Genomic DNA, 56,476 nt, shown 5'->3' with positions numbered 1-56,476 from the left:
AGCGAGGAGAAGATCGGGAACACCGCGTACGGCAGGAGACAGTGCACCATGCCGACGATCACGGCGAACCGGTTGTGCAGCAACGGGATCGGCGCACCGGTCAGCCCGATTCCCTGCAGGAAGGCGTTCACAATGCCGTTGTCCTGGAGCAGGACCGCCCAGGCGAAGTTCTTCACCAGGATGCCGGTCCAGAACGGCAGGAGTACGACGGCGAACAGGATCACCCGGGTGACGTTGCCGGCCCGCCACAGGACCATGGCGATGATGTAGCCCAGCACCACGGTGACAATGGTGCTGGCCAGGCTGATGGTCAGGGTGTTGACCAGGGCGCGCATCACCAGCGGGTCCTCGAGGACCCGCTGGTAGGCGTTGTCGGCGAAGCTTGCGCCGACCAGTTTGCCCAGCGGCGTCAGGAACAGCACGACGTCGAAGGCAAGGATCGGAGCCAGCAGCAGCCACCAGCCGCTGCGCCGCCGTCGGGGTGCTGCCTCGGCGGAGGCAGGCGCGCCGCGGCCCCGCGGCCGGGGCCGTTCGAGGGTTGCGTTGCTCATGTCAGCTGGCCTGCCAGAGCTTGAACTGCTGCTCGGTCTTCTTCAGGTTCTGCGACCACCACTTGTCGTCGCGGACCAGGATCTTGTCCGCGAGCCGGGGGCTGGTGGGAAGCGTGTCGGCGATTTCCTTCGGCAGCTTGGACAGCGCTGGGGTGTTGGCCAGGGTCAGGTTGGTGACCTTGTCGAACGCCGCGCCGGCCTCGGCGTCGTTGGACATGAAGTTCATCAGTTTGAAGGCCGCTTCCTTGTTCTTGGCGCCCTTCGGAACCACGAAGTAGTCGCCGGCGAGGACGGCGTTTTCGGCGGAGAAGTTCAGTTTCGCGCCGTCGTTGCGGGCTGCGTTAATGCGGTTGTTGAAGCTGGTGGAGAGCGAGACCTCGCCGGAGGTGAGCTGCTGGATGGGCTCCTGGTTGGCGGCGTGGTACAGAAGCCGGTCCTTGCCCGGGTGCTGGCCCAGGACCCTAAGGGCCCGGTCGACGTCGAGCGGGTAGATCTTGTCGAAGGGGACACCGTCGGCCAGCAGCGCGGCTTCCAGGACGGAGCTGTCGGAGAGCTGGTTGTACACCGAGCGCTTGGTGTTGTACTTGCCCTGGTCGAAGAATTGGGCCCAGTCTTTCGGGGCCTGCGCGTCGGAAATGACCTTCTGGTCCCAGGCCATGACAAACAGGAAGCTCAGGTACTTGATGCCGTATTCAGCCTTCGCGTATCCGGGCAGGCCCTTGTCGCTGATGATGTCGTAGTCGAACTTCTCTAACAGCCCCTCGGCCACGGCCACCTCATACTCCGGCGCCGTGATTTCCACGAGGTCCCACTGCACGTCGCCGGACTGGACCTGGGCCTTGAGCGCGGCCAGGGAGGTGTTGGCCAGCAGCGTCGTCTGGATCCCCGACTGCTTGGAGAACGGGTCCAGGATTGTCTGGGTCAGCTGGTCGTTGTACGAGCCACCATAGGACGTGACGGTCACCGTCTTGTTGGCAGCGGCGCTTTCGGCGGGCTTCGCCGCGCAGCCGGAGAGCGCCAGACCCGCAAATGGCGTCAGCGCTGCCGCCTTGAGGAGCTGCCTGCGGTCAAAGGGAGTGGAACGGAATGCTGTCATGGGGGAAGTGCCTCTCATGGACGCGGGCACGCCAAAAGAGGGCGTGCAGGATTGCGGGCGTGGCGGGGTGCGGTGCGTGTGACGCAGTGAAGCGAGAAGAAGTGAAGAGAGAAGGAGAAGTGACAGCTGCGGTTCGCGCGCGCCATCCATTCCAGCTGGAGATCTCGAGTCCGCCTTCCGGCGGCTTTTCGGTTTCGCAACTGTAACTGTGAAGTTGCTCACTAGTCAACAGTTGTATTGCTTTAAGAAACAACGAGATTTCTGCCCCGCGAGCTCCCCTAACGCCGGCCCTCCTGAGCCCGCCCGGGCATCTCCAGGGTCACCGAATGATGCGCCCGTCGTGGATAACAGTCCTCGACCTGTTGTGGTCCCAGAGAACTGCCGGGTCCACAAAGGGGTCGCCGTCCAGAATCACGGCATCGCCCGCCATTCCAGCGCCGATGCTCCCGATGCCTGGGTCCTGAAGGAGCTCTGCGTTTACTGAGGTAAGGGATCTCAGCGTCTCCAAGACGCCTGCCGCCTCGATCTGCAGCCGAATGCCGACAAGCTGATCATCCTCAAGGTCCCCCATCAGGTCGGATCCGAAGCCCACCTTGACTCCGGCCTGCAGGGCCAGTTCCACAGCAATTTTGCCGGCCTCAAGCACCTCGGCGTTCTTGGCCTGGGAAACGGGGTTCAGGCCCATTGCAGCTCCCCTTCGGCTCATGGCGTCGTAGGCGGCAAGCGTCGGCACGAGGAAGCTCCCGTGCTCGGCCATCATCTGCGCCGCGTCCCGGTCCAAGAGGTTCCCGTGTTCTATGGAACGTACCCCGTTTTCCACGGAATGCCTGATTGCCTCGGGTGAATACGCATGGGCCGCCACGTAACTCTTGCGCCGGGTGGCCTCGTCCACCACCGCCCGGACTTCTTCCGCTGAATACTGCGGCAGCCGGATGGGATCTGTCAGGGAGACCACGCCTCCGGAAGTCATGATCTTGATGGCGTGGCTTCCCGTGCGGAACCGATCACGAACTGCCCGGCGCAGGTTGTCCACCCCGTCCACCACGGCGCACATGTGACCGTGATCGAAGCAGACATCCAGATCCGCGGACCGGGGATCGCCATGGCCACCGGTTTGGCTGAGGGCCGGACCCGTGTAGTAGTATCTCGGAGCCGTGACCAGGCCGCTGCGGATGGCGCGGGCCAGCCCGCTGTCCCCGCCGGCCACATCGCGGACGGTCGTGAATCCCCGCCGCACGGCGGCGCCCAAGCGGCGCGCCCCCACCAGTGCGGTGTAGCTCAGGAGCGAGCGCTCAACCTCAAGGCCGCCCAAGCCCACGGCGTACGCGTGAAAGTGGGCATCGATGAGCCCTGGCACCACGACGCGGCCGCCGGCGTCGATCACCTCACCTTCGGGGATGACGTCGCCGGTCTCCTGGATGATCCCGTCCCGGAACAGGATGGATCCGCTCGCCAGCTCGGGCGAATGTCCGTCAAAGATCCGGGCATTGTGGATGGTCAGGGCGTCTGCGTTGGTCATGCTGACAACTCCTCGGGTGAGATGTTCGTGGGTGGGCTCGGTCCGGTTTTCTAGGTGCTGGCCGGTTCCGTGGAACCGCGGACCATCAGTGAACCCTGGAGGATCAGCTGGTGCTGTTCCAAGCCCTTGCCCTCCATGACCCTGCGGAGCTGTTCGCCGGCCCTGGCCCCGAGGGCGTCGCCCGGAAGGTGGACGCTGGTCAGGCCCGGGTTGGACGTGGCCGAATAGGGCAGGTCATCGAAGCCTGCCACGGCCAGTTCCTGCGGAATGCGGACGCCGGCCACCCTGGCTTCCTGCAGCACGCCGTAGGCATGGGTATCGGTGGCGCAGACGACGGCGGTGACACCGTCCCGCTGCCAATCCGGCCACGCCGCGGCGAACGCGCCGGCGGCGGCGCCGACGTCAATGGTGGTGCCGATGACATGGTCCGTGGCCACGGTGATGCCCAGCGCCGCAGACTCCTCTAGGAATGCCGCCCGCCGGATATCGAAGGTCGCCGTGCCGGTCACACTGTCCATGTACGCCGCTTGTTTGTGTCCGGCGTCCGCCAGGTGCCGGGCCAGCAGGCGGGCGCCGTGTCCGACGTCGAGATTCACCGAGGGGGCGAAGGACTCCAAGCCGGGGGCGTCCAGCAGAACGAGAGGCCCAGCGACGGAAAGATCCTCCAGGAACTCCGCGCTGGGCGCATCTACGAGCAGCCCGGCCGGCCGCAAAGCCAGGAGCCTGCGGACGTCGTCGACGCGCGGGAACTCCCCGGCGTCCGTGACGGAGAGCAGCAGCTGGTATTCGGCGCCGAGCGCGCCGCGGACACCTGCAATGACGTTGGCGAAGAAAGGGTTGGAGATGTCCGGCGCCACGAGAATGACGATCGAACTGATGCCCTTGGCTAGCGAACTGCCAATACTGTCCACCACATAGCCGAGTTCCGCAATGGCTTCCCGGACCCGCGAAATGTTGTCCTCCGAGACCCGCCCCTGGGTCTTTCCGTTGGCCACAAGGGAGACCGTTGCGGTGGAGACCCCGGCCCGCGCAGCCACCATCGCCGCAGTGACGCGCGGGGTGCGCCCCCGAAGCTCGTGTACTTGTTCGCCGGATTCCATACCTCGATCGTAGCCGGGAGTGACGCATCGCACCTGCCGCAAGACATCAAGCGCTTGACGTCATTTACGTTAAGCGCTTGACGCTTGACGCTTGACAGTGCCAAACTCACTCTGAACGCTTTATCGCACCGCCCCGGCGGACCCCCAACGACGTGGAGATATTTACGTGGATCCCATCACCCTGAAACCGGAACGCAGGAAGATCATCCTGGACTGCGACCCAGGCCATGACGACGCCGTGGCCATGCTGCTGGCTCACGGCAATCAGTACATTGAGCTGCTCGCGGTCACAACGGTCGTCGGCAACCAGACCCTCGAAAGGGTCACCCGCAACGCCCTGTCGGTGGGCACGATTGCCGGCATCACCGGCGTCCCCTTCGCCGCCGGCTGCGATCGGCCCTTGGTCCGCAGCATCGAAACCGCCCCCGACATCCACGGTGAGAGCGGCATGGACGGCCCCGCCCAGCCCGAATCCAGCATCGAACTGGACCCGCGCCACGCCGTCGACCTCATCATCGACACTGTTATGGCGCACGAGCCTGGCACTGTGACGCTGGTGCCCACGGCAGGACTGACCAACATTGCCATGGCGGCCCGCAAGGAGCCGCGCATCGTGGAGCGCGTGAAAGAAGTTGTGCTCATGGGCGGCGGGTACCACGTAGGCAACTGGAGCGCAGTTTCCGAATTCAACATCATCATCGACCCCGAGGCCGCACATATTGTGTTCAACGAGCCGTGGCCGGTGGTCATGGTGGGCTTGGACCTCACGCACCAAGCCCTCGCGACCCCCGAAGTCGTGGAAAAAATCGCCGCCGTGGGTACCAAGCCCGCCCAGTTCGTGCTGGAGCTGATGGAGTTCTTCACCAAGACGTACAAGGACGCCCAGGGCTTCGATTACCCGCCCGTCCACGACCCCTGCGCGGTGGCCTACGTCATCGATCCCACGGTGATGACCACCCGCAAAGTCCCCGTGAACATCGAACTGCAGGGCCAACTGACGCTCGGCATGACCGTCGCCGATTTCCGCGCCCCGGCACCGGAGGACTGCCACACGTCTGTTGCTGTGGACCTCGATCACGCGAAGTTCTGGAACCTCGTCACAGACGCCCTGGTGCGCATCGGCGACGTGGACCCGTCCGCCGCCGTCAGCATCGGCGCAGGAAACGGAGCCAACTCATGAGCACTCTGACTTACGAATCCAAGACAACGGGACGAAGCGTCGCTGCACTCACGGCGGCCCTGTTGACGGCCTGCATTGCCTTCCAGCTCAACGCATCGATGCTCAGCCCCGCCCTGGTCACGATGGGCAACGAACTCCACACCGATCAGGCCGTGATCGGCCTGTCCCAGACCTGGTTCTTCACCGCGGCAGCACTGTTTTCCCTCTTCCTGCCGCGCCTGAGCGACATTGTGGGGCGCAAGAAGATCCTGCTGGGCATGATGTTGATGATGGCTGTCGGCTCGGTGATCGCGGCCATGGCTCCCGATATCACCTGGCTCTTCGTCGGACGCATCATCCAGGGCGTCAGCGGCCCCACGGTCCCGCTGTGCCTGATCATGCTGCGCTCCGCCGTCAGTGACCCGCGGAAGTACGGTGCCCTCATGGGCCTCATCACCGCCGTCAACGGCGGGGTTGCCGGCGTCGACTCCTTTGTCGGCGGTTACTTCGCCGAGCATTACGGATTCCGCAGCATCTTCTGGCTCATGGTGGTGCTGGCCGTCGTGGCGGCGGGCCTGGTCGCCGTTCTGGCCGGTGAGAGCAAGCCGGCGGTGGGCACCAAGATGGACTGGCCCGGCGTCTTCTTCATCGTGATCGCGGTCGGCGCCCTGCTCACAGCCCTCAACGAGGCCTCCAAACTGGTCAGCGGATTCTCCCCCGGCACCCTCGCACTGGCGACTGCCCTCATCGCCGTTGCAGTGATCGCCTTCTTCGGGTTCTGGACGGTGGAAAAGCGCTCCCGGCAGCCCATGGTGGAGACCGCCCACCTGCGCCAGCGCTCCACTTGGGCGCCGTTGCTGACCACAATCCTGACCATGACCGGCGTCTTCGCGGTCATCAACGGGATCGTTCCCGCCTACGTGCAGGCCACGGCTCCCGGCTTCGGCGTGGGACCGACCGAAATGTCACTCATCATCCTGACTCCCTACGCCCTCCTGGGCTGGGTTGTCGGACCCATCAGCGGCCGTTTGGCCCCGGTTTTCGGCTACACCAAAGTTTTGCGGATCGGCATGGCCGGCAGCGTCGTGGCCCTGGCGATCATCGCCTTCTTCGGCCTCAGCAGCCTGCCCATGATGATTGCCGGAACAGCGTTGCTGGGCATCATGTACGCGGGTACGGTCAACATCATGCTGAACGGCCTTGGCGTTGTCCTCTCCCCAGCTGGCAACCCCGGCTTTCTCCCCGGCATGAACGCCGGCGCGTTCAACCTGGGCGCCGGCCTGAGCTTCCTGGTCCTGCCGGCAGCGCTGGTGGCCTCTTCTGCACTGGGCGATGCCCAGGCATCCTACTTGACCGCGATCACGGTGGGCCTGATCATCACCGTGGCGGCTTTCGCCGCTTCACTCCTGATTCCCAAGCCCTTGGAAGCTGAGGCGAAATGACCCGCCCGGACTCTGGCCGGATCGTCGTCGTCGGTTCACTGAATGCGGACCTGACCATCTACTGCGACAGGCTCCCCCTCCCCGGCGAAACGGTGCACGGGAATGGCTTTGCGGTCAATCCCGGCGGCAAGAGCGCCAACCAGGCGGTCGCGGCGGCCAAACTCGGAAGCCGGGTCGTGCTGATCGGTGCGGTGGGCGACGACACCAACGGGACCATGCTTCTGGCCTCCACCGCCGGGGCCGGGGTGGACATTTCCCGCGTCCGCCGCACGCCTGATGCTGCGACCGGCGTCGCCGTCATTTCCGTCGACGCCCACGGTGAGAACAACATCATCATCTCGGCCGGAGCCAACGGCACACTGGCGCCCGGGGATGTTGCCGCTTCCGCCGAATTGTTCGAGGGCGCGTCCGTGATGTGCCTGTGCCTCGAGGTCGGTCTGGACACCGTTGAGGCCGCGGCCCGCTTGGGCCACGACGCCGGGGCGACAGTTCTGCTCAACCTGTCGCCCTACGCCGAGATCCCGGCGAGCTTGGCCGCACTCTGCGACATCCTGCTGGTGAACGCGCATGAGGCGTCGCTGTTCCTGGGCGGCGCCGCCGTGCCCGACGCCGGGGCTGACACCGCGGCGTGGGCGCCGGTCCGGGACCAGTTCGCCGATCGCGGACTGCACCGCGTTGTGGTCACTTTGGGGGCGAACGGCTCCGTCGTCCTGGACTCCGGAGCCGGCGCCGAGGGCCGCATCACCCGCATTGAACCCACCAGGGTCGACGCCAAGGACACCACCGGTGCAGGCGATGCATTCACCGGGGCCGTGGCTGCGCGCCTTGCCGCCGGCGATTCACTTCCGGCCGCTGCCGCCTTCGCGTCCGTTGCCGCGGCCTTGGCAGCGACCAGGAAGGGGACGCAAACGGCGTACCCGAAAGCGGCGGATGTGGAGGGACTGCTCGCTTAACGGCCACCCCCGCCAGTTAGGGCCGCCACGGGAGGGGGCGCCGCAGAGCCTGTCTGCGGCGCCCCCTCCCGGTTAAGCACCGGACCGGTCTGGTGGTCCTTGGTTGATGCAACCCAATTGCACAGCAGATTCACAGCGAGGCGCTATTGAAGTTACAGCCGCGGGGCCGACAATGGTTCGACCTGATAGGAGTATTTGCCGGGCGATGGTGGCCGCGACTTACTGGAGCGTCAGTGGCGAGCGTCCTGACCAATCGAGCCGGAGCAAGCGAACTTGTACCGACTAGTGATGGGCTCCCGGCATGATCACTCTCCGCAAGCACGTACTTCCCTCGCTCCTCGCCCTGGTCCTGCTCTCGACGTCGGCCTGTACCTCCGGTGTCGCGGCTGGCATCCCGTCGGCCGGCGTTCCGTCCGGTGGCACACCATCTGGCACACCCTCAGGTGGCACACCGGGCAAATCCGGCGGCGGGACGAGCCAATCCGCCGCACCCGCCGAGTCCGCCAGCCCGAGTGCTGCGGTCCCGCAGCTGACCCCGGCGAGCACGGTGGATGCGCGCACGGTGCTGGCGGCGTTCAAGTCCCGGGACATGGTGGGGCACCTGCAGGCACTGCAGCGCGTGGCCGATGCCAACGGCGGGAACCGGGCCTCGGGCACCTCGGGGTATGAGGAGTCGGCCCGCTACGTCGAGGAACAGCTGCGCGCGGCCGGGTATGAACCGGTGCGGCAGAGCTTCACGTTCAAAGAGGACGGCCGGCGCGGCAAGACGGTGGAGTCCTTCAACATCCTCGCCGACACCGGGGGCAGTGCCGGGCACACCGTGGTGGTGGGCGCGCACCTGGACTCCGTGCAGGAGGGACCGGGCATTGATGACAACGGCAGCGGGGTCGCGGCCGTCCTGGAGACCGCGCGGTGGATGAAGGAGGCCGGGATCACCCCGGCCAACCGGGTCCGGTTCGCGTTCTGGGGCGGCGAGGAGGACGGGCTGTACGGGTCCCAGCACTACGTCGACGAACTGAGTGCGGCCGAGATCGGCCAGACCGCGGCGAACCTGAACGTGGACATGGTGGCCTCGCCCAACGGGGTCCGCTCGGTCCATGACGGGGACGGCACGGACTTTGGCCACGCCGGCCCGGCCGGGTCCAAGGCGATCGAGGACGTCTTCTTCCGCTACTTCCAGGAGAACGCGCTGCCGGCCGAGACCACGCCCTTTGACGGGGGCTCGGACTACGACGCCTTCCTCTCGGCCGGCATTCCCGGCGGCGGGCTGTTCACCGGGGATGAGAAGAGGAAGACCCAGGCCCAGGCGCAGGCCTATGGCGGGGTGGCGGGCAAGGACCTCGATCCCTGCTACCACGAGGCCTGCGACACGATCGCCAACACAAACCCGGAACTGCTCACCGAAATGTCCGGCGCCCTGGCCTACGGCACCGTGGCCTACGCGATGGCCAAGACCGGCTAAACACCAGCTTCGCCGCCGGCTCCGGGCCGCCCCGCAGGAAGGTCCCCGGCCCAGCCACCTTCTGACGAGGGGCCGTGCCGGGGACCTGTGCTTGCCAGGGCCGAATTTGTGCCCTAGATTCCGGCCCCGCGCCGCGCCGTGGCTCCTTGGGGCTGCCGTACGCCGGCCGGTGTGAACTGTGCGCCGGTGTCCGGGAATCCGGGCACGGCAATGCGCGCGTGGGTGTGGATCTCCTCGACGGAGTCGCGCGTGTGCTGCGCGATCTTCTCCATGGTGGTGACCCACATGCCGTCCATCGACTTGACCCGGTCCATCAGCTGTTCCAGGGCCACGGCCTTGGACGGCCGGCCGGAAATGAAGGGGTGGTTGGTCAGGACGAAGCAGCTCCCGGCAGCGTGGTGGGCCTCGGCCTCTAGCGTCCACATTTCGAGGACCTTGGCCGGGCTTTCGATGACGCCGCTTCCGGTGACGCCCGGGTAGAAGGCATACTGCTCCCAGTCGTCCAAAGCCCAGTCGACAGGGATTTCCACGAGATCGCGGGGGTCTGCCTCGGCAACGCTGAAGCGGTACGGCGCGTCGCCGTCGAGCAGGCTTGAGTCATACAGGAACCCGCGGTCGGCAAGGAGGGCCGGGGAATGCCAGTTGAGCTCCCACCACGGTGCCCTGTAGCCGGTCGGCCGGACGCCGGCGGCCTTGGCCAGGGCATCCAGGCCCCGGTCCAGGTACCGCGCCTCCGTGGCGGCGTCGATGCCTTGCATGGGTTCGTGCAGGTACCCGTGGTGTGCAATCTCGTGGCCGCCGTCGGCTATCCGGCGGACCACGTCCGGGTAGCATTCGGCGGTGAATCCCGGGACGAAGAACGTCGCCTGGATCTGCTGGCGCTCAAGGATCTGCAGGATCCGCGGAACGGCGACCTTGGGCCCGTAGGACTGGTGCGTCATGAGGGACATGCGCCTGGTGCTCTGCGGGTCATGGGCGATGGTGCAGGATTCGGCGTCGACGTCGAAGGTGAAGGACGCCGCGGCACGATTGCCTTCGGGCCAGGTGATGGGATGGGCGGTGTCGGCGAAAGCGGGGAAGTTCACGGGGTTGATCTCCTGCTAGAGGGCGGCGGGCGTGGTTGATGTGACCGGAAGGCCGGTTGCCTCAGGTGAATCTGCGGTCTGTTCGCTGGGGGTGGGGACATCCAGGAACTTCCTGTGGAACCGCGGACCGAGGACGGCGTAAGCCGCGGCGCTGGCCAGTCCCCCGGCGAGCCAGGACAGATCCCACCCGCCCAGGGCGACGGCGATGGGGCCCTGCATGGCCGGCACCAGTCCGTACATGAACAGCCAGGTGGCGAAGATGCCGATGAGCAGTGAAGCGACACCGGCCGGATTCACGCCCGGCAGGCGTTTGGTGCCGACGGCGTCAAAGAGCCGGGACGGGTCGCCGGGCCAGCGCTTCTCGATCCAGAAGTAATGGACCAGCATGACTCCGCCCCAGGCAGCCACCCAGGCGACCAGCCCAATCAGCCAGGCGTCCAGCACGGAGGCGAAATCCTCCTGGAAGATGAAGAAGATCACGGCCGCGAGGGAGAAGACGCCGACGAACAGGTTCAACTTGCGCCGGCTGATGGAGATGTCCAGGGCCTGCGTGGCGACGGAAAAGGTGTAGATGTTCAAGATGTTGGTCGCGATCGGGCCGTGCAGCACCATGAGCAGCACCGGAAGGGCCAGCGCGCCGAAGTTCTGGACGATGAGTTTGCCGGGATCAATTTCACCCGTGTTGGTCGCCAGGCTGGCCCCCAGGATGCCCAGCCAGACGACCGGGATGAACTGGCCCAGCACCGAGGCGAGATAGACCTTGCGCTTGGGCACCGTGGTGCTGACAAAGCGGGAGTAATCCGCAGCGTAGGTGAACCAGGTGATGCCCCAGCCGATGCCGATGGCCGTCATGACCGCGCTCATCGCGGCGATGCGTTCCGAGCCTTCCAGGATGTGCCCCGCCGGGCCGGCGTAGGTCCAGTTGATCTTCATGCCGAACCAGGCCACTGCCGACATCACGGTCAAGATGATGATGGTGGGCGGCACGGTCCACTTCTCGAAGGCGGCGATGGCTTTATAGCCGAACCAGGCGATGGCTACCTGTACAGCCATGATGAAGGTGGCGATGCCAATCTTCCAGGCGTAGTTCTTGGCCTCCGGGTCAACCCAGCCGAGCGTTCCGAACAAGGCCATGACCAGATCCAGGATGATCCAGGTGTTGACCGCGCACCAGCCGATCACCAGGAGAGCCTGGATGCCGGCGGGCAGGTAGTTGCCGCGCCGGCCGAAGGCGGCGCGGGCCAGCACCATGCCGGTCGCTCCGGTCTTCTGGCCCAGCAGGACGAAGCAACCGAAGAGCAGCATCCCGATGAGGTTTCCGAGGACAAGAACCGTGACGGTGTCCGCGAACCCCAGGCCAAGCTGGATGCCGAGCGCTCCGAGCACCCAGTTGATCGGGGCGAGATTGGCGCCGGCCCAGATCCAGAACTGGCCCGAGACCTTGCGGGTCCGTTGTGATTCGGGGATGGGCTGGAGCCATGCTTCGTGGTCTACGCTCGCTTCCGGCGCGGTGCCGGCAGGGGCCGCTGGGGATTTTTGACGCATGTGGAGCCTCCGAGGGTGTGTGGGATTCCTCAAGATTATGTGTCGTGGGCCACATACGACTATATACAATGTGTCTAGATATACCCAGAGCAACGCGACGGAGTGTAATGTCCATCCTTCTTCAAGACGTCCTGAACCACCCGACCATGGCGGCCGCCGACCCCATTGTCCGGGCCGCGGCCAGGGCCGCCGCCCGAGCGCAGCTCCGGTGGATCCACTCCAGTGAAATCATTGATATCGCGCCCCTGCTGGCCGGCGGGGAACTTCTGCTGACGGGCGGAGAAGCCCTGGCCCTCGCCTCGGAGGAGCGGCAGGTCAACTACATCCGCCAACTGGCGGAGCGGGGCGTTGCCGCCGTAGCTATCGAAACCGGGGCCGCCCTTCCGTCCCTGCCATCGTCTATGGTGGCGGCCGCCGAGGCGGCCGGACTGCCCCTGATTGAACTTCGCGGGGTGGTGCCGTTCGTCGGAATCACGCAGGCCATCAATTCGATGCTGGTCAGCGACTCGGTATCGCAGTTGCGGCGGGCCGATGAGGCCAGTCACGCGATGGCCGTCGAACTGGCGCACGGCGGTGGCCTGGACCGGATCCTCGCCGTGCTGGCCGGCATCATCAATGCCGAGGTGACGCTGACGTCCATAGCCGGCGCGACCCTGGCCAGCGCAAGCCCGGGGCGGGCCGAGGCCGCCGACGTCGATGCCTCCACCGTTGGGCCGCAGGAGCAGGCACGCCTGATTCACATCGACGTGCCTATCCGCGGCATCCTTGCGGCTCAGCTGCTGCTGCGGGTCCCGGCGGACGAGGACCAGAACCTGGCCCGGACGGCCGGAAATCGTTCTGTGGACATCCTTGCCCTGGCGTTGCTGCAGCGGATGTCCCCCGGGCTCAAGGAAGTCGCCGGAGCGGCCCTGCTTCGCGCGATTGATTCCGGCAGTCAGGCGTGGCGGCTCCAGCAATTAGCTTCCGCGGCCGGGATTCCGTCGGGTGCCACAATCGTGGCCATCGTGGTCCGCTCCGGCATGCTCCAACGCCTCCGCGCTTCTGTGGAGCAGCTCTTGGCCCGGGGGGCGCAGCCCAGCGCAACCTATGTCGATAATGCCGAGCTGCTGGCGGTGGCGGTCCTCGCGGGCGATAGTCCGCTAGCCAGCAGGGAAGCACTTCTGGCTGGCCTGCGGGCGCTACCGGCCCCGTCAGACACGCTGGTTGCCGTCGGCCCGCTGGCCGCCGGGATTTCGGAAGCCCCCTGGTCCTTGTCGGAGGCCAGGCTGACCCTGCAATTGGCGGGCGCCCTGGGGCAACCACACACGGGAACCCAAGGTCCGCACGGTCCCGTGATCGATTGCGAGGCATTCGCCGTCGAACGCCTCGCCGTGGGAAGCCTGGATACCGGGCAGCGGCGGAACTTCGTGCGCCAGCAGCTGGGGGCCCTCCTGGATTATGATGCGCAACGCAATTCCCGGCTGCTTGACACCCTGGCCATGTGGCTGGATTCCGGCTGCAACACCGCCCAGGCGGCGAGGGAACTGCACGTGGAGCGGCAATCGATGCATCAACGGCTGCAGCGGATCTTCGAGCTGTGCGGCGGCGATCCCCGGCGGACGGGCCGGCTCGCGGCGTTGCATTTGGCCGCGCGGCTGGCCCGGCTCAGCTGACGTGCGCTCGGCGCCTGAGTCCGGGCGCGCGCCGCGTCAGCCGTTGCTGGACGCCCGGCCGCCCAGCCGGCTGGTGATTTTGTCGGCCGCAGCGGCGCACGCTTCGCCCAGGCCCTGCAGCCCTTCGCGTGAGACGCGGAACCGGGGCGCCGAGATCAGGACGGCCGCCACGATATCGCCGCGGTGGTCGTGGACGGGAGCGGCCACGCCCACTTCATCGATGGAGGATTCGCCGTAGTTGATGGCCCAGCCACGAGCCGTCACGTCCTTGAGCTTGATCTGGTAGCCATCCAGGCCCGCATCATCGAGCCCCGGGTAGCTGATCGCTCCGCTGCGCAGGAGCACACGGACGCGTTCGACGGGCAATGCGGCCAGGAAGACCTGCACGGAGGCGCTCATGGCGTCGGTGTACCGGGCTCCCAGCGGGGTGGTGTGCTTGATCTGGTGGTGGCTGGCGATCTGCTCCACGCACATTGACTCTGCGCCGTTCCACACCATGAGGGCGCTGGTTTCGCCGGTCTGTTCGGTAAGTTCACGCAGTACGGGATACGCCACCCGCCGTTCTTCCAGTTCGGCCAGCAACGGCCCGGCGACGGCGATCAGTCCCAGCCCCAGCCGGAAGCGGCGGGTTTCCGGATCTCGTTCCACCAGGTGTTCCTGCTCGAACGTGGACAGGATCCGGGAAACCGTGCTCTTGTGCAGGCCCACCCGGTTCGCGATCTCGGTGACCCCGAGCAACGGTTCGTCCGCCGTGAAGGTTCGCAGCACGGCGATGGCGTTGACGATGACGGAGGTGCCCTTGGTGTCGCCGTTTCCGGTGGTCCCGGGAGATTCTGCTGGGGTCATGGTGTCTACCATCATTCCGCATGAGGGCCCAAAAGCGGCGCCACGGTGGACGTGGCGCCGCTTCTGGGTCCTGCCTTCAGGGGGTCTGGGCGCCTCAGGCTCCGATGATGTTGTACTCGGGGCCGAACGGGAACTTCGTGATGTTCTCGGCTCCGTCTTCGCCGACCACCAGGATGTCGTGCTCACGGTAGCCGCCTGCGCCGGGCTGGCCGTCCAGGACGGTGATCATGGGTTCCATGGAGACCACCATGCCGGGCTCGAGCACCGTGTCGATGTCCTCGCGGAGTTCCAGTCCGGCTTCGCGGCCGTAGTAGTGGCTCAGGACGCCGAAGGAGTGTCCGTAGCCGAACGTCCGGTTGGCGAGAAGCCCGTGGCCCACGTAGATCTCGTTCAGCTCGGCGGCGATGTCCTTGCAGACAGCCCCCGGCTTGATGAGCTCGAGGCCGCGCTTGTGGACCTCGACGTTGATGTTCCACAGTTCGAGGGAGCGGGCGTCGGGTTCGCCGTAGAACAGGGTGCGCTCCAGTGCCGTGTAGTAGCCGGAGGTCATGGGGAAGCAGTTCAGGGACAGGATGTCGTGTTCCTGGATCTTGCGCGTGGTGGCCCAGTTGTGGGCGCCGTCGGTGTTGATGCCGGACTGGAACCAGACCCAGGTGTCACGGATTTCCGAGTCCGGGAACGTCCGCGCGATTTCGTGGACCATGGCTTCGGTGCCGATCAGGGCGACCTCATATTCGGTGATGCCGGCGGTGATGGCGTTGCGGATGGCTTCGCCGCCCAGGTCACCGATGCGGGCCCCGTGCTTGATCACCTCGATCTCTTCCGCCGATTTGATCATCCGCTGGCGCATCGCGGCCTGGGCCACGTCCACCAGGGTGGCCCCCGCAAAGGCCGCCTGGATCTTGTTGCGGTTGTCCAGCGGGAGCGAATCGTCTTCGACGCCGAGCCGGCGGGGGTTGATGCCGCGGGTGCGCAGCGCCTCCTGGATGGCGAAGATGTAGTTGTCCCGGCGCCAGTCCGTGTACACCACGTTGTCGCCATAGCTGCGCCGCCACGGCATGCCGGCGTCGATGTTGGCCGTGACGGTCACGGTCTCGTCCTTCGTGACCACCATGGCGTAGGACCGGCCGAAGTAGGTAAAGAGGAAGTCCGAGTAGTACTTGATGGAGTGGTAGCTGGTCAGGACGACGGCGTCCAGGTCTTTTTCGGCCATGATGCGGCGCAGTCCGCCGAGCCGGCGCTCAAATTCGGCGTTGGAAAAGGTCAGCTTTTCCTTCTGCCCGTTGTGCAGGACTTTCAGTCGCTCCAGTTCGGCGATGGACGAAGCGTTGTTGGACGTTGCGATGGTCATGGTGGTGGTGCCTTTCTGCGGTTTGATTTCTTAGGAGGGAAGATGTGGGCGTCGGCCGGGACTACTCGTGGCGCAGCGGTTCCTTGCTGGTTTCACGAGAGAGGACGACGGCGATCAAGGAGATGACCGCGGCGCCGGCGAGGTACCAGGCAGGAGCCAGGGCATTGGCCGTCGCGGCGATCAGGAGGGTCGCCACGAACGGCGCCGTGCCGCCGAAGAGCGCGTTGGAGAGATTGAAGCTGACGGCGAAGCCGCTGTAGCGGACGCGGGTGGGGAACATCTCCGCCAGGAAGCTCGGGAGCGTACCGTCGTTGAGCGTCAGCATGCCGCCCAGCAGGATCTGGACCAGGACGATCACCAGGAAGTTCCCGGTGCCCAGCAGTGCGAAGGCCGGCACGGTCAGCAGGATGAAGCTCAAGGATGCGGCGATCAGCACCTTTTTGCGGCCGTAGCGGTCCGAGAGCATACCGGTCAGGAAGATGAACCCGATGTACGTCACCAGGGCGATGGTGGTGGCCAGGAAGGATTCGGCCGCGCCGAGACCGAGCTCCGAGGACAGATATGTGGGCATGTAGCTCAGGATCACGTAGAACCCGACGGCGTTGAGCAGCACGGCTCCGACGGCCTTCAGCAGCAACCGCCAGTGCTTCCGGAAGAGGCTGGATACCGGGGCCTTGATGGCCTGGTCCTCCTCTGCCAGTTCGCGGAACACCGGCGTGTCTTCGAGCTTGGTGCGGATGTAGCGTCCGATCAGGCCCATCGGTGCTGCGAGCAGGAACGGCAGGCGCCATCCCCAACTCTGCATCGCCTCGGCGCTGAGCAGGACGGTCAGCAGGCCCGCGAGCAGGGAGCCGAGCAGCAGGCCCGCGGCCGTGCTGGCCGGAACCACCGCCGCGTACAGGCCGCGTTTGTTGGCCGGGGCGTACTCGACCAGGAAGGCGGACGCGCCGGCGTATTCGCCGGAGGCGGAGAAGCCCTGGACGACGCGCACCACCAGGAGCAGGATCGGGGCCCAGATGCCGATGGAGTTGTACCCCGGGATCAGTGCGATGCAGAAGGTCGCTCCGGACATGATCAGGATAGACAGGGAAAGGGCAGTCCGGCGCCCCACCCGGTCACCGATGTGGCCCCAGACGAAGCCGCCAAGCGGCCGCACCAGGAACGAGATGGCGAAGAGGGCGAAAGTCAGTAGAAGCGCCGTCTGGGGATTGGACTCGGGGAAGAAGACCGCGGCGATTGTTGCGGCCAGGTAGCCGTAGACGGCGTAGTCGAACCATTCGACGAAGTTTCCGATGAAGCTGGCGGCGACGACCCGCCGTCGGGTTTCCTTACTGACTGCGGGATCGTGGCCGCCAGGGGCCGCATGGCCGCTCAACGTGGTCTGTCCCGAGGACGTACTGCCATGCCCGCTATTCGACTCCGGGCTGGTCTGCCCCGCAAGAGTGGCGGGGGAGGAAGTTTCGTTACTCATGTGTCCACCAAAGTGTTTTGGAGTTGCAATCAGTGCAACGCTGTTGCACCAGAATAGGCGTGACGCATGACACAGTCAATGCCTTTGTGTTTCAGGCTTGTGGATTACTTCAATGAATATACCCGGGCTTGCCAGCCCTGGTAGCGACCCACCTTGGAACCCAAGGTTGCATTCAACGAGACTGGGTTGCGATAAATGCGCCCCCCGACCTGCTGCCTTGTGAAAAGCTTGGGCCGGGCGGCGGCGCGGTTCCCTCCGGGGCGCCGCAGTGCGAGACTTGGTGAACTATCGAGCGACTGGGGGGCCAGGTCAGGAGATCGTCTTGGGCATTCTGGTACGCACGCGCACTTCCGGCCGCCGGACGGCGGGCGAGCCATGATGGCCGGGTGGGCCTATCTCATGGCCGGAATCATGACCGTCGACTCGCTCCTGCTGGGGCTACTTCTGATGAACGTGAAGTGGCCGAAGCGCTGGAAGAAAAACGGCTGAAGTTCCGGAACTCTAATCCACTGCGGCGGCGACTCGGGCGCCCGTCGTGGTCGAAGTCGCCGGTCACGTGCGGGCTCGCCGGAAGCTTAAGGCGAGCCCGCACGCTTCCCGCGACCTCGGCGGGAGGGTCGCCGCGGCTAGAGGACCTTGCGGATGGTCTGCTCGAAGCTGGTGACGTGGTGCAGGGCAAGTTCGCCGGCCCTGTCCGCGTCGCCCTCGGCCACCGCCTTGAGCAGCTCCACATGCTCGCTGATGTGGCCGCTGACCGAGGGGACCTTGTCCAGGACCAGGCACCAGATGCGCGTGGCCAGATTGTCGTAGCGGATCAGCGTATCCTCCAGGTGCGGGTTGGCCGCGGCCCGGTAGATCAGGCGGTGCACTGTCAGGTCGTAGCGCATCAGCTCCCGGGACTCTGCAGGGCTCGGGGCCAGTTCTGCAATGGTCTTGGCGACATCCAGCAGTTCGCGGCGCATGGCGGCGTTGGCCCGCGTTGCCGCCCGCCGCGCCGCCAGGGGTTCCAGCAGTTCCCGGATTTCCGAGACGTCGGCCAGTTCCGTGAAGTCCACGGTGGTGGCAAAGGTCCCCCTTCGCGGGTATGAAACCACCAGGTGGTCCACTTCCAGCCGCTTGATCGCCTCGCGCACGGGAGTACGGCCGAACCCGAGCTCGGCGGCGAGCTGCCCGTCATTGATGGGTTCGCCCGGCCGGATTTCGAGCATGATCAGCTTGTCGCGCAACTGCCTGTACGCGGCCTCCGCCTGGGAGATGGCTTCGTCCTCTGCGGGCGGCAGGACGGTGAGTGCATTCACAGCTCGGCTCCGTTTCTGGATTTCAACCGGAAGCCTGGTTCCACTTGGCTTCCGGCTATTGACTCTGGTGTGATCTCAATCATACCATTGTTCTCACACTGATATATCAGTCACAGCAATAGTGGTATTTCAAAGGAGCAACCGTGGTTGAGCAGTTGAACGAGCGACTTTCCGTAGTCGATCCCGAGGTCGAAGAGGCCGTGGCGCGCGAACTGAAGCGCCAGCAGTCCACCCTGGAAATGATTGCGTCCGAGAACTTCGCCCCCGCCGGGGTCATGGAGGCACAGGGTTCGGTGCTGACCAACAAGTACGCCGAGGGCTACCCGGGCAAGCGCTACTACGGCGGCTGCGAGCACGTTGACGTGATCGAACAGCTCGCGATCGACCGGGTCAAGGCCCTGTTCGGCGCCGAGTACGCCAACGTCCAGCCGCACTCCGGCGCGCAGGCCAACGCCGCCGCCATGTTCGCCCTCCTGGAACCGGGCGACACCATCATGGGACTGGCCCTGGCCCACGGCGGCCACCTCACCCACGGGATGAAGATCAATTTCTCCGGCAAGCTCTACAACGTGGTCCCGTATCACGTGAGCGAGCACAACCACCTGGTGGACATGGCCGAAGTGGAGGCCCTGGCCCTTGAGCACCGGCCCAAGATGATCGTGGCCGGCTGGTCCGCCTACTCCCGGCAGCTGGACTTCGCCGAGTTCCGGCGCATCGCCGACCTCGTGGGCGCCTACCTCATGGTGGACATGGCACACTTCGCCGGCCTCGTGGCCGCCGGGCTTCACCCGAACCCGGTCCCCTACGCCGACGTCGTCACCACCACCACGCACAAGACCCTCGGCGGACCGCGCGGGGGCGTGATCCTGGCCAAGGAGGAGTACGCACGCAAGATCAACAGCGCCGTGTTCCCCGGCCAGCAGGGCGGCCCGCTGGAACACGTGATCGCGGCCAAGGCCGTGGCCTTCAAGATCGCGGCGTCACCGGAGTTCAAGGAACGCCAGGAGCGCACGCTCGAAGGCGCCGGGATCCTCGCGTCCCGGCTCCTGAAGGACGACGTCGCGGCGGCCGGGATCTCCGTGGTCAACGGCGGCACCGATGTGCACCTGGTCCTGGTGGACCTGCGGGACTCGGAACTGGACGGGCAGCAGGCCGAAGACCGGCTCCACCGGATCGGCATCACCGTCAACCGCAACGCCGTCCCCTTCGATCCCCGCCCGCCCATGGTGTCCTCCGGGCTGCGGATCGGCACCCCCGCCCTGGCCACCCGCGGCTTCGGTGCCGCGGAGTTCACCGAGGTGGCGGACATCATCGCCTCCGCCCTCATCTCGCAGGCGCCCGGGGACGAACTCAGCGACCAAACCGCCGCTGAACTGCGTGGACGCGTCAGCGCCCTCGCGGACCGGTTCCCCCTTTACCCGCATCTCGGCACCGGCACGACGGCGACCGGGCTTGAGGCAGAACTGATTGGAGCAGCACAATGACCACCGAACACCTGCCGGAGCACCCGGACTTCCTCTGGCGCAACCCGGACCCCAAGTCCTCCTACGACGCCGTGATTGTGGGCGGCGGCGGACATGGACTGGCGACGGCGTATTACCTGGCCAAGAACCACGGGATGACCAACATCGCCATCCTGGAAAAGGGCTGGCTCGCCGGCGGCAACATGGCCCGGAACACCACCATCATCCGCTCCAACTACCTCTGGGACGAGAGTGCGGCGATCTACGAGCACGCCCTGAAACTCTGGGAGATCCTGCCGGAGGAACTCGAATACGACTTCCTGTTCAGCCAGCGCGGGGTCATGAACCTGGCCCACACCCTGGGTGACGTCCGCGAAAGCGTCCGCCGCGTCGGGGCCAACAAACTCAACGGCGTCGACGCCGAGTGGCTGGACCCGCAGCAGGTCAAGGAACTCTGCCCCATCCTGAACATCAACGACAACATCCGCTACCCGGTCATGGGCGCCACCTACCAGCCGCGCGCCGGCATCGCCAAGCACGACCACGTCGCCTGGGCGTTCGCCCGCAAATGCGACGAGCTCGGCGTGGACATCATCCAGAACTGCGAGGTCACCGGCTTCATCAAGGACGGCAACCGCGTCACCGGGGTCAAGACCACCCGCGGCACCATCAACACCGAAAAGGTCGGACTCTGCGCCGCCGGGCACAGCTCGGTGCTTGCCGAAATGGCCGGATTCCGGCTCCCCATCCAGTCCCACCCCCTCCAGGCACTCGTGTCCGAACTGCACGAACCCGTCCACCCCACCGTCGTCATGTCCAACCACGTCCACGTCTACGTCTCCCAGGCGCACAAGGGCGAACTGGTCATGGGCGCCGGCGTGGACTCCTACAACGGCTACGGCCAGCGCGGATCCTTCCACGTGATCGAGCACCAAATGGCAGCCGCCGTCGAACTCTTCCCGATCTTCGCCAGGGCCCACGTGCTCCGGACGTGGGGCGGGATCGTGGACACCACCCTGGACGCCTCCCCGATCGTAGGCACCACCCCGGTGGAAAACATGTTCGTCAACTGCGGCTGGGGCACCGGCGGATTCAAGGGCACACCGGCGGCCGGGCTGACGTTCGCCCACACGATCGCCACCGGAGAACCGCACAAACTCAATAAGCCCTTTGCACTCGAGCGCTTCGAAACCGGCGCCCTGATCGACGAACACGGCGCCGCCGCCGTGGCCCATTAGAAAGCGGTAAGGACATGCTCCTGATTCCCTGCCCCAACTGCGGTCCCCGCGACGAGACCGAATTCCACTACGGCGGACAGGCCCACGTGGCCTACCCCGAAAACCCGGCAGAGCTCACGGACCGCGAATGGGCCGAGTACCTGTTCTACCGCGACAACACCAAGGGCGCCTTCGCCGAACGCTGGCTGCACAGCACCGGCTGCCGGCAATGGTTCAACATGCTCCGCGACACCGTCACCTACGACATCCAGGCCGTATATCCGATGGGCCAGCCGCGCCCTGACAAGGAAAACGCAGCCACGGGCCCCACAGCCCCCACCGTCACCAGCCCCGTCTCCCCGGAAGGAGCAGTCAAATGACCGCTCAGCCGCAGCCCGCACGTCTTAGCACCGGCGGACGCATCGACCGCAGCGTCACGTGGCGCTTCAACCTGGACGGCCGTGAGTACACTGGCCACCCCGGCGACACCCTCGCCTCCGCCCTGCTGGCCAACGGCCGGCTCCGCGCGGGTGACTCCCTGTATGAGGGCCGGCCCCGCGGCATCATGTCCGCCGGCGTCGAGGAATCCAACGCCCTGGTCAAGGTCGCGGCCCGGTTCCCGGGCCACGTGGCCGAATCCATGCTCCCGGCCACCACGGTGTCCCTCGTGGACGGCCTCAGCGCTGAACTGCTCAGCGGACTGGGCAAGCTGGACCCGGCCGAGGACCACGCCGAATACGACAAGAAGTATGTCCACACCGACGTCCTGGTGGTCGGTGGCGGCCCGGCAGGCCTGGCCGCGGCCCGCGAGGCCGTCCGCTCCGGCGCCCGGGTCATCCTTATCGACGACCAGCCCGAACTGGGCGGCTCGCTGTTGTCCGGCTCCACGGATCCGGCCCTCGTCGAGAGCATCGAAGGGCAGCCCGCCCTGGAATGGGTGGCCAATGTTGAAGCCGAACTGATCTCCGCGGCCGAGTGCACGGTACTGAACCGCACCACGGCCTTCGGCTCCTACGACTCCAACTACATCATCGCGGCCCAGAACCGGACGGACCACCTCCTCACCCCGGCCGCGCCCGGCGTGTCCCGCCAGCGGATCTGGCACATCCGCGCCGCCCAGGTCATCCTGGCCCCGGGCGCCCACGAACGCCCGCTCGTTTTCGAAAACAACGACCGCCCCGGCATCATGCTGGCCTCCGCGGTGCGCAGCTACCTCAACCGCTACGCCGTCGCCGCCGGTTCCCGGGTGGTCATCAGCACCACCAACGACAGCGCCTACGCCCTGGCCGCCGACCTCCGCGCCGCCGGCATCAAGGTCGAAGCCGTCGTGGACGCCCGCCCACAGCTGAGCGAAACCGCCGCGGCAGCTGCGGCCGCGGGAACGCGGGTGCTGATCGGCAGCGCCGTCGCCAACACCACCGCCGCTGTGTCCGGCGACGGCCGGCTCCTCGGCGTTACCGTCCGGAGCATCAACGACGCCGGCGAACTCACCTCGGGCATCGAACACCTCGCCTGCGACCTGCTGGCCGTCTCCGGCGGCTGGTCACCGGTGGTGCACCTGCACTCCCAGCGCCAGGGCAGGCTCCGCTGGGACGAAGACCTCGCCGCCTTCGTCCCCAACAGCGTGGTCCCCAACCAGCAGGTGGCCGGCTCCGGACGCGGCAGCTTCGACCTCGACGACTGCGTGGCCGAAGGCATCTCCGCCGGGGCCGCGGCGGTCATCGCCGCGGGCTTTGAGTCCGATGCTGAACCGTCTGCGCCGACGCCGCCGCGCGCCGCCGCCCCCACCCGCCAGCTCTGGCTGGTACCCGGGCAGGACGGCGGCCCGGATGACTGGCACCACCACTTCGTGGATTTCCAGCGCGACCAGTCCGTGGCCGATGTCCTCCGCTCCACCGGTGCCGGCATGCGGTCCGTGGAGCACATCAAGCGCTACACCTCGATCAGCACCGCCAACGATCAGGGCAAGACCTCCGGGGTGAATGCGATCGGCGTCATCGCCGCCGCGCTCCGGACAGCCGGCGAAGCGTCCCGCGGGATCGGCGACATTGGCACCACCACCTACCGCGCCCCCTTCACGCCCGTGGCGTTTGCCGCCCTGGCCGGACGCCAGCGCGGCGAACTCTTCGACCCCGCACGCCTCACTTCCATCCACCCCTGGCATGTCGTCCAGGGAGCCCTCTTCGAGGACGTCGGCCAGTGGAAGCGCCCCTGGTACTACCCGCAGGACGGCGAGGACATGGACACTGCGGTGCTCCGTGAATGCGCCGCCGTCCGGGAATCCGTGGGTTTCATGGACGCCACCACCCTGGGCAAGATCGAGATCCGCGGCAAGGACGCCGGCGAGTTCCTGAACCGCATCTACACCAACGCGTTCAAGAAACTCGCTCCGGGTTCGGCCCGCTACGGCGTCATGTGCACCCCGGACGGAATGATGTTCGACGACGGCGTCACCCTGCGCCTGGACGAGGACCGGTTCTTCATGACCACCACCACCGGCGGCGCGGCCAAGGTGCTGGACTGGCTGGAGGAATGGCTGCAGACCGAATGGCCGGAACTGGATGTGCACTGCACCTCCGTCACGGAGCAGTGGTCCACCATCGCCGTCGTCGGTCCGAAATCCCGCGCCGTTCTCGCCAAAGTGGCTCCGGAACTGGCAGCCGACGGCGGCCTGGACGCCGAGGCCTTCCCGTTCATGACGTTCAAGGAAACCACCCTGGCATCCGGTGTCCAGGCCCGGGTCTGCCGGATCTCGTTCTCCGGCGAACTGGCCTACGAAATCAACATCCCGTCCTGGTACGGGCTGAGCACCTGGGAAGCCGTGGCGGCGGCCGGCGCGGAGTTCAACATCACCCCGTACGGTACCGAGACCATGCACGTGCTGCGTGCGGAGAAGGGGTATCCGATCGTCGGCCAGGACACTGACGGGACCGTGACACCGCAGGACGCCGGCATGGAATGGGTCGTGTCCAAGGTCAAGGACTTCATCGGCAAACGCTCCTACACCCGCAAGGACGCCGGCCGCACCGACCGGAAACACCTGGTCAGCGTCCTCCCCGTGGACGGCACCATCCGGCTCCCCGAAGGCACCCAACTGGTGGAACAGGGCATCACCGTCAACCCCGCCTACGGCCCCGTGCCCATGCAGGGATTCGTGACCTCGAGCTACCACAGTGCGGCGCTGGGCAGGTCGTTTGCCCTGGCCCTGATCAAGAACGGCCGCAACCGCATTGGCGAGACCCTGGTGGCCGCCGCCGGCGACCAACTCGTGGACGTAATCGTCGCAGAAACCGTACTATTTGACTCTGAAGGGGCCCGCAAAGATGGCTGACACCGCAGCACTCGAAAATTCCAAGAAGATCCAGACCCTCAGGAAGAGTCCGGCGTCACTCCTGAGAACGGCTTTTGAAGCGGGATCCGTTGCGGGCACCGTGGAGCTGCGCGAGGTGCCGTTTCTGACCATGGCAGGGCTCCGGGTCGATCCTGCCGGCGACGCAGGGAAGCGGCTGGGCGCCCTCACGGGTGGCCTGCCCTCCGCTTCCGGGGAAGTCCGCGGCAGCGGCGACACCGCAGTGCTGTGGCTGGGCCCGGCAGAATTCCTGCTCGTGGCCCCCGCCGAATCCCACGAAAGCCTGGGCGGTGAGCTCCCCCGGGCGCTCATCGCAGCACTGGGCGACGGCCAGGGCCAGGTGGTGGATCTGTCCGCCAACCGCACCACGCTCGAGCTCTCCGGACCCCGGGCCAGTGCTGTGCTGGAGAAGGGCTGCGCCCTGGACCTGCACCCCCGCGTCTTCCAGCCCGGAACGGCCCTGTCCACGGAAATCGGCGGCATCCCCGTCGTTCTGTGGAAGACCGGGGACGAGACCTACTGGATCTTCCCGCGGGCATCCTTCGCGGAGTTCCTCGGCCGCTGGCTCCTCGACGCCATGCGCGAATATGCCTCCACCGAGGTCCCCTGATGGCGCTCAGCGTCCTCGACCTGTTTTCTGTTGGCATCGGGCCGTCCTCCTCCCACACGGTCGGCCCGATGCGGGCGGCCAAGCGGTTCGCCGACGGGCTCAAGAGCGACGGGCAGCTGAGTTCCACGGCGAGGGTGCAGGCCGAGCTGTTCGGTTCCCTCGGCGCTACCGGCCGGGGCCACGGTTCGGACAAGGCCGTCGTCCTGGGCCTCCAGGGCCAGGACCCCGAGACCGTGGACACGGGCACTGCCGATGACCAGGTGGCTGCCGCTGCCCTGGATGCGGAGCTGCAGCTCGCCGGCCATCACCGGGTGGATTTCAACTGGGACGAGGACGTGGTCCTGCACCGCCGCAAGTCGCTGCCCGCCCATCCGAACGGCATGACCTTCCGGGCCCTCGACCACGCCGGCGACGTCCTCAGCGAACGGAGCTTCTATTCGGTTGGGGGCGGCTTCGTCGTCGATGGCAATGCACTAGGCGCCGACCACGTGGTGGCCGACGACACGGTGCTGCCCTACCCGTTCACAACAGCTGACGAACTCCTTGAAATATGCCACCGAGAGAATATGTCCGTCTCCGACGTGATGCTGGCCAACGAACTCGTCTGGCGTACCGAAGCCGACCTCCGGGAGAAGCTCTTGGCCCTGTGGGCGGTCATGCGCCAGTGCGTGGACAACGGCTGCGCTGCCGAGGGCATCCTGCCCGGCGGGTTGAACGTCAAACGGCGCGCCCCGTCGTTGTTTCGGACGCTGGCAGCATCCGCCGTCAGCGCCGAGGCGGACGCCCGGAACCCATCGCCGGTCCAGGTCCCGGCCGACCCGCTGCTCGCCATGGAATGGGTGAACCTCTTCGCGCTGGCCGTCAACGAGGAAAACGCCGCGGGGGGCCGGATCGTCACCGCGCCCACCAACGGTGCCGCCGGCATTGTGCCGGCCGTGCTGCACTATTACGTCAAGTTCGTCCCCGGCGCCAACGACGACGGCGTCATCCGCTTCCTGCTGGCGGCGGCCGCCGTCGGGATCCTGTTCAAGATCAACGCTTCCATCTCCGGGGCAGAGGTCGGCTGCCAGGGCGAAGTCGGATCCGCCTGCTCCATGGCGGCGGCGGGACTCTGCGAAGTGCTGGGCGGGACCCCGGAGCAGGTGGAAAACGCCGCCGAAGTCGGGATCGAGCACAACCTCGGGCTGACCTGCGACCCCGTCGGCGGGCTCGTGCAGATCCCCTGCATCGAACGCAACGCGATCGCCAGCGTCAAAGCCATCAACGCCGCCCGCCTGTGCCTCCACGGCGACGGCAGCCACAAAGTCTCGCTGGACAAAGCAATCAAGACCATGCGCGAAACAGGAGCAGACATGAAAACCAAGTACAAGGAAACCTCCCGCGGGGGCCTCGCCGTGAACGTCGTGGAGTGCTGACCATGGCCCCGGACCAGACACCCGACACCGTTGAGCATGTCCTGACCCTGGACTGCCCGGAAACGCGCGGGATAGTCCACGCCGTGTCCGGTTTCCTGCTGGACCAGGGCTGCGACATCCTGGAAAGCAAGCAGTTCGACTCACAGCTCGACGGCCACTTCTTCATGCGGGTCCATTTCGCGTCGGCCGGAGACCAAACCACCCTGGCTTTGCTGCGGGACGCATTTGTGCCGGTCGCCGAAAAATTCGGCATGCGCTGGGAGCTTCGGCGGCACGGGACCAAACGGCGCGTGCTGATCATGGTCTCGAAATTCGAGCACTGCCTCAACGATCTGCTGTACCGGGCACGCACCGGAGAACTGCCCATCGAGATCGTCGGCGTCGTCTCCAACCACCCCGACCACCGGCGGACCGTCGAGTGGCACGGAATCCCGTTCTTCCATGTGCCGATCACGCCGGACACCAAGCCCGCGGCCGAACAGCGGCTTCTGGAACTGATCGACCGGATGGACGTCGAACTGGTGGTCCTGGCCCGTTACATGCAGGTCCTCAGCGACAACCTCACCCGCCAGCTGGATGGCCGCGCCATCAACATCCACCACTCCTTCCTGCCCAGCTTCAAGGGCGCGAAGCCCTACCACCAGGCGCACGCCCGGGGCGTGAAGACGGTCGGCGCCACCGCCCACTATGTCAACGCGGAACTGGACGAAGGGCCCATCATCTCCCAGCAAGTGGTGGAGGTGGACCACACTTTCAGTCCGGACGATCTCGTGGCCGCCGGGCGCGATACCGAATGCAGGGCACTCTCCAATGCCGTCCGCTGGCACTGCGAGGGACGCGTCATCCTCCAGGGCAACAGGACCGTCGTGCTGCGCTAGGTTTGGCACCATGATCCTGCCCCTCGAGGACCGCGAAGCCGCCGCCCCTGCCTACATCCTGCGGGGTGCCCTCATCACAGACGGCGCCTGCACACCGGGCTGCGTGGTGGCGGTGAACGGCGGCCGGATCGCCTACGCGGGACCCGGCGACGGCTTTGACGCCGCACATTTCCCGGATGCGGAGGAGCTCCCGCTGCCGCCCGGCAGCTCCCTGCTTCCCGGGCTTGTCGACCTCCATTGCCACGGCGCCGCGGGCGGCGGATTCCCGGCCGGCGATGACCGGGGCTGCCGGGCGGCCGTGGACTTCCTGCACCGCAACGGGACCACCACCCTCCTGGCGAGCCTCGTCACCGCCCCGGAAGATGAGCTGGTGGGGTCGCTCGGCGTACTCAAGGTCCTGGCGGCCGAGGGCCTGATCGCCGGCGTGCACTGCGAGGGGCCCTTCCTCTCCGCCGCCCGCTCCGGCGCGCAGGACCCGCACTGGCTCCGCGCCCCCGACCCTGCGCTGCTCCGGCGGCTGGTGGCGGCGGCCGGCGGAGCCCTGCGGACCATGACGTACGCCCCCGAACTGCCCGGCGCGGGTGAGCTCCTCCGGATCCTCACGGACCACGGGGTGATCCCCTCACTGGGCCATACCGATGCCGCTGCCCCCGTTGCCGCGGCCTCACTGGCGGAAGCCGCGGACCTCATCCGCGGGGGCGCGGCTTCCGGTGTCTTCGGGCCGCGGGCCCGGCCCACGGTGACCCATCTGTTCAACGGCATGCCTCCCCTGCATCACCGGAGTCCCGGACCGGCGGCCGCGTGCCTGCGGCTGGCGGCCGCCGGCACGGTCGTGGTCGAGCTCGTCGGCGACGGCGTCCACCTCGACCCGGAGACGGTCCGGATGGTCTTTGACCTGGTCGGAGCCGGGGGCATCGCGCTGGTGACGGACTCCATGGCGGCAACCGGGCTGCCCGACGGCGACTACGAACTCGGCCCCGTGGAAGTGGTGGTGCACGACGGCGTGGCCACCCTGCGGAGCAACGGCGCCCTTGCCGGGGGCACGGCGACCCTGTTGGAGGTTGTCCGCGCCACCATCGCGGCGGGGGTGAGTCCGGCCGACGCTGTCGCGGCGGCCACCCTGGTCCCGGCCCGTGTCCTGGGCCTGGAGACGGAGATCGGCGCCCTCCGGGCTGGAATGCGCGCCGATATCATCGCCGTTGACCCGGGCTTCGACATCGTGGCCGTGCTGCGCGGCGGACGGATCCTGGCGGACCATCGACGTGCCGCGCGTTAGCCCCTGAACCCGCGGGGCCCACGGCGGTGCGGAAGTTTCGAGCCCTTCGTTTTGTTGTTCTGAGTGTGGGCAAACATTACTTCCGGAAAGGAGCCCGCCATGATCCGCATCGCTATCGTGCTCGGGAGCACCCGGCCCGGTCGCCTCGGAAAGGCCGTCGCCGACTGGGTAAGTGCCCGGGCATCAGAACGCGGCGATGCCACCTTTGACGTCCTCGACGTCGCCGATTTTGATCTTCCGCTGCTGGACGAGCCGCTGCCACCCTCCTTCGGCCGGTACAGCCAGCCCTACACCAAGGCCTGGTCCGAAGCTGTCGACGGATTCGACGGCTACATCTTCGTCACGGGCGAGTACAACCACTCGATTCCCGGCGCACTGAAGAACGCTGTGGACTACCTCTACAAGGAGTGGAACAACAAGGCGGCCGGGTTTGTCAGCTACGGAAGCAGCGGCGGCATCCGCGCCGTAGAACACTTCCGCGGAGTGTCCGCGGAGCTGCAGATGGCCGACGTCCGGGCCCAGGTGGCGCTGCCCCTGGCCACGGAGTTCGCGAATTACCGCACTTTCATCCCGACGGTGGCCGCGGAAAAGAGCCTGCAGATCCTGTTTGACCAGGTGATCGCGTGGGCCGGCGCGCTGAAGGTCCTCCGGCCGGGTCATGCCCACGGAACAGAAGACGCCAGCGCGGCGTGACCGCTGCCCTGGCTGGGCCCGGTTTGCCGTCCCGCGGGCCGCGTGCCGGTGTCCGCCTACGCCGGAGTCCCCGTCCTGCGCCGCCGCCGCCGGACGGGGGGCGTGTCTCCGCCGTGTGGCGCCGCGGCATAGGGACTGGGCAGGGGCACGTTCTGGCCCGGAACGGAATCGGGGACCAGGACGTGGACCGTGGCGCCGGATGATTCCCGCGCGGCTCCGCCCGCGACGCTGCGCAGGTAGTCAAGCGCCCCTTCTTCGCTGAACCCGTACTCCCGCACCAGCGTCCGCAGCGCCAGCCCTGCCAGTGCCCGGGAGAGCTGCGCCGAAGAGAGATCTGCGCCGCCCCCGGACCTCAGCGCCAACTCCTGGACCAAACGCAGTGCACGGGAGATGTAGCGGGCCAGCCGAGCCGCTGCGATGATGTCTGCGCTGGTGAAGACGTGCGGCCACGCGGCGTACAGGTTCACGGCGGCATGGAAGACCGCTTGTGGTGCCAGTGGAACGGATACGAGGGACCGGACCCCGAAGGCTGCGGCAGCGCTGGCGTACCCGGGCCAGCGCCGCTCCAGGGAAGTGTCGCCCACGAACACATATTCGCCGGTTCGGACCGCCGTGCGGGCGGGCCCGTCATCGAAGGAACGCTGCGCCTCGTCGGCGGCCCGTGCCGGTGCGCTGCCCGCAGTCAGCGTGAGGGCCTCCGCGGACCCGACCAGTGTCACTGCCCAGCTGATCCCACGGCCGGGACCACCGATGTCGTCAACAAACTCGCTCACGGCTTCGCTGAGGAAGGCACCGACATCCGGGTCGTTGAAGTGCAGCTCCCAGAAGGAGGCATAACGATCCTGCCGGCCGTCTCCTGCAATTCCTTGGGTCATGTTCCACGCTCGAGATCAAAGCACGCAGCTCACTGCTGAACCGATGAAAACAGCATACGTCCGGGCGGACACCGCCGCGCCTCCCATTTGTCAAAGCCAGGGCCTCTGTCGTTTTGGTATGGTTCCGGGCTGTCCCGGCGACCTGTCCCGGCGACCTGTTTCGATGAACTGTTCCTCAGCTGTTCCGCTGAGCTGTTCCCGTGACAGCGGGAAATCTGCTTCAGCGCCGCGGCGGCCCAGGGAGGCTTTTAACATCCGCCCTGGACCGCCCGCCCCGGCTTCAACACCAGTCGCGGAGGACCCGTCCCGCCGTGGCACAACCATTAATACCCGCGTTCCGCAGGTCCCAAAAGGGCCTTTGGGCCCGTGCCGGCCTGCAGTGCACTACCGCCCATTTCACCCCCGGCGGATGAGGTCCGCACGCGCGCCCGGGCAGACGATGGATATGCCCTTCGATGCCCCACTGCTCGGGGGCGATTCCAGCTGGGAGAGGAGCCTCCAAATGTCAAGACCGCACGCAATCACCGTGGGATCCATCGCACTTGCGACCGCCGTCGTACTGCTCACCGGATGCAGCCCCACGAGTCCGCCGGCTGCCACCCCAAGCCCCACCGCGGCCATCTCGAGCCCGCCCGCGAGCGTGTCGGAAATCTGCGCTGCTGCCGATGCCCATGCCGCGGCCCTGGCGAATTTCAAGGCCACGCTGAAGCCGGACGCCACCATCGAGCAGGTGCGCGCGGCCCAAGACCAAGTCTCCAAGACCTATGAAGAGCTGGCCAAGGCAAGCGAGAACCTCGCCCAGCAACGGGCGGAGGCGGTTATGGCCGCCGAAGCCAAGTTCAATGCCGCAGTCGCCGCGGTGCCTGACAACGCCACGTTGACTCAAGCAGCTGATTCCCTCCGGGACGAAGCCTCCAACGTCGAGGCCGCGATCCGCGACCTCCGGACTGAGGTCAAGTGTTAGCGGTCTGACATGTCTTGTCCCAATCGGTGCCCGTTGGGCCCTCAGATGCAGGAATGGTCGTAGTCGAATCCTCCCGACACGTACTGGGCAATGGTGACTTTCCCGCCGGCCGTCAGTGGCGCCTCAGAGCATTTGCGTTTTGCCACGGCGAGTGACTTCGCCCCGGCCAGCCAGCTGGGCAGCGTGTAAAGGTTGCTTGAGGACGGCACCGTTCCCACAATTTGGGTCCACTGCGTCTTGGTGGAGTAAAGGCCCGTGCGGGCTCCGACACTCGCGAAGTAGGCCGCCATCCCCTCCAGATCGGCACGGTTCGCCGCCGGGCGGGTTGACCAGCTGTTGCCGGTCTCGACATCGAGCCACCACGTGTAGGCCGCCGCGTTGCTTATCCCCCGGATGTTGGCATCGTCGTAGGCCTTGGCATAGCCGTACATGTAGGAGCAGGCTTCCTCGACTGAACCCACGGTGCACTGTCCGTAGGGGTTGGCGACGGTGGTTCCTCCGTAGTTGTTGCTGGTAGGCCACCAGGATCCTGAAGTACCGGGGTTGGCGGTGTTCACGTAGAGCGCGACCAGGGGCTGGCCAGTCCCGCCGGTGGACGTCCCGGCCCAGGACAGCTGCGTCGCCAGACACGGGTTGGTGGTGTTGGCCAGCCCATTGTTCACGCCGACGACGGCGAACGTCTGGCCCCGGGGCAGCGTTTTGCCGCATTGGGGCCACGACACATCGTTGCCCGGGCCCGCAGCCCCGGCTGCTTGGGCCGGCGTTCCGGCCAGCATCAGCGCGAAGCTTGCGGCGGCCGCAAGGATCACCCGGCAACGCGAGGAAAAGGGTGCAAGGGACATGGTGGGCCTTCCCGTCGATGCTGCTGAGCAGTTAGCACAGCATGGCCGCCGCAGGTTTGCCCGGTCAAGGCTTTCGGTAGTGAGTTCATGGGCCGGTCCGCCGGCGGCTCCCAAAGACGCGGTGGCCCGGCATGGGAGGATCGGTGTATGGAAACCACCCCGGAGGTCCTGCGCTATGCGGCCTTTTCCACGACGCCCAACGGCGGAAATCCTGCAGGCCTGGTGCTGGATGCCCGTGATCTGGATGATGCCGGGATGCTGGCGGTGGCGGCCGCCATCGGGTACGCAGAGACGGCTTTCGTGACGGAGCCGGGTGTCGACGGCGACCCGCGCCGGAGCCGGGTTCGGTACTTCTCGCCGATCGCCGAGGTGCCATTCTGCGGGCATGCGACGATTGCGCTGGCCGTTGCGCTGAGCGCACGCGACGGGGCGGGCGCCTTCACCTTCGAGACCCCCGTCGGCCCCGTCCGCATTGAAACGGCGGGGGACGGTGCCGAGATCACGGCATCGTTCACGGGCGTTGAACCGCAACTGGCCGCCTTCGACGACGACGTCCTGGCTGAACTTCTTGGATTGCTCGGTTTCGGTCTGGACGATCTCGATCCGGCCTATCCGCCGCGGATCGCGTATTCGGGGAACTGGCATCCGGTGCTGGTGGTCGCGGACCGCTATCTTTTCGACTCCTTTTCCTTCGATCCGGAGGCCGTGCGCCGGCTGATGGACGCACAGGGCTGGGCCGCGACGGTGACCGTCCTGCACCCGATTGCAGATGGCGAATTCGAAGCCCGGAACCTGTTCCCGGTGGGTGCCATCACGGAGGACCCCGCAACCGGGGCGGCCGCGGCGGCCGTTGGCGCCTACCTGCGCATCCTGGGCCTGGTCGATCCCCCGTCGAGAGTCCTCATCCACCAGGGACGGCACGTCGGCCGTCCGGGCCTGCTCACCGTGGACATTCCCGCTGCCGGCGGAATAGTGGTCAGCGGCAGGGCCGTCCGGATCCCCGCCGCTGCGGGCAACAGCTGATCACTGGGTGGAGGCTAAGCGCCGGTAGCTGAAGGACTTCAGCGTCAGCGTGCCCCCTGCCGTGACGGCTTTGACCCCCGGCGTCCCCGCAGCGGGGAAAACGAGTGACGTCATGGTCTTTTCCCCGCCGTTGATGAAAACCTCCACCGAGCAATAGTCGACGAAAATCGTTAGCTCCACCGTCCCGTTCCGCGCTGGGCTGGCTGCGCGCCGCGATGCCCGATAGTCGGGGCTGAGTTCTGCCTTGCCGGTGGCGGCAACATCGGACTCCCGGGAGATGAATGCTGACTCGGTGGCGAAGTCGTATCCGACGGTGGCAAACGTGCCCCCGCCGCTTTCGAGTTCGATCCTGGCAACGGAACCGTCGTCCTGCGCTGTCCGCTCTAGAGTTACATCGAGCCGGTACGCCCCGCCTTCCGGGACCGGCAGTTGTCCTGCGCCATCCGGTGTCAGTCGACGTTCCCCGGTGGTTGCCGCCGGGCCTTCAAGGGACTTCATGGCAGTCGTGGGGCTCGACACCAGCGTTGGCTTTCCGGCGATTGTTTGCAGCCGTATGTCCCTCACTATGGAGTCGGCGCCGCCGTGCCAGTCCTGAGTGGGCAGCTGCCGGGCGTACTGCCAGTTGTTCATCCACCCGATGGCGTGCCGCGAGGACATCCGCTGGCTTTCGGTGAGCCTGGGATCATCCCACGTCACGGCGGCGTAGAAGTCGGAGCCGGCGTCGAGCCACTGGTGCGGCCCGTCAGACGGGGTGAATCGGGTTCCGTCCCATTCGCCAGTCCAGTAGGCAACGCCCGTGGTGAAGCCCTCTTCGCTCCCGTTGGCGCTGGCGGCCAGGACCCAGGTCCGTTTGGATGGATCACCGTCGAGATCCAACTGGAAGAGGTCCGGGCACTCTAGGACGCCCAGACCTTTGCGTTCGATGCCTGAGGCGTAGTGCCAGTCCAACAGGTTCGACGACGTATACATGCCGATCTTGTCGCCTTCGGCCAGGGCCATCACCCATTGGCCGTGGGCCGCATCCCGAATGATTTTGGGATCCCGCCAGTCCGGTTCGCCCGGGTTTTCCATGACCGGGTTCTGCGCATAGGCGGTGAAGGAGTATCCGTGGTCAGTGGAATAGAACAGGGACTGCCGCTGGATTCCCTGGTCCTGCTGCGTCATGACCGCGATGACAGCCCCCTTGCCAAAGCCGGCCGAATTGTCCTGGTCCACCACGGCGCTTCCGGTTTCGATGTCGCCCAGCCCGTTTTTGTACTTGGTGATCGCCACTCCCTCCTCCTTCCAGTGCACAAGGTCCGTGCTGGTCAGGTGGTACCACTCGGTGCCGTTCTCCTTCGGGTACCCGGCGTTGTAGAGGTAGTAGTAGTGCCACACGCCGTCGAGCAGGATGGGACGCTGCGGATCATTCATCCAGTTCTTCCCGGGCGTTATGTGATAGCTCGGCCGGAACTCGGATGCCCCCTCGGGCCGGTCGAAAGCTGGCTGCGCCTGCCCGGCGTGGCTCTGGGAACCCGGGCTGGATCCCGGCGAAGGGACCAGCGCCACCGCGATCAGAACGGCCGCGGCGGCGGCCACGGCGGCCACCATCCAGATCGTCCAATGGTTTTTCATGATTTAACATTCCTGGTCTTGGTGGAAGCCATCCCGCCCATCTATGGCCCGTCGGTCTAGGCCCTGTCGGTCCAGGGCCTGCGGGGGGACGGAAGCACCCGGAAATCCGGGCGCTTCCGCCTCATGACTGCCTACTGCACTACTTGTACAGCCCGGCACCGCCGACGTTGAGGTTCGTGGGCAGGTACCCGAACGGGCCCAGGCCGTTCTGGCCGAAGCTGCGGTCAACGGCCGAAACTCCGTTGCGGAAGTTGATCTTCACGGTGGGCGAGAGGGACCCGCCGCGGACGCCGTCCACGTTGTCGATAAAGGACTGCACCAGCCCGCCCGGCTGCACGTAGTGCGAGTAGGCCTGGAACTGGCGGCCGTTCTGCCGGGGATCCGGCCCTTCGGGCGCATTGGCTGGCATATTCAGGTCCGTGGGGGATGCCAGCGTCAGGCCGCTGTTGTTCATGGGCTGGTAGTCGGAACGGACGCCGTCGCCTACAAAGCCGTAAACTCCGTCGGGGCCGCGCATTCCATCCGCATAGGTGAACTGGTGGCTGATGGTGAACAGGTAGTACTTGTTCTTGCCGCCCTCGCTCTGGATGAAGATCTGCGGACGCTCGGTCTGGTCGTTGACGCAGTTGGCGGACAGGATCGGCGGCAGGAAGTGCCATTTGGTCAGGTCTTTGTTGTCCGCCACGGCCAGGCCCACGTTGGCCGTCTGGAACCATGCACCGGTGGTGGCGTTGACGGTGTTCGCGGATTCGGCGCGGGGGTCCCCGGGCTGGTAGCCCAGGTCCTGCTCCGTGCACTTGTAGTCGCCCCGCTGGCCGCCGGTGTTGCCTTCGAAGACCATGAAGGTCTTGCCCGGGTGCGCCGGGTCTACGAACGTGTAGGGGTCCCGGAAGGCGAACCCTGGGTTCTGGGCCTTGTTCTGGTACATGACGCCGTCCGGCTCAAGGAGTTTGGTGTGCTCGAAGCCGTCGAAGCTCACGCCGTTCTTGTCAGCGTGGATGTTGCCCAGTGCCTTGGCGATCACGGCATCCGGGGCGATTCCGCCGCCGCCGGCGTTGCGCTCGGCAACGTCGTAGAACGTCGTTGCGGTGTAGAAGACGTTGACGTGGTTCCCCTGCATGAGGCGGGTGGAACCGGACCATTCGGTGTTGCCGACGGAGGTGTTGTCCAGGAACAGGTGTCCGCCGTAGTTCCACTTGTCCTTGGCCGGATCGGCGTTGGTCTTGCGGAAGAAATAGCCGATCCGGGCGTTCCAGTGCCGCTGGTCGAAGCCGTAGCCGGCGTGGCGGTCGGCAACGAGTGAGAAGATCACGTCCCAGCCCTTGTAGCTGATCTGGTTTGCGTTCTCGTCGGTCAGGGACCACGTGTCCCAAACCCAGACGTCGTCGTTCATGGCCGGGAAGTCCTGGGGGATTTCCGGCATGGTGACGTTCGGGCTCATGGAGTTCTGGCCCGGGGTTACGCTTGTGCTGCTTTGGGCCATAATCTGCTTGGCATCGGCACGCGTCCACTTGGAGGTGAAGGCCGCGGCCGGATCGAACGCCTGCTGGGTGTGCTTCGTGGGCAGGGGGAAGCCGGGTGTCGGAGCCGGCATCTGCCCGCCGCTCGGCGGATCCGAGGGCGTGTTTGCCTGGGCTGACGGAACGGCAAGGAAGACGGAGGCCGCCACGGCCGCCGCCAGTGCCGCGGCGACAGAACGCCACCGCAGCTTCCGGTGTGTATTGGGGTGCTCGTGCATTTTTGCTCTTCTCGCGGAGTTGAGACCATTCGTGGAAGACGGGCATATGCCCTCATTCCCCGAAACTCCGGCAGCCCCGATGACACCGCAGGCGTCATCGAGGACGCCATCGTGTCGAGGGGACGGGGCCTCGGTAGGGCCCCGTCGGTGGCCCGGGAGGGTGCTGACCTCCTGGACGTTCATCACCGTAGACAGTGCCGGCGAGGATTCAAAACCACATTTCAAACACCAAAACGGCTCATACCCCGGTCGATGTAAGCGCTTGCACAAACTCTGCGCGCGCGTGCCACGACTCTAAGATTGAGTCAAATATTTCCTAAAAAATATGCTTTCTTTTTCAAGTCGCCCGCTGTTTGCCCGTTCGTTGCCCCGCAGCCGTCCTTCACCCAGCCCACACTGCGGAGCACGACGCCGGCGCCTTGAGTGAGGCGCCGGGTGTCCAAAGCGTTCGTACTCCGGTCACCGGAGGCCACGAATCCGGCGATAAGTGCCACAGATCCCCAACCATTCCCGGGGTGCCTCACGTCGCTTCTCTCGTCCCCGGGGTGGCAGGGAATTCGGTTCGGAACCCGATCAATTTGTGGGTGCCGTCGCAGTAGGGTTTGATCGCGGACGCGCCGCAGCGGCACAGGGCGACTGTTTTGCGCGACCGCGGCACTGCTCCCCCGGACGGGGTGACGATCTCAAACTCGCCGCGGACCAGGATCGGTCCATCGGGACAAATAACAATGGCGGCGTCGTTGGACGATTCCTGCGGGTTCTGGTTCATAGATGCTCCCTGACTGGGTTCGTGCCCGGGTCAGACCCCGGCGGGGACAGGCGGCTTCAGCGACGACGTGCCGCTCTCCCACGCCCCCATGATGTGCGCGGTGAGTCGGGCGTCGATGGCGAGCACCGCCGTCGCGCCGAACAGGACGTCCGGAAGGAGATCCGGTTCTGCCTCCACGAGCCCTCCGGCGAGATCCCGGCCCGCGATCTGTTCGTGGACGGCGTCCGCTTCGACGTGCTCGTCGAAGTACGCGGTCACATCGGCCCCGAATCCGAGACGCCGGAAACCGTTGCCGTACAGCTGATTCGGCCGGGAGGACGTCATCTCATATATCGCCAAATGCCCTGCGATGGCTCCCCGCAGTCTGCGGTTCAGGCCGAAAAGGGACATCATGTTGACCGCGGCGAGAGAGATGGCCGGGACGGCATCCACATAGCCGCCGTAGACATCGTTCAGCCCCAGCCCTCGCATGGTCCGGGCGAAAAGTGCGCTGTGCATGCGGTCCGGGCGGCCTCCGCCGTACTCGTCAGCCTGTATCTCCACCAGCGCAGCCTTGGCCCGCCCGGTCAGCCTCGGGATCGCCCAGGTGTGCGGATCGGCTTCCTTGAGCTGATAGATCGATTTGTGGACCAGGAATTCACGGAGCTGCCCGAGGGTGGCCAGCTTCGCCACATGGCGGGACATGCCCGGTCCACCGTCCTGGCCCGCGAGCCCGAACAGAATGTCCGCCACCGCGTCGCTGTCCAGGCCGGCGGCAGGAGCAGGCTGGACTGATCCGGCGGACGAGCGGGCCACGGAACGCAGCGCCAGCTCGAACGGTCCCTCCAGCAGCTGCCGGAGTGCGATCAACCCGGGGTTCCATTCCCAGCGGTCGTCCACCCCATCCAAGCCGCCGTAATGCAGCTCGTAGAGGCAGAACAGGGTCAATTGCACATCGCCGTCGTCGATGATGTCATCGGCGAGTGCCAGCTGCCCGTTGATGAGTTCGGTGAGATCGCGCAGCGTGCCCTGGGCTGCGGAATCATCTCCGGTCCCGTCGGCCAGAAGCCGGAAAAGGCCACGGCTTATGGGTCCGCGCGCGTCAGGGATCTTCATGTTTTCTCCTACGTGGGCCTCAGCGGTTTTGGCTGCGGCCGGTGAAAGTGCGTCGAAGTGAGCCCGCCCCGGGGTAACGGCCGGAGGGGCCCCCAAGGTGCGGCGCCCTTAGCTGTTGCCGGTGTAGACGAGGCTGTCCGGGTCGACTTCGTTCGCCGGGGCATCCGCGAGTCCCTGCGGGGACAGATCCATGTCCATCAGCGCGGGTCGTTGATAGTGGGCCGCGGAGGCTCCGGTGGTGGCAGTGCTGTGGTTGGAAACGGTGTGCCCCTAATTCTTTGTTGGTTACAGACCCGGGAGGGTGCTGCCTGTCACGGGCGGGGTATTTCCATCTGGAACCCGCACCGGCACCGGAGAACACGCGTCCGGAGATAGTCGCCCAGAACATCCGGGCTCCCGGCGTGTGTGGAAACCGCCCGGTGGGCACTTCGCCGCTCGGGGTCCACTGCGGACATCGGCTCCTGGCAGTGGCGGTAGGCGTCCTCCCGGTGCATGGCACCGCCGCTGTTCCCGTTCCGCGCCGGGATGATTGCGAGAAACGCCGCAGTCGTAGCTACCACGTGCGAGCTGCCGCAGTTGGTGCAGCTGATGGCGGCCGCGAGGGTTTCCTGCTGCGGATTCAAGGTGGCGACAGAGTCCAGGAGCAGGTGCCGGTCGGTCTCACATGTCGCACACCAAGGTCGGCGCCCTCGGGGCTGGTGGGCATCCCGTGGCAAGTACGTGCTTGACGTGATTGTCATCCGGGTCAGACCAGGCCCGGGTAGCTGGCCAGGATGTAGTCCGCCGCGGCTGGTCCTTTCATGCGGAGGCCGTTGCGCTTGGGATGGATCTGCTTTTCTTTCATGGCCGCCCAGAAGGCATCTTCAGGGCGGGGCGCGGTCTGGCTCAGGAAGCACCAGCTGGTGTAGAGCCCGTAGAGGCAGTCCCGGCCCAGGGCGTGGTCGGATGCAGGGTCCCGGGTGGTGGCTTCCTGCAGGAATTGGTCGTATTGGGAAGTTGCCATGAGTGGCTCGTTTCTTCGCGGTGCATTGTGTGCCGCCGTGTGGCTACAGCAGCTGAGCGTCAAGGCCATGCACGGGGCGATGAAGCAAGATCCCGCACTGCTGCGTCACCGCAGATCCGGGAATAAAGCGTTACTGGGCTGGCGGTCCACATCCTGCGGAAACCAGCCAATGCAACTTCTCTACGATGTAGACTTTAGGCGTAGACTACACATTAAGCAACCGGCTTTTCATCCCGGAACTGTAACCACTCTGTATCGACCCGAACGGAAAACCATGTCGCCCGAAGAGCACCCGGCGCCCCCTGCGGCTCCCGGCAAGAAGGCTCGCCTCAGCCGGGAGATTGTCCTGTCGACGGCACTGGCACTGGTGGACGCCGAGGGACTCGAGGCCCTCACCATGCGCAGGCTCGGGCAGGAACTCGGGCGGGATCCCATGAGCCTATACCGCTACGCCGCCAACCGCGCAGCCCTGCTGGACGGCGTCTCAGAACTCGTGCTGAATGAACTGGCCATCATTCCCGATGATCCCGACTGGCAGTCGCAGCTCCGGCGCATTGCCCACGACCTGCGGCTCCTGGCGCTCCGGCACCCCAACGTCGTGCCCCTCCTCGTGACCCGCCCCCTGTCAACGCCCCTGGGCCTGCGGCCGCTGGGAACATTGCGTCCGCTGGAGCAGATCCTGTCCCTGCTGATCGACGCCGGATTCGCCCCCGTTGACGCCTTGCACGTCTACCGCGCCTACTACGGATACCTCTACGGGCACATCCTCAACGAACTGCAGGAATTCGTCGTCGACCCCGAGGAAAATGAGGCCCTTCTCCGGCTGGGGCTGCACCGCCTGCCACCGAAGGAATTCCCCCGCCTCCGCGCCCTCGCCCCGGTCCTCGCCGACTACGACGGGATGGCCGAACTGGATGAGGGAATCACCATCCTGCTCTCGGGGCTCGCGGCCCGCTGCCGGATGCCGGATTCCCCGACCAAACCATGATCCGGAAAGGCACCGGTCATCTCAGCCCGGGTTGGACAGCCGGTCCTTCGCCTGCTGGCTTCCGGGCCCCACGGGCAGAAGCTCTGTGGCCTGCGCGAGCCCCTCGGTAGGCATAGAGACATACATGCTCTCGGCCCTGCTTACCTGGAAGGTCTCATGCCAGATGCCGACAGCTTTTGGGGCCTTCCTTGCCTGGCGGTTGAAGGCAGCCCACGCGGGCCTGTGCTCGGATTGGGGCGCACTTGCGTAGGCATACAGCTTGTCCACCGAGTCCCAGTACTGCACAATGACCGGCCCGCCGGCTCCGAGGGCAAACCGGCAACCAAGGAGGCCGGACCCCGGCTCCCGGAAGAGTTCGGTCAGCATCCGGGGCATCGCAAGGAACACCGGCATCCAGAGATCCGGACGCCAGGGACTGTTGATGCGCATGCCGATGAGGAAGACCACCAAATCACCGGGATGGCGGTGAGTGAAACGTCCAGCATTGATGCGTGCCATACTTTTCTCCTAACTGGATACCCCTACTCCCCAATATTGGCGAGTGCGACTATCCAAGTCAAGGAGAATCTTTGCGCATCTCACAGCTGGCCGCCGCTACTGAGATTCCGGTGGCCACCATCAAGTACTACCTTCGGGAGAAATTGCTTCACGAGGGCGTGCTGACGTCCGCGACGCAGGCCCGCTACGACGACTCGCATGTTCGGCGGCTGAAGCTCATCCGGGCACTCATTGGGACCGCCGGGCTCAGCATCAGCGCCACCCGCCAGGTGCTGCTTGGCCTGGAGAGCCCGCCGGAGTCAGGCCACGATCTGCTCGGAATTGCGCACCACGCGGTCACCCGGTCCGCACCGGACGACGTCGACCTTTCCTCGGCACAGCGGCTCCTGGACCGCTGGGGATGGGGCGCAGAGACATGCGACCGCGATTCGCAGGCCGCCCTGGTGGAGGCCCTGCGCGGGCTCTCAGATGCCGGGTTCGATGCGCCGGCCGCGCTCCTGGACCGCTACGCCGCGGCAATGCGGGACATCGCGGCGGCCGACGTCGAAAGTGTCCCCACCGATTCGGCCGAGGCCGCAATAAGGCACGTGGTTCTTGGGACACTGCTGATGGAACCGGTACTCCTGGCCATGCGCCGGCTTGCCCAGCAAAGCGCATCCTTCCAGCGGTTTGGCGGGGCGGGGTCCTAGACGACCGGGGAGCGCCGCTCGATCAGCACCGTGTCCCGCCATTGCCCTTCGCTGGGGCCGTAGCTCATGCGGGCAATGCGGTTCCGCCGGCCGACGACGGCAAATCCGTTCGCGAGGTGGAGCTTCAGGCTTGCTTCGTTTTCGGGGAAGACACTGGCCTGGATCGTCCAGATCCCGCATCGTTCGGTCGATGCGGCCAAGGCCTGAAGCAGCGCGGCCCCGACTCCCTTGCCGCGGGCTTCCGCGGCGACGTAGACGGAGTGTTCGACCACGCCGGCATAAACGGGCCGCGCTGACACCGCGGCGACAGCCGCCCAGCCAAGGATCCCGCCCTCGGGAGCCTCGGCGACGAGGCGGTGCGCGGGAAGCCGGGAACTGGTGAAGCGTTCCCAGTCCGGCACTTCCGCCTCAAAGGTGGCGTGGCCCGTGGCGATTCCTTCGCGGTAGATTCCCCGGACGGCCGCCCAATCGTCCTCGTGCATGGAGCGGATCGTCACCGCGGACTGTTGCGCGGTCACAGCGTCGCCAGGAGCCCGGCCGTCTGCTCGAGCGCGCCGGGCACCAGGGAGTAGTAGGCCCAGGTGCCGCGCTTTTCACGGTGCAGCAGCCCGGCCTCGACCAGGACCTTCAGGTGGTGGGAGACCGTGGGCTGGCCCAGGTCCAGCGGCTCGGTGAGGTCGCAGACGCATGCCTCCCCTGACTCGCCAGCTTTGACGATGGAGAGCAGCCGGAGCCGGTTCGGGTCGGCCAGCGCCTTGAAAACCAGGGCCCTCTGCTGGGCTTCCTCGGCACCCAGGGCAGGGGGCCCTGCCGGGGTGCAGCAGGATTCATCCGTGGCCGGCTCGAGTACAGGCAACAACTTCATGTACCCATTATGCCCTGATATTGACAATCATCAATGTATGGGCGCGGGAGCTCGGGTCGGTCGACCCGGCGCAGATCCGCTTTGGGTGGGGGCGGCATTGTTCGGCTGCCGGCCAAGGCTAGGAGCGGGCGGTTTCGGCACTGTGCGCCAGGACGACGCCGTCCGCGATGCGGGCCGCGGCCGGGAACAGGATGAGGAGAAGGCCAATTCCTATTGCTGCGCCGATCAGCTGCGCCAGAACGTAGCCTGGAACTGAGGCCGGTGCGATGCCGGCGAAGGTGTCGCTGAAGATGCGGCCCACCGTCACTGCCGGATTCGCGAACGAGGTCGAGGACGTGAACCAGTACGCGGCTCCGATGTAGGCGCCCACCGCCGGCGCGGCAAGGGCGCCGCGGGAGGTGGCAGCCAAGGCGAAGATCAGCAGGACCAGTCCCGCAGTGGCGACAACTTCACCCAGGAGATGCCCCGGTGTTGCCCGCTCCTTGGACGAGATGGAGGTGCCCACCTCAAACATGGCGTTCGCGACCATACTGCCGCTGACCGCACCCACGGTCTGGGCAACCACATAGGTGCCCAGCTCCGGCAGGGTCAGGCCAGTACCGGCGCGTCGGCCCAGGATCCAGTCGGCGAGGGAGACCACGGGGTTGAAATGCGCGCCGCTCACAGGCCCGAGCACCAGGATCAGCACCGTCAGGCCCAGCACTGTGGCGGTGCTGTTCTGCAGCAGCTGCAGGCCAACGTCACTGGGTGAGAGCTGCTGCGCGGCGATCCCGGAGCCGACGACGATGGCCACGAGCAGGCTGGTACCGAGCAGTTCGGCGATGGCGCGGCGCCACAGCGGCGGCTGGTTTGAAGTCATGGCAACAGCTTGATCCAAGGAACTAATTCAGTCAAAATTGAATCAATGAATATTGAGGCAGCAGAGGACTTTCGGGCGCGGGCAGCCAGGCACGCAGCCCTCGGCGATCCTGCGCGGCTGCGCATCGTTGATCTGCTGACCCTCGGGGACTTCTCCCCGACGGAGCTGCAGGCCGAGCTGGGGATGCCGTCGAATCTGCTGTCCCACCATCTGCGCACGCTGGAAGATGCCGGACTGGCAACCCGCCACCGCTCCGAAGCCGACCGGCGCCGCAGCTATATCCGGCTTGCTGCCGGCGCTCTGGAGGGCCTGGTGCCGGGGGCCGAACACGGGGCGCGCCGCGTCCTGTTTGTCTGCACACGAAACAGCGCCAGGTCCCAACTGGCCGCCGCTCTCTGGCAGCAGGTCAGTGAAATTCCCTCGACGTCGGCGGGAACGCATCCCGCAGACCGCATCGCCCAAGGCGCTATCGACGTCGCCCGCCGTCATGGCCTGGACCTTGCGGACCTTCCCCCGCGCACCCTGATCCAGGTGGCAGACGAGGGCGACTTCATCGTGACCGTCTGCGACAAGGCCCACGAGGAACTGCCCGGATTGGCTGGAATCCACTGGTCGGTGCCGGACCCGCTGCGCCCGGGCACCAAAGAAGCTTTCGACATGGCGTTCAACGACATCACCCGCCGCATCAATGACCTTGCACCCCGCGTAACCGCCGCCTAGGTCCGTCGCAGAAATCCGCCGGGAACAAATATTGACATTCATCAATCTATAGCCCGATACTCTCTATATCGATCATCATCAATGTTCGGTTGAGAGTTTCAAACCGGGCGCAAGACTCCAGACTGTATCGCCCACTCACCTCATTGATTCCAGGAGAAACCCCGTGAGCACAGAAACCGCCAAGAAGCCCTCCGTCCTCTTCGTCTGCGTCCACAACGCCGGCCGCTCCCAGATGGCCGCCGCCTTCCTCACCACCCTCGGCGAGGGCCGGATCGAGGTCCGCTCCGCCGGATCCCAGCCCGCGGACAAGGTCAACCCGGCAGCCGTGGCGGCCATGGCGGAGCTCGGCATCGACATGTCCGCCGAAATCCCGAAGATCCTCACCACGGAGGCCGTGAAGGAATCCGACGTCGTGATCACCATGGGCTGCGGCGACGAATGCCCCTACTTCCCCGGCAAGCGCTACGAGGACTGGGTCCTGGAGGATCCGGCAGGCCAGGGCGTGGAAGCCGTACGCCCGATCCGCGACGAGATCAAGGGCCGCATCGAGGACCTGATCGAGTCCCTGACCCCTGCCGCCAAGTAAGGGCCAGCACCACACGTCTGACAGAGGACGGAGAGGGGGTGAGCTGAATGAACACCGGATGCTGCAGCGACGGATGCTGCGACGACGAGGATCAGGACTGCTGCTAACCCAACACCGGCGCCTGCCGGCCCAACCCCGGCCGGCAGGGCCAACCGCAACACCACAACGGATGAAAGAGGACACCCATGGATTTGACGAAGAACCTTCCCGTTGCCGTGATCGGCGCCGGCCCCGTGGGCCTGGCCGCCGCGGCCCACCTGATCGAACGCGGACTCGAACCGCTGATCTTCGAAGCCGGCCCCTCCGCCGGCGCCGCGATCGAGCAGTGGCGCCACATCCGGCTGTTCTCACCGTGGCGGTTCAACATCGATGCCGCCGCCGTTCGCCTGCTCGAAGCCGCCGGCTGGGAGGCGCCCCGGCCCACCGCGCTGCCCTACGGCGGGGAACTCATCGATCGGTACCTGGCTCCGCTGGCCGCGCTCCCGGCCATCAGCTCCCGGCTGCAGACCGGCGCCAGAGTCATCGCCGTCACCCGCACAGGCATGGACAAGACCCACACCCGTAACCGCGAGATCACACCATTCGTCGTCCGCGTCCAGCACCAGGACGGGGAAACCCGCGACCACACCGTGGCCGGGGTCATTGACGCCTCCGGTACCTGGTCCACCCGCAACCCGCTGGGGACCTCCGGGCTTCCCGCCATCGGCGAGGACTCCGCCGCGGACCGGATCTCCTCGCCGCTCCCTGACGTGACGGGCCGTGACCGTGGCGCTTTCGCCGGACGCCGTGTCCTGGTCGTCGGCGCCGGCCACTCCGCCGCCAACACCCTGATCAGCCTCGCGGACCTGGCCAAGGACGAACCGGGCACCCGGATCGTCTGGGCGGTCCGCGGCGCGTCCGCCGAGAAAGTCTACGGCGGCGGCGACGCCGACGGGCTGCCCGCCCGCGGCCAGCTCGGTGCCCGCCTGCGCCGCCTCGTCGAGGCCGGGACCATCGAACTGCACAGCGGCTTCGGCATTCCTTCCCTCAAAACCCTGGATTCCGGCGTGACCGTGGAATCCGTTGACGGACGCACCCTCGAGGCCGACGTCATCGTCCCCTGCACCGGCTTCCGCCCGGACCTGGACATCCTGCGCGAACTCCGCCTGAACCTCGACCCGGCCGTCGAAGCACCCGTGGAGCTCGGCCCGCTCATCGATCCGGAGTTCCACACCTGCGGCACTGTTGCACCGCACGGCGCCAGGCTCCTGGCCCACCCGGACAAGGACTTCTACATCGTCGGCATGAAGTCCTACGGCCGTGCGCCAACATTCCTGCTCGCCACCGGCTACGAACAGGTCCGCTCCGTCGCCGCAGCCCTGGCCGGCGACCGCGAGGCCGCGGACACCGTCCAGCTCGAACTCCCCGAAACCGGCGTCTGCTCCTCCGACGCCGGCACCAGCTGCGACGTTCCGGCGGCCGCCGCCACCGCATCAGAGTCCTCGTGCTGCGCCGCTCCCGAGCCGGTGCTCGTCGGCTTCCCCACCGGACTGTCCCACGGACGCTCCGGCGAAGACCGACCGGCCGCATCACTGCTCCACGAACCCAGCTCAGAGAAGGAAGAATCAAACGCATGACCGAGACCACGAAAACGCCCACCGTCCTGTTCGTTTGCAGCAAGAACGGCGGAAAGTCCCAGCTCGCCGCAGGTTTGATGAACCATCTGGCCGATGGGAGCGTCGCGGTGCACTCCGCCGGGACCAAGCCCGGTCAGTCGCTGAACCCCCAGGCCGTGGAGTCTCTGAATGAACTCGGCATCGGCATCACCGGCGAATACCCCAAGCCCGTCACCGACGAGGTCCTGGACGCGGCCGACGTCGTCATCGTCTTGGGCAACCAGGCTAAGGTCGAGCCCCGCGAGGGCCAGCGGCTCGAGTTCTGGGATACGGACGAGCCCTCCGAACGCGGCATCGAAGGCATGGAGCGCATGCGCCTGGTCCGGGACGACATCATGGCCCGGGTCCGGAAACTGCATGCGGAGCTGGCTGGAAACTGACCGGGCCCGCGACACCGGAGTGCACATCGTGGACCCGACGAAGGAAGAGATCCTGGCCGGGTACAGCCGCGCCCGCCGCCACCTCGACGCCCTGCTGCAGGACCCGGCGCCCAAGGACCTCGGCCGCAAAAGTACGGGCACCCGCTGGACCAACGAGGAACTGCTCTTCCACATGGTCTTCGGCTACATGGTGGTCCGTGCCCTGCTTCCGCTGGTCCACGTCGTCAGCCGGCTCCCCCGCCCGGCGGGCCGGGCATTCGCTGCTGTCCTCAACGCGGGCACCGGTCCTTTTGATGTGGTGAACTACTGGGGCTCCCGGGCCGCCGCCCTCGTCTACAACAGGCGCAGGATGAGCCGGAAACTGGATAAAACCATCGCCGCGCTCTCCCGCCGGCTCGAACATGAGAACCCGCAGTCCCTCGCCAGGTCGATGCCGTTCCCCGACAGGTGGGACCCCTTCTTCACGCCGCTGATGACGCTCAACGATGTTTACGCCTACCCCACGCTTCATTTCGACTTCCACGCCAAGCAGTTGAGCCTTCGGCATCCGGACGCGCCGGAATCGTCCTGATGGCCACTAACGGTATCCCGTTGATTCGATCGTCTTGAGTGGAGCGGGGTTATATGTAAGTATCTGCGTATGAATGCAGATAATAAGGCTTGCGCGCTCACCGCGGACAGCCAGTACGTCGAGCTGGCCGTGGAGGTGTTTGCCATGCTGGCCGACGCCACCCGGGTCAGGCTCATCCTGGCTCTGCGCCACGGTGAACTGCCTGTCAACGTGCTGGCCGAAAAGGCCGGGAAATCGGCGGCTGCGGTCTCCCAGCATCTGGCCAAGATGCGGCTGGCGCGCATGGTCGCCACCCGCCAGGAAGGCACCAAGGTCTACTACCGCCTGCAGGACGGGCACTCCTGGCAGCTCGTGGCCGACGCCATCCACCAGGCCGAACACACCCTCGGCACGGCCCCGCATCACAGCACAGCCCCGCACAGCCCCACAAGGGAGGCCGGCGCATGAACCGGCCCCCGCACCCCGGCCACGATGTCCACCCGCACGCGCACGGACATGCCCACGACGACGGCCATCACCACGACCACGGCCCGCACGGACATGTCCACGCGACCGGTTTCAAGGGGTGGCTGCAGGAGCTCTTCGTGCCCCACTCCCATGACTCGGCCGACTCGATCGACTCCGTCCTGGAGACAAGTTCCCAGGGCATTCGCGCCGTCAAGGTCTCCCTGCTCGGACTGGGGGCCACGTCGCTGTTCCAGCTGGTCATCGTCCTCATCAGTGGCTCCGTGGCGTTGCTGGCGGACACGGTCCACAATTTTTCCGATGCCCTGACCGCCGTTCCGCTGTGGATCGCCTTTCTGCTCGGACGCCGCCGCGCGACCCGGACGTACACCTACGGTTTCGGCCGCGCCGAGGACCTCGCAGGGCTGTTCATTGTGGCGATGATCGCGCTCTCCGCCGTGGTGGCCGCCGTCGAATCCATCCGGCGCTTCTTCGAACCCCAACCCGTCCAGAACCTGGGCTGGGTGCTCGCCGCCGGCCTCGTGGGCTTTGCCGGCAACGAACTGGTCGCGATCTACAGGATCCGCGTGGGACGGCGGATCGGGTCCGCCGCGCTCGTCGCCGATGGCATTCATGCCCGCACCGACGGCTTCACCTCGCTGGCCGTCGTCGCCGGAGTCATCGGCATATGGCTCGGATTTCCGCTTGCAGATCCGATCGTGGGCCTGCTCATCTCCGCAGCCATCGCCGTGCTCCTCTGGGGAACCATTCGCGACATCGGGCGCAGGCTCATGGACGGCGTGGACCCGAACCTTACGGAACGCCTGGCGGCGGTTGTCACTGCCCACGCCCCCGCGGGCGCAACATCCCGGCTGCGCTGGTCCGGCCACCGGCTTCACGTCGAGGTCTCCATCCCCCTGACCACGATCACCGACCTGGGCGAACTTGCCACAATCCACGACGAAATCGAGCACGCCACCCGCCACGCACTCCCGAACGTGGGATCCGTGACAACGGTCCCCACGTTCGGCCAGGCCGCGACGGCCGGACCACCGCCTCCCCCGAGCCACGGATAACGGCGGCCTCGGAGGCCCTGATCCGCACCGGCCTCCACCGCCTCGAGCCTCGCGTCCGGTCCTGCACCCCCGCCGCTCCGAATCACCTTCAAAGACCACGAACAGAAGGTGACCATGGGTGTTCAGCAGGAAACCGCAAGTACGGGGGTTGCCACGCTGCGGCGGCGCACCCTTGCCACGGAGCTGGGCCCCTGCACGGTGCATGTCCAGGAAGGCGCCGGGGGCCCGCACGCCGTATCCGGGACGGCGGATGTCTACCTCCACGGCGCCGCGGGCTCCTGGACGTCCTTCCGGGAGCTTCTTCACCCGGCAGTGGCACATGACCGGGTGCTGATAGACCTGCCGGGCTGGGGCGAGTCCACGCAGGACGCCCGGATGGCGAATTTGAGCATCGAAGCGATGGCACGCGCCGTCACCGGTACTTTGACCTCGCTCGGCTACCGGCGGTGGAACCTGGTGGGCCACTCCATGGGAGGCTTCCTGGCATTGCACATCGCCGCGGCGTGGCCCGGGCGGACCGCCAGCGTGACCGCGATTTCGGCGACCACGTTCGGCGTGTCCGAAGCGGCCGGCAAGCCACTGCGCAGCCTGTTCCGGTTCCCGATGTTTCTGGGCATGCTGCTGGCCATGCGCGCCGCGGCAGCCCTCGGCCCGGCAGGGCCCGCGCTGGTCCGTGCAATCGGGTCTACCGCCGTGATGCGGCCGCTGTTGTCCCCGTTTTTCGCAGAACCCGCATCCATCTCCGCGGGGGTGCTTAGAGGGCTTGGCGAGGACGCCCGGCCGGCATGTTTCTCCGCGGCAGCCCGGGCCGCGGCGCACTACGATTTTGGCCAGTGGCGGGGCATTCTGTGTCCGGTGCTGGCGATCCGCGGGGACAGCGATGTGTTCACACCACCCTCTGACCTGCTCCGACTGGCCGAGATAATCCCACGCGTCCAGACGGTGACACTCCCGCATTGCGGCCACTTCGCGAACATCGAACGGCCCGAGCATGTGCAACGGCTGCTCGATGACCTGCTGTATCCGTGACCTGTACGGCAGCGGCTGGCAGCGTCCGTGAGTCAGCGGACGCCGGGTGAATCGACTCTTGACCGCCGATACTCACCGATATATCGTTAATTATCGCCGAACAATCGGCGACCATCATTGATTTCAACTGATTGGGAAGGTCGATGCCGCTATGAAAGGCATGCATGACGACAAATTCACGGAGGGCGGACCCGCCCAGGCACGCTTCGGGCGCGGCAGGAGCCGCCGCGGACCCCACGGACACGGTGGTTTCGGCCCGGGCCGCGGGTTTGGACCGGGCTTCGGACCGGGCTTCGGACCAGGTTTTGGCCCCGGCGGGTCGCGGCGGGCCAGCAGGGGCGATGTTCGTTCGGCGATTCTGTCCCTCTTGGCCGAATCACCGTCCAACGGCTACGGGCTGATCAAGACCATTGCGGAAAAAACCTCGGGCGCCTGGCGTCCGAGCCCGGGCTCCGTCTACCCGACGCTCCAGCAGCTCGTTGATGAAGAGCTCATTGCGCCCGTAGGTGATGGCCGGCGCACCGAGTTCACCCTCACCGATGCGGGCAAGGCCTACGTGGCCGATCACGCCGAGGAGCTGGGGAACGCCTGGAACACCGACCCGGAGGGATCCGGGCCGGCGTTTCACCAAAGCGTCGGAAAACTCATGGGAGTCATCCACCAATTCCGCTTTTCGGCAACCGAGGAACAACGCAATGCCGCAATGACGGTAATCGATGACACCCGCCGCGCGCTCTACCGCATTCTTGCCGACTAACACCGCCGCTTCTGCCGGCGCACTGCCACCGCTGCCAATGGTCCCTGCCCGAATACTCCGGCTGCCGGCATTTGTATTCTGGAACCGTGATCGCCTGACCTGGATTGTTGTCCCGGAGCCGGGAATGGCCCGGACCGCACCAAATGGCCCCCGCTTTCCACGGTTCCGTCCCTACAATTAAGTGTGGCCTCCATGGCATTCACGTCGCGGGGGCGACATAAATAAGGAGGTTCATCATGGGCCTGAGTGACAAGATCCACAATGCCGCCGAGAAACTCCACGGCAAAGGCAAAGAGGCGGCCGGCAAAGCCACCGGCGACGACAAGATGAAGGCCGAGGGCAAGAGCCATCAGGTCAAAGCAGACCTGAAGCAGGCCGGCGAAAAGGTCAAGGACGCTTTCAAGAAACACTGAAAACAGGCCGCCGGAGGGCGGAGGTGCGGCCCGGATCGCGCCTTCGCCCCGGCATTTGCCCACACGCCCCAGGGACTTCCCTAGCGACGCAGGTCGAATGCCTCAAGGAGCCGGCTGACCGAACCGCCGAGGTTCCATTCTGTGGCGAGACGCTCAAGCTCGGCCCGCGAACCGCCGGAGACAGGGTGCAACTGCGCGCCTGCCTCCTCAAGCGTCGGCAGTTCCAGGTCTCGCACGATCTTCACGACGGTGGGCGCGACCGTGAGGTAGTCCGCCGCCGCGGCGAGTTTGGACCGCACTGCGGTGGACAGCCCACTCGCTGCGTCCGCGGCAGCCGCGAGCAGCCCGTCGAGCGTGCCGTACTCACCGAGCAGCGACGCGGCGGTCTTCTCCCCGATGCCGGCGACGCCTGGCAGCCCGTCGGAGGTGTCGCCGCGCAGGGTCGCGTAGTCGGCATACTGCACGGGCAGCACACGGTACTTGCCGACGACGTCGGCGTCGGTCAGGACTTCGAGGTTCTTCATGCCGCGCGCGGTGTAGACCACCCGCACCTGACGGGCGTCGTCGACGATCTGGAAGAGGTCGCGGTCGCCCGTCACCACGTCGACCGGAAGCTCGGCGTGGCTGGCGTAGGTGCCGATGACGTCGTCGGCCTCGTGGTCGGCAGCCCCGACGACGGCGATGCCGGCGAGCTCGAGCACGCGGCGGATCATCGGAATCTGCGCCTCGAGCGCGTCCGGCACCACCTCCACATCGGGGGCGCCTGCCACCTCCTCGGCGACCCGATGCGCCTTGTAGCTCGGGATGAGGTCTACCCGCCACTGCGGGCGCCAATCGTCGTCCCAGCACGCGACGAGATGCGTCGCACCGTAGTCGGTGGTGAGCCGTGCGATCATGTCGAGCAGCCCGCGAACAGCGTTCACCGGGGTGCCGTCGGCGCGGCGGATCGTGTCGGGCACGCCGTAGAACGCGCGAAAGTACAGCGACGCGGTGTCGAGGAGCATCAGGCGGTCGGTCATGACTGATCCTGACACGGATGCGCCCGCTGGCGGTGGAACGTCACGGTCCATCTTCGGAGGGCACAAAGTAATGCTGGCGTCGCTGAGGTCCCCCAGGCACTGGGCATGGACGAACACGGCCGCGAGGTCCTCAGCTTCATCGACGGCGATGCAGCACTCGACGCTCGACGCGTCCAGGATCAGGGTCGCAGCCGCAAGCGGCGAAGCTTCTTCCCCGCCTTGCGGGCTTTGTTCTCCGTCTTCCGGGCAATGCGTTCTTCCATCTCCAGCAAACCCTCGAAGCCGAGGTCGGTATCGGCGGGCCGGTCCGGGGTGGCCGCGAGTCTGCGCAGGAGGGCGGTCGCCATGACGCTGTCCTGATGGTCGCCGAGCACTGTCTGGAGCCGTCCGGCCGCTTTGGTGAGTTTGGCGGCGCGCTTGCCGTGGATCTCCAAGACCGACTCACCCGCGTGGCGGAGGCGCTTGGCGTCTTTTCGGACCTCGTGCAGCGCTGTGTCGCGCGCGGCCGTGTCGGCCGAGCCTTTGACGGCCTTCCGGGCACGCTCCACCCGCTTTGCGGCCTTGTTGACCAGCTTGGCCGTCACCTTGTGCGCGGGCTGGCAGGCGCGTGGCTTGGCAGGCGGGTGGTCCCGGAAGTCCTCCAGGGAGCCCAGGAGGCGGAAGTAGCGGCCGGTCCGGAGGGTCTCCAGGACGTTTCTGTAGCCTGCGTCGTGGGCTGCGACCAGCTCCTGATCGATCATCTGGGCCAAGAGGCCGGACCTCTGTTCTTCCGGGAGCTCCAGGATGTGCTGGCGAAGCCGCTCCAGCATGACTTCGGCATCGCGGGCCGGACCCAGGATCTGGCCCAGCCACTTCAGTTCAGCCTGGAGTTCCCGCACCGCTGAGCGTTTGAAGAGTTTGCGGTAGGTGGCCAGGGCGGAGCGCGCCCGGCGGGTCGCGGACCGCATCTTGTGGACGGAATCCGGCGTGCCCATCCGCACACCCGGATCATTGGCGATGAAGTCGCCAATCCGCGCGTCTAAATAGGCGGTCACGACGTCGACCGCCGGTCCCTTCTTCCGGGGCTTTGGAGTCCGGGGACTGAACTCGGCCGGCCAGGCATCGCCCAGGGCACGGGCGATCTTGGAAGGATAAGCGGAGTGGCTGGCTCCGGTAGCCGTCAGAGTCGCGGCGGCAGCCTCAAAGAGCCCCGCTGTGCCGTGGACGAGTTCGAGCTCCCATTCACGCCAGTCGACGGCCGGCCCCGGCGGCCGCAGGGCCTCGGCATGAACGTGGTCGTCGGCGAAGTCGGCTAAATGCTCACCGCCCGGCCCGTAAAGCCGGTAGGTGGTGCGCCGCGTACTCAGCCGGGCGACGGGCACGAGTTCGTCGCCCCGCATGAGGACCTGCAGATGGTCGGACAGTTCTTCCGGAACGGTCTCCGGCTGCCCCAGCGCCGCATGGATCTCCTCCCGCTGGTCCGCCCCGGCGGGAAGCTTGAGGTGCCAGCCCTCGTCCGCCCCGCCCGTGCGGCGCCGCAGGGTGATGCGCCGTGCCGCGAGGACCAGGGCCGGAGTATCGAAGTACACAGCCTCAAGCTGATCCGTCACAGGCTCCGCGACGTGGTCCACACCCTCGATTTCCTGCAGATCCGGCAGCGCCGCAGAGGTCCCGGCGTCGTACTTTTGTTCCGTTTCAAGTTTTCCCGTGGTGTCCATGGCGGTCAGGACTCCCCGCGGGACGCGCGTTCCCGCGGCAGCGAACTGATGGGCCTGTTGATGACCGCCATGGCGGGCCTCCCCTATCGGCACCGCTGGAACATGGACATGATCTCCGGCGGGCGTGTCCGGCCGGTGCCTTGGCCCGGTGCGCCTAGCCCGATTCTAGGCTCTGCGCGAATCGGTCACCAGACCGCCTATGGCGGGCCGGCCGTTGACAACGTCCGTCGCGGCTTCACCTAGGGCCAGAGGCTCGTGACACCAGCGAGACCGGGGACCTCGACGGGGGTGCTCGTGCCGGCAGTGGTGCCGTTGCCGAGCTGCCCATGGGGGCCGGCACCCCAGGCCCGGACCGATTTGTCGCTCATCAAAGCGAATATTGCGCGTCCGTTGACCGTGATGGATGTGACGCCCGTAAGTCCTTTGACCTGGACGGGGGCACCGGTGTAGCCGGTGGTGCCGTCACCGAGCTCGCCGAGCCTATTGTTGCCCCAGGCGCGGACGGTGCCGTCGCGCAGCAGCGCGTAGGCGGCGGACTCTCCTGCCGCGATGGAGGTGGCCCCAATAATGCCCTTGACCGGAATAGGCGTGCCGGCGTCGTCGTTGGTGCCGTTGCCGAGCTGGCCGTACCCGCCGCTGCCCCAGACGCGGACCGTTCCGTCCTTCAGCAGTGCGTAGGCGGTGCCTTTGCCCGTCGCGATGGAGGCCACGCCGGCGAGGCCGGTGACCTGGACCGGCACTGTGCTGTCGGTCGTTGTGCCGTTGCCGAGCTCGCCGGTCGTGCCGTTACCCCAGGCGCGGACGGTGCCGTCGCCCAGCACCGCATAGACCACCACATACTCTGACAGGCTGACCTTCAACGACGTCACCCCGCTGAGACCCTTGGCCTGGACGGGGATGCTGCGGCGCTCCGTCGTGCCGTCGCCGAGCTGGCCGAATTGATTGCCGCCCCACGCGCGGACGGTTCCGTCCAACAGCCGCGCGTAGGCGCTGCCGTTGCTCGCCGTGATGGAGCTGACGCCGGCCAGGCCCTGGACCGGGACGGGCGTGCTGCTGTCGGTCGTTGTGCCGTTGCCGAGCTGGCCCCTGGAGTTCTCTCCCCACGCCAGGACGGTCCCGTCCGCCAGCAGCGCATAGGCAGTGCCGCCGTCCGCCATGACCGACACGGCTCCCGTGATGCCCCGGACCCGGACCGGAACGCTCGAGTCGTAGATGGCCATGCCGCTGCCGAGCTGGCCGTACGAGTTGCTGCCCCACGCCCAGACTGTGCCGTCAGCCAGCAGTGCATATTTGGTAGCGGCGCCCTGTGCGGCCATGGCCACACCCGACAACCCCGAAATGCCCACAGGCAAGCTGCTAAACGGCGCTGTGCCACTGACGCCGAGCTGCCGGTCGTAGTTGTCGCCCCAGGCACGGACAGTCCCGTCCGCGAGCAGAGTGAAGACCGAGAACGCAGTGGCGGTGATGGAGGTGGCGCCGGAGATCGTCTTGACCGGGCCAGGGATGTTGCGGTCGGCGTGGGTGCCGTTGCCGAGCTGGCCGACTCGGTTACCGCCCCAGGCGCGGATTGTCCCGTCGTTTAGCAGCGCGTATGCGGTGCCGATGGCGGCAGTGACGGCGCTAACGCCGGTGAGCCCGTGGACCTCGACTGGCACGTTGCTGTCGCCGGTGGTGCCGTTGCCGAGCTGGCCGTACCAGTTGCCGCCCCAGGCACGGACCGTCCCGTCCAACAGCCGCGCGTAGGCAGTGCCTCCTCCGGCCGTGATGGAAGCGACCGCGTTGAGTCCTTTGACTTGGACGGGAACGTTGCTGTTGCCAGTGGTGCCGTTGCCGAGCTGGCCGCTCGAGCCATAGCCCCAGGCACGGACGGTCCCGTCTTTCAGCAGCGCGTAGGTGACTCCACCGTCAGCCGTGAGCGTCGTGACCCCGGTGAGGCCCTGGACCTGGACCGGAGTGCGGCCGTCGTCTGCGCCGCCGCCGTTGCCGAGCTGGCCCCCGTTGTCGAACCCCCAGGCGCGAACGGTTCCGTCGTTCAGCAGCGCGTAGGCCGTGGACGACCCGACAGCGATGGACCTTACACCGGTGAGCCCTTTGACCTGGACGGGCACGTAGCTGTTGGCGGTGGTGCCGTTGCCGAGCTGGCCGCCCCAGTTGTAGCCCCAGGACCGGACGGTCCCGTCCTTTAGCAGCGCGTAGGCGGCGCCGGAGCCTGCGGTGAGGGCGGTAACGCCGGTGAGGCCCTTGACCTGGACGGGACTGCTGCTCGCGTAGACCGAGCCGTTGCCGAGCTCGCCACTCGTGTTGGAACCCCACGATCGAACGGTCCCGTCCTTCAGAAGCGCATAGGCCGTGGACCAGTCGGCGGCGATGAACGTTACGCCGGTGAGGCCGCTGACCTGGACGGGCGTTGTGCTGCTGCTGGTGGTGCCGTTGCCGAGCTGGCCGTACTCGTTCGAGCCCCACGCACGCAGGGTCCCGTCGGACAGCAGCGCGTAACTCGTACCCCCGGCCCCTGCAAGGGCTTTGACTCCCCTCAGCCCGCTCACGGCAGCCGGGGTGGAACGGTAGGGCGTCGTGCCGTTGCCGAGCTGGCTGAAGCGGTTGTCGCCCCAGGTGAGAGCCGAGTTTCTGGATGCCCCGGGCAGGTAGTAGCCGGAGACGTCGGCAATGAGATGGGTGGTGCCGTAGGAGCGGTTGAACAAGGTGACCTTGCCGTCGGCGCCGACCGGTACGGTGACGGAGTTCGCGACTGTCTGGCCGGCGAGGAAGTTCACGTTGGACGAACCGGGCCGCTGTGTCCCGGAGGCGTAGGCGGTGATAAACCCGATCAACCGTGGCTCGGTGACGGTGAGGTTGAAGGTCACGGCGGAAACCTT

General features: G+C 66.5%; 52 protein-coding genes (1 of these 52 cut by a window edge). 28 read left to right on the top strand and 24 right to left on the bottom strand.

Going from position 1 to position 56,476, the window contains the following annotated elements:
* The 4 genes from AC1DDH_RS04510 to AC1DDH_RS04495 form a co-directional block, all read right to left on the bottom strand.
* Positions 1-551, bottom strand: the 5' portion of a protein-coding gene (locus tag AC1DDH_RS04510) for an ABC transporter permease (protein WP_476856077.1). Its footprint begins 337 nt before the window's first position; the window shows 551 of its 888 coding nt (coding positions 1-551); it begins with the start codon at positions 549-551; its stop codon lies beyond the left edge, outside the window.
* A 1-nt stretch (position 552) separates the two neighbouring features.
* Positions 553-1,647: an extracellular solute-binding protein gene (locus tag AC1DDH_RS04505; RefSeq protein ID WP_018775012.1), complete on the bottom strand. Its 1,095-nt coding sequence runs from the start codon at positions 1,645-1,647 to the stop codon at positions 553-555.
* A 319-nt stretch (positions 1,648-1,966) separates the two neighbouring features.
* Complete coding sequence (locus AC1DDH_RS04500) at positions 1,967-3,166, bottom strand: metal-dependent hydrolase family protein (protein ID WP_476954930.1); 1,200 nt, start codon at positions 3,164-3,166, stop codon at positions 1,967-1,969.
* A gap of 50 nt (positions 3,167-3,216) precedes the next feature.
* The gene (locus tag AC1DDH_RS04495) at positions 3,217-4,266 is read right to left on the bottom strand and encodes a LacI family DNA-binding transcriptional regulator (protein WP_243178260.1); all 1,050 of its coding nucleotides are present in this window, start codon (positions 4,264-4,266) and stop codon (positions 3,217-3,219) included.
* Between the two features lie 166 nt (positions 4,267-4,432).
* On the opposite strand from AC1DDH_RS04495, the gene uriH reads away from it, so the two are divergent.
* The 4 genes from uriH to AC1DDH_RS04475 all read left to right on the top strand — a co-directional run bounded on the left by uriH (position 4,433) and on the right by AC1DDH_RS04475 (position 9,282).
* Positions 4,433-5,446 carry a uridine-preferring nucleoside hydrolase UriH gene (gene uriH, locus AC1DDH_RS04490; protein WP_476954929.1) on the top strand — a complete coding sequence of 338 codons (1,014 nt, stop codon included), beginning with the start codon at positions 4,433-4,435 and terminating at the stop codon, positions 5,444-5,446.
* Entirely contained in the window at positions 5,443-6,867 is a 1,425-nt protein-coding gene (gene uriT, locus AC1DDH_RS04485; protein WP_243178258.1) for a uridine transporter UriT, read from the top strand. Before uriH ends, uriT begins: the two co-directional genes overlap by 4 nt.
* The gene (locus AC1DDH_RS04480) at positions 6,864-7,820 is read left to right on the top strand and encodes a ribokinase (protein ID WP_476954928.1); all 957 of its coding nucleotides are present in this window, start codon (positions 6,864-6,866) and stop codon (positions 7,818-7,820) included. Before uriT ends, AC1DDH_RS04480 begins: the two co-directional genes overlap by 4 nt.
* A gap of 301 nt (positions 7,821-8,121) precedes the next feature.
* Complete coding sequence (locus AC1DDH_RS04475; RefSeq protein WP_476947523.1) at positions 8,122-9,282, top strand: M20/M25/M40 family metallo-hydrolase; 1,161 nt, start codon at positions 8,122-8,124, stop codon at positions 9,280-9,282.
* A 113-nt stretch (positions 9,283-9,395) separates the two neighbouring features.
* Here the strand turns inward: AC1DDH_RS04475 and AC1DDH_RS04470 are convergent, their stop codons facing one another.
* Both AC1DDH_RS04470 and AC1DDH_RS04465 read right to left on the bottom strand, forming a co-directional pair.
* A complete protein-coding gene (locus AC1DDH_RS04470) occupies positions 9,396-10,367 on the bottom strand; it encodes a polysaccharide deacetylase family protein (protein ID WP_476954927.1) in 972 nt (323 codons plus the stop codon).
* Positions 10,368-10,382: 15 nt separating this feature from the next.
* The gene (locus AC1DDH_RS04465; protein WP_243178254.1) at positions 10,383-11,912 is read right to left on the bottom strand and encodes a purine-cytosine permease family protein; all 1,530 of its coding nucleotides are present in this window, start codon (positions 11,910-11,912) and stop codon (positions 10,383-10,385) included.
* A gap of 107 nt (positions 11,913-12,019) precedes the next feature.
* Between AC1DDH_RS04465 and AC1DDH_RS04460 the strand changes: the two genes are divergently transcribed.
* A complete protein-coding gene (locus AC1DDH_RS04460) occupies positions 12,020-13,564 on the top strand; it encodes a PucR family transcriptional regulator (RefSeq protein ID WP_476954926.1) in 1,545 nt (514 codons plus the stop codon).
* Between the two features lie 36 nt (positions 13,565-13,600).
* On the opposite strand, the gene AC1DDH_RS04455 is transcribed toward AC1DDH_RS04460, so the two are convergent.
* The 4 genes from AC1DDH_RS04455 to AC1DDH_RS04440 form a co-directional block, all read right to left on the bottom strand.
* Positions 13,601-14,410, bottom strand: a complete 810-nt coding sequence (locus AC1DDH_RS04455; protein ID WP_476954925.1) for an IclR family transcriptional regulator — start codon at positions 14,408-14,410, stop codon at positions 13,601-13,603.
* 94 nt (positions 14,411-14,504) lie between these two features.
* On the bottom strand, positions 14,505-15,761 hold the full coding sequence (locus AC1DDH_RS04450; protein WP_476888068.1) for an aminopeptidase P family protein: 1,257 nt from the start codon (positions 15,759-15,761) through the stop codon (positions 14,505-14,507).
* 61 nt (positions 15,762-15,822) lie between these two features.
* The gene (locus AC1DDH_RS04445) at positions 15,823-17,232 is read right to left on the bottom strand and encodes an MFS transporter (RefSeq protein ID WP_476870244.1); all 1,410 of its coding nucleotides are present in this window, start codon (positions 17,230-17,232) and stop codon (positions 15,823-15,825) included.
* Between the two features lie 626 nt (positions 17,233-17,858).
* A complete protein-coding gene (locus tag AC1DDH_RS04440) occupies positions 17,859-18,530 on the bottom strand; it encodes a GntR family transcriptional regulator (RefSeq protein ID WP_476954924.1) in 672 nt (223 codons plus the stop codon).
* A 143-nt stretch (positions 18,531-18,673) separates the two neighbouring features.
* Here AC1DDH_RS04440 and glyA point away from each other — a divergent pair, with 143 nt between their 5' ends.
* From glyA to AC1DDH_RS04395, 9 genes are all read left to right on the top strand, one after another.
* Complete coding sequence (glyA, locus tag AC1DDH_RS04435; RefSeq protein ID WP_476856067.1) at positions 18,674-20,014, top strand: serine hydroxymethyltransferase; 1,341 nt, start codon at positions 18,674-18,676, stop codon at positions 20,012-20,014.
* Positions 20,011-21,231 (top strand): sarcosine oxidase subunit beta family protein, encoded by a 1,221-nt coding sequence (locus tag AC1DDH_RS04430; protein WP_026539064.1) that lies wholly within the window; start codon positions 20,011-20,013, stop codon positions 21,229-21,231. Before glyA ends, AC1DDH_RS04430 begins: the two co-directional genes overlap by 4 nt.
* A gap of 14 nt (positions 21,232-21,245) precedes the next feature.
* Positions 21,246-21,590, top strand: a complete 345-nt coding sequence (locus AC1DDH_RS04425; RefSeq protein WP_223914768.1) for a sarcosine oxidase subunit delta — start codon at positions 21,246-21,248, stop codon at positions 21,588-21,590.
* Positions 21,587-24,541, top strand: a complete 2,955-nt coding sequence (locus AC1DDH_RS04420) for a 2Fe-2S iron-sulfur cluster-binding protein (protein WP_476954923.1) — start codon at positions 21,587-21,589, stop codon at positions 24,539-24,541. Before AC1DDH_RS04425 ends, AC1DDH_RS04420 begins: the two co-directional genes overlap by 4 nt.
* Positions 24,534-25,169, top strand: coding sequence for a sarcosine oxidase subunit gamma (locus AC1DDH_RS04415; RefSeq protein WP_476954922.1), 636 nt, complete (start codon positions 24,534-24,536; stop codon positions 25,167-25,169). Before AC1DDH_RS04420 ends, AC1DDH_RS04415 begins: the two co-directional genes overlap by 8 nt.
* A complete protein-coding gene (locus AC1DDH_RS04410) occupies positions 25,169-26,584 on the top strand; it encodes an L-serine ammonia-lyase (RefSeq protein WP_476932379.1) in 1,416 nt (471 codons plus the stop codon). The genes AC1DDH_RS04415 and AC1DDH_RS04410 overlap by 1 nt, the downstream gene beginning before the upstream one ends.
* A gap of 2 nt (positions 26,585-26,586) precedes the next feature.
* Positions 26,587-27,462, top strand: coding sequence for a formyltetrahydrofolate deformylase (gene purU, locus AC1DDH_RS04405; protein ID WP_223914772.1), 876 nt, complete (start codon positions 26,587-26,589; stop codon positions 27,460-27,462).
* Between the two features lie 10 nt (positions 27,463-27,472).
* Entirely contained in the window at positions 27,473-28,738 is a 1,266-nt protein-coding gene (locus AC1DDH_RS04400) for an N-acetylglucosamine-6-phosphate deacetylase (RefSeq protein WP_476954921.1), read from the top strand.
* Positions 28,739-28,837: 99 nt separating this feature from the next.
* Positions 28,838-29,431, top strand: a complete 594-nt coding sequence (locus tag AC1DDH_RS04395) for an NADPH-dependent FMN reductase (protein WP_476954920.1) — start codon at positions 28,838-28,840, stop codon at positions 29,429-29,431.
* Positions 29,432-29,487: 56 nt separating this feature from the next.
* Here the strand turns inward: AC1DDH_RS04395 and AC1DDH_RS04390 are convergent, their stop codons facing one another.
* Entirely contained in the window at positions 29,488-30,306 is an 819-nt protein-coding gene (locus AC1DDH_RS04390) for a GAF domain-containing protein (protein ID WP_476859566.1), read from the bottom strand.
* Between the two features lie 502 nt (positions 30,307-30,808).
* Here AC1DDH_RS04390 and AC1DDH_RS04385 point away from each other — a divergent pair.
* The gene (locus tag AC1DDH_RS04385) at positions 30,809-31,270 is read left to right on the top strand and encodes a hypothetical protein (protein ID WP_459383551.1); all 462 of its coding nucleotides are present in this window, start codon (positions 30,809-30,811) and stop codon (positions 31,268-31,270) included.
* A gap of 41 nt (positions 31,271-31,311) precedes the next feature.
* Here AC1DDH_RS04385 and AC1DDH_RS04380 read toward each other — a convergent pair whose 3' ends face one another.
* Positions 31,312-32,112 carry a glycoside hydrolase family 25 domain-containing protein gene (locus AC1DDH_RS04380; protein ID WP_476954919.1) on the bottom strand — a complete coding sequence of 267 codons (801 nt, stop codon included), beginning with the start codon at positions 32,110-32,112 and terminating at the stop codon, positions 31,312-31,314.
* 147 nt (positions 32,113-32,259) lie between these two features.
* Here AC1DDH_RS04380 and AC1DDH_RS04375 point away from each other — a divergent pair, with 147 nt between their 5' ends.
* Positions 32,260-33,135, top strand: a complete 876-nt coding sequence (locus AC1DDH_RS04375) for a PhzF family phenazine biosynthesis protein (protein ID WP_476870254.1) — start codon at positions 32,260-32,262, stop codon at positions 33,133-33,135.
* Here the strand turns inward: AC1DDH_RS04375 and AC1DDH_RS04370 are convergent, their stop codons facing one another.
* From AC1DDH_RS04370 to AC1DDH_RS04350, 5 genes are all read right to left on the bottom strand, one after another.
* Positions 33,136-34,749: a glycoside hydrolase family 32 protein gene (locus AC1DDH_RS04370; protein WP_476849984.1), complete on the bottom strand. Its 1,614-nt coding sequence runs from the start codon at positions 34,747-34,749 to the stop codon at positions 33,136-33,138. It abuts the gene before it with no gap.
* Between the two features lie 139 nt (positions 34,750-34,888).
* Positions 34,889-36,487, bottom strand: a complete 1,599-nt coding sequence (locus tag AC1DDH_RS04365) for a glycoside hydrolase family 68 protein (RefSeq protein ID WP_476870255.1) — start codon at positions 36,485-36,487, stop codon at positions 34,889-34,891.
* 520 nt (positions 36,488-37,007) lie between these two features.
* Positions 37,008-37,256 (bottom strand): CDGSH iron-sulfur domain-containing protein, encoded by a 249-nt coding sequence (locus AC1DDH_RS04360; protein WP_476849986.1) that lies wholly within the window; start codon positions 37,254-37,256, stop codon positions 37,008-37,010.
* Positions 37,257-37,286: 30 nt separating this feature from the next.
* Entirely contained in the window at positions 37,287-38,351 is a 1,065-nt protein-coding gene (locus tag AC1DDH_RS04355; protein ID WP_476954918.1) for an iron-containing redox enzyme family protein, read from the bottom strand.
* A 745-nt stretch (positions 38,352-39,096) separates the two neighbouring features.
* Positions 39,097-39,354 (bottom strand): hypothetical protein, encoded by a 258-nt coding sequence (locus tag AC1DDH_RS04350; RefSeq protein WP_230010808.1) that lies wholly within the window; start codon positions 39,352-39,354, stop codon positions 39,097-39,099.
* Positions 39,355-39,628: 274 nt separating this feature from the next.
* Between AC1DDH_RS04350 and AC1DDH_RS04345 the strand changes: the two genes are divergently transcribed.
* Positions 39,629-40,342, top strand: coding sequence for a TetR/AcrR family transcriptional regulator C-terminal domain-containing protein (locus AC1DDH_RS04345; protein WP_476954917.1), 714 nt, complete (start codon positions 39,629-39,631; stop codon positions 40,340-40,342).
* A 21-nt stretch (positions 40,343-40,363) separates the two neighbouring features.
* Here AC1DDH_RS04345 and AC1DDH_RS04340 read toward each other — a convergent pair whose 3' ends face one another.
* Positions 40,364-40,840: a DUF4188 domain-containing protein gene (locus AC1DDH_RS04340; RefSeq protein ID WP_476954916.1), complete on the bottom strand. Its 477-nt coding sequence runs from the start codon at positions 40,838-40,840 to the stop codon at positions 40,364-40,366.
* Positions 40,841-40,911: 71 nt separating this feature from the next.
* Between AC1DDH_RS04340 and AC1DDH_RS04335 the strand changes: the two genes are divergently transcribed.
* Positions 40,912-41,529: a MerR family transcriptional regulator gene (locus tag AC1DDH_RS04335; RefSeq protein ID WP_476954915.1), complete on the top strand. Its 618-nt coding sequence runs from the start codon at positions 40,912-40,914 to the stop codon at positions 41,527-41,529.
* On the opposite strand, the gene AC1DDH_RS04330 is transcribed toward AC1DDH_RS04335, so the two are convergent.
* The 3 genes from AC1DDH_RS04330 to AC1DDH_RS04320 form a co-directional block, all read right to left on the bottom strand.
* A complete protein-coding gene (locus AC1DDH_RS04330) occupies positions 41,526-42,011 on the bottom strand; it encodes an N-acetyltransferase family protein (protein WP_476932389.1) in 486 nt (161 codons plus the stop codon). The genes AC1DDH_RS04335 and AC1DDH_RS04330 overlap by 4 nt on opposite strands.
* A gap of 32 nt (positions 42,012-42,043) precedes the next feature.
* A complete protein-coding gene (locus AC1DDH_RS04325; RefSeq protein WP_459383543.1) occupies positions 42,044-42,394 on the bottom strand; it encodes an ArsR/SmtB family transcription factor in 351 nt (116 codons plus the stop codon).
* Positions 42,395-42,512: 118 nt separating this feature from the next.
* A complete protein-coding gene (locus tag AC1DDH_RS04320; protein ID WP_476947538.1) occupies positions 42,513-43,253 on the bottom strand; it encodes an aquaporin in 741 nt (246 codons plus the stop codon).
* Between the two features lie 45 nt (positions 43,254-43,298).
* Here AC1DDH_RS04320 and AC1DDH_RS04315 point away from each other — a divergent pair, with 45 nt between their 5' ends.
* The 10 genes from AC1DDH_RS04315 (at position 43,299) to AC1DDH_RS04270 (ending at position 50,884) form a co-directional block, all read left to right on the top strand.
* Positions 43,299-43,973 (top strand): arsenate reductase/protein-tyrosine-phosphatase family protein, encoded by a 675-nt coding sequence (locus AC1DDH_RS04315; RefSeq protein ID WP_476947539.1) that lies wholly within the window; start codon positions 43,299-43,301, stop codon positions 43,971-43,973.
* Between the two features lie 163 nt (positions 43,974-44,136).
* Positions 44,137-44,559, top strand: coding sequence for an arsenate reductase ArsC (locus tag AC1DDH_RS04310; RefSeq protein ID WP_476870262.1), 423 nt, complete (start codon positions 44,137-44,139; stop codon positions 44,557-44,559).
* 185 nt (positions 44,560-44,744) lie between these two features.
* A complete protein-coding gene (locus tag AC1DDH_RS04305; RefSeq protein ID WP_476954914.1) occupies positions 44,745-46,175 on the top strand; it encodes an FAD-dependent oxidoreductase in 1,431 nt (476 codons plus the stop codon).
* On the top strand, positions 46,172-46,594 hold the full coding sequence (locus AC1DDH_RS04300) for an arsenate-mycothiol transferase ArsC (RefSeq protein ID WP_476954913.1): 423 nt from the start codon (positions 46,172-46,174) through the stop codon (positions 46,592-46,594). Before AC1DDH_RS04305 ends, AC1DDH_RS04300 begins: the two co-directional genes overlap by 4 nt.
* A gap of 28 nt (positions 46,595-46,622) precedes the next feature.
* A complete protein-coding gene (locus tag AC1DDH_RS04295; protein ID WP_476955018.1) occupies positions 46,623-47,165 on the top strand; it encodes a DinB family protein in 543 nt (180 codons plus the stop codon).
* A 69-nt stretch (positions 47,166-47,234) separates the two neighbouring features.
* Positions 47,235-47,612 (top strand): ArsR/SmtB family transcription factor, encoded by a 378-nt coding sequence (locus tag AC1DDH_RS04290; RefSeq protein ID WP_476954912.1) that lies wholly within the window; start codon positions 47,235-47,237, stop codon positions 47,610-47,612.
* Positions 47,609-48,685, top strand: coding sequence for a cation diffusion facilitator family transporter (locus tag AC1DDH_RS04285; RefSeq protein ID WP_476856050.1), 1,077 nt, complete (start codon positions 47,609-47,611; stop codon positions 48,683-48,685). The genes AC1DDH_RS04290 and AC1DDH_RS04285 overlap by 4 nt, the downstream gene beginning before the upstream one ends.
* Positions 48,686-48,799: 114 nt before the next feature.
* On the top strand, positions 48,800-49,714 hold the full coding sequence (locus tag AC1DDH_RS04280; RefSeq protein WP_476954911.1) for an alpha/beta fold hydrolase: 915 nt from the start codon (positions 48,800-48,802) through the stop codon (positions 49,712-49,714).
* A gap of 151 nt (positions 49,715-49,865) precedes the next feature.
* On the top strand, positions 49,866-50,471 hold the full coding sequence (locus AC1DDH_RS04275; protein WP_476859577.1) for a PadR family transcriptional regulator: 606 nt from the start codon (positions 49,866-49,868) through the stop codon (positions 50,469-50,471).
* A 236-nt stretch (positions 50,472-50,707) separates the two neighbouring features.
* Positions 50,708-50,884, top strand: coding sequence for a CsbD family protein (locus tag AC1DDH_RS04270; protein WP_223914801.1), 177 nt, complete (start codon positions 50,708-50,710; stop codon positions 50,882-50,884).
* Positions 50,885-50,964: 80 nt separating this feature from the next.
* On the opposite strand, the gene AC1DDH_RS04265 is transcribed toward AC1DDH_RS04270, so the two are convergent.
* The 3 genes from AC1DDH_RS04265 to AC1DDH_RS04255 all read right to left on the bottom strand — a co-directional run.
* Positions 50,965-51,903, bottom strand: coding sequence for a 5'-3' exonuclease (locus AC1DDH_RS04265; RefSeq protein WP_476947543.1), 939 nt, complete (start codon positions 51,901-51,903; stop codon positions 50,965-50,967).
* Between the two features lie 179 nt (positions 51,904-52,082).
* The gene (locus AC1DDH_RS04260; RefSeq protein WP_476954910.1) at positions 52,083-53,600 is read right to left on the bottom strand and encodes a CYTH and CHAD domain-containing protein; all 1,518 of its coding nucleotides are present in this window, start codon (positions 53,598-53,600) and stop codon (positions 52,083-52,085) included.
* Between the two features lie 239 nt (positions 53,601-53,839).
* On the bottom strand, positions 53,840-56,476 hold a 2,637-nt coding region (locus AC1DDH_RS04255), incomplete at its 5' end, for an RCC1 domain-containing protein (RefSeq protein WP_476954909.1).

Source organism: Arthrobacter sp. 10T425 (assembly GCF_056393985.1).
Note: the sequence above shows the minus strand (reverse complement) of the source record. Positions and strands in the feature narration are given on the sequence as shown.

Bases quoted from the DNA above. Each gene is read 5' to 3' on its own strand.
- AC1DDH_RS04320 (WP_476947538.1), bottom strand. From the start codon at position 43,253: ATGACTTCAAACCAGCCGCCGCTGTGGCGCCGCGCCATCGCCGAACTG.
- AC1DDH_RS04380 (WP_476954919.1), bottom strand. From the start codon at position 32,112: ATGTCCCTTGCACCCTTTTCCTCGCGTTGCCGGGTGATCCTTGCGGCC.
- AC1DDH_RS04415 (WP_476954922.1), top strand. From the start codon at position 24,534: ATGGCTGACACCGCAGCACTCGAAAATTCCAAGAAGATCCAGACCCTC.
- AC1DDH_RS04410 (WP_476932379.1), top strand. From the start codon at position 25,169: ATGGCGCTCAGCGTCCTCGACCTGTTTTCTGTTGGCATCGGGCCGTCC.
- AC1DDH_RS04280 (WP_476954911.1), top strand. From the start codon at position 48,800: ATGGGTGTTCAGCAGGAAACCGCAAGTACGGGGGTTGCCACGCTGCGG.
- AC1DDH_RS04430 (WP_026539064.1), top strand. From the start codon at position 20,011: ATGACCACCGAACACCTGCCGGAGCACCCGGACTTCCTCTGGCGCAAC.
- AC1DDH_RS04400 (WP_476954921.1), top strand. From the start codon at position 27,473: ATGATCCTGCCCCTCGAGGACCGCGAAGCCGCCGCCCCTGCCTACATC.
- AC1DDH_RS04450 (WP_476888068.1), bottom strand. From the start codon at position 15,761: ATGACCATCGCAACGTCCAACAACGCTTCGTCCATCGCCGAACTGGAG.
- AC1DDH_RS04475 (WP_476947523.1), top strand. From the start codon at position 8,122: ATGATCACTCTCCGCAAGCACGTACTTCCCTCGCTCCTCGCCCTGGTC.
- AC1DDH_RS04425 (WP_223914768.1), top strand. From the start codon at position 21,246: ATGCTCCTGATTCCCTGCCCCAACTGCGGTCCCCGCGACGAGACCGAA.
- AC1DDH_RS04500 (WP_476954930.1), bottom strand. From the start codon at position 3,166: ATGACCAACGCAGACGCCCTGACCATCCACAATGCCCGGATCTTTGAC.
- AC1DDH_RS04305 (WP_476954914.1), top strand. From the start codon at position 44,745: ATGGATTTGACGAAGAACCTTCCCGTTGCCGTGATCGGCGCCGGCCCC.
- AC1DDH_RS04455 (WP_476954925.1), bottom strand. From the start codon at position 14,410: ATGACCCCAGCAGAATCTCCCGGGACCACCGGAAACGGCGACACCAAG.
- AC1DDH_RS04385 (WP_459383551.1), top strand. From the start codon at position 30,809: ATGTCAAGACCGCACGCAATCACCGTGGGATCCATCGCACTTGCGACC.
- AC1DDH_RS04330 (WP_476932389.1), bottom strand. From the start codon at position 42,011: ATGCACGAGGACGATTGGGCGGCCGTCCGGGGAATCTACCGCGAAGGA.
- AC1DDH_RS04300 (WP_476954913.1), top strand. From the start codon at position 46,172: ATGACCGAGACCACGAAAACGCCCACCGTCCTGTTCGTTTGCAGCAAG.
- AC1DDH_RS04465 (WP_243178254.1), bottom strand. From the start codon at position 11,912: ATGCGTCAAAAATCCCCAGCGGCCCCTGCCGGCACCGCGCCGGAAGCG.
- AC1DDH_RS04445 (WP_476870244.1), bottom strand. From the start codon at position 17,232: ATGAGTAACGAAACTTCCTCCCCCGCCACTCTTGCGGGGCAGACCAGC.
- AC1DDH_RS04315 (WP_476947539.1), top strand. From the start codon at position 43,299: ATGAATATTGAGGCAGCAGAGGACTTTCGGGCGCGGGCAGCCAGGCAC.
- AC1DDH_RS04365 (WP_476870255.1), bottom strand. From the start codon at position 36,487: ATGCACGAGCACCCCAATACACACCGGAAGCTGCGGTGGCGTTCTGTC.
- purU (WP_223914772.1), top strand. From the start codon at position 26,587: ATGGCCCCGGACCAGACACCCGACACCGTTGAGCATGTCCTGACCCTG.
- AC1DDH_RS04390 (WP_476859566.1), bottom strand. From the start codon at position 30,306: ATGACCCAAGGAATTGCAGGAGACGGCCGGCAGGATCGTTATGCCTCC.
- AC1DDH_RS04340 (WP_476954916.1), bottom strand. From the start codon at position 40,840: ATGGCACGCATCAATGCTGGACGTTTCACTCACCGCCATCCCGGTGAT.
- AC1DDH_RS04325 (WP_459383543.1), bottom strand. From the start codon at position 42,394: ATGAAGTTGTTGCCTGTACTCGAGCCGGCCACGGATGAATCCTGCTGC.
- uriT (WP_243178258.1), top strand. From the start codon at position 5,443: ATGAGCACTCTGACTTACGAATCCAAGACAACGGGACGAAGCGTCGCT.
- AC1DDH_RS04395 (WP_476954920.1), top strand. From the start codon at position 28,838: ATGATCCGCATCGCTATCGTGCTCGGGAGCACCCGGCCCGGTCGCCTC.
- AC1DDH_RS04260 (WP_476954910.1), bottom strand. From the start codon at position 53,600: ATGGACACCACGGGAAAACTTGAAACGGAACAAAAGTACGACGCCGGG.
- AC1DDH_RS04495 (WP_243178260.1), bottom strand. From the start codon at position 4,266: ATGGAATCCGGCGAACAAGTACACGAGCTTCGGGGGCGCACCCCGCGC.
- AC1DDH_RS04460 (WP_476954926.1), top strand. From the start codon at position 12,020: ATGTCCATCCTTCTTCAAGACGTCCTGAACCACCCGACCATGGCGGCC.
- AC1DDH_RS04420 (WP_476954923.1), top strand. From the start codon at position 21,587: ATGACCGCTCAGCCGCAGCCCGCACGTCTTAGCACCGGCGGACGCATC.
- AC1DDH_RS04345 (WP_476954917.1), top strand. From the start codon at position 39,629: ATGTCGCCCGAAGAGCACCCGGCGCCCCCTGCGGCTCCCGGCAAGAAG.
- AC1DDH_RS04275 (WP_476859577.1), top strand. From the start codon at position 49,866: ATGAAAGGCATGCATGACGACAAATTCACGGAGGGCGGACCCGCCCAG.
- AC1DDH_RS04370 (WP_476849984.1), bottom strand. From the start codon at position 34,749: ATGAAAAACCATTGGACGATCTGGATGGTGGCCGCCGTGGCCGCCGCC.
- AC1DDH_RS04350 (WP_230010808.1), bottom strand. From the start codon at position 39,354: ATGGCAACTTCCCAATACGACCAATTCCTGCAGGAAGCCACCACCCGG.
- AC1DDH_RS04480 (WP_476954928.1), top strand. From the start codon at position 6,864: ATGACCCGCCCGGACTCTGGCCGGATCGTCGTCGTCGGTTCACTGAAT.
- AC1DDH_RS04265 (WP_476947543.1), bottom strand. From the start codon at position 51,903: ATGACCGACCGCCTGATGCTCCTCGACACCGCGTCGCTGTACTTTCGC.
- AC1DDH_RS04375 (WP_476870254.1), top strand. From the start codon at position 32,260: ATGGAAACCACCCCGGAGGTCCTGCGCTATGCGGCCTTTTCCACGACG.
- AC1DDH_RS04290 (WP_476954912.1), top strand. From the start codon at position 47,235: ATGAATGCAGATAATAAGGCTTGCGCGCTCACCGCGGACAGCCAGTAC.
- AC1DDH_RS04355 (WP_476954918.1), bottom strand. From the start codon at position 38,351: ATGAAGATCCCTGACGCGCGCGGACCCATAAGCCGTGGCCTTTTCCGG.
- AC1DDH_RS04505 (WP_018775012.1), bottom strand. From the start codon at position 1,647: ATGACAGCATTCCGTTCCACTCCCTTTGACCGCAGGCAGCTCCTCAAG.
- AC1DDH_RS04360 (WP_476849986.1), bottom strand. From the start codon at position 37,256: ATGAACCAGAACCCGCAGGAATCGTCCAACGACGCCGCCATTGTTATT.
- AC1DDH_RS04285 (WP_476856050.1), top strand. From the start codon at position 47,609: ATGAACCGGCCCCCGCACCCCGGCCACGATGTCCACCCGCACGCGCAC.
- AC1DDH_RS04270 (WP_223914801.1), top strand. From the start codon at position 50,708: ATGGGCCTGAGTGACAAGATCCACAATGCCGCCGAGAAACTCCACGGC.